This window comes from Streptomyces sp. NPDC059534, assembly GCF_042743475.1.
GTDB lineage: Bacteria > Actinomycetota > Actinomycetes > Streptomycetales > Streptomycetaceae > Streptomyces.
This window is the reverse complement of the sequence record NZ_JBHWAQ010000005.1, coordinates 96,951-152,270: the sequence shown is the minus strand read 5'-3', so window position 1 is coordinate 152,270 and position 55,320 is coordinate 96,951. Positions and strand designations below refer to the sequence as shown.

Here is a 55,320-nt window from a genome sequence, read left to right as displayed (position 1 = left end):
CACGTCGATCTTCGCGACCTGACCGGCCGCGGTCACGGACACCCGGCTGTGCAGGGTGTTGGAACCGAAGTCCAGGACGTACGGGCTCTGCGCCGCGGGCGTCGTGTCGGCGGGCGCGGACGACGCGGGGGGCAGCGCGGCGAACACGAGCCGGCCCGCCGTGTCGAGGGACAGCCGGACGTCGTTCTCCCGCGCCAGCCGCGACAGGAAGTCCCAGTCGGTGATGTTCGGCTGGGTCGCCAGCTCGTACACGGTCGGCGTCGCGTCGACCTTGCCGAGGGGGATGCGGTTGAGGCCGGCCAGCTTCCGGACGATGTCGGACGCGGTCATGTTCGGGTAGCCCTCGACACGCCGGTTGCGCAGCAGGCGATGGCCGGGGTCGTAGCCGCGCAGGATCAGGTACCGGCCGTGGCCGGGCGCCGCGTCCACCTCGACGGCCGTGACCTCGCCGGTCAGCATGGGCTCGCCGAGCCGGCCGTCGGTGAAGGGCGACAGCACCGCCATGGCGCCGACCTTCAGATACGGGAACTTCTCGGTGAGGGTGCCGTCCTTGTCGCTGAACGTCAGCTGGAAGGCCGAGGGCACGTTGACACTGGCGTCCACCCAGCCCTCGGTGAGCCGGACCGCGAGCGGGTCCGGGAGCGGCGTGCCGTCGAGCTGCACGTGGAGGACGGTGGTGAAGGTCTTCTCGCTCATGAGGCGCCCTGGGTCTCCGGCGTATCGGTGGTGGACGGGAGCAGCAGTTCCGTGCCGGGGCGCAGCCGCATCGGGTCGTCGATGCCGTTCGCCTCGGCGATCACCCGCCAGCGCGTCGCGTCGCCGTACTCCCGCCAGGCGAGGGAGGCGAGCGAGTCGCCGGCCACCGTGCGGTGCGCACGGCGGGCCGACAGCGCGCCGGACGTCGGGTTCTGCCGCTTGGTCGCGGTCGCGACCTCGGTGAGCGACAGCGAGCACGTGGCCCGGATCGGTATGCCACTGGGGCTGAAGAGGGTGTACGTGGCGGACACCGAGGTCACGTACGCGACGAACCGCACCGTCGAGAACGAACCCCAGGAGAACTCCACCCACGGCGGCGACGGTGCCTTCGCCGCGATGCTCTGTTGCGTCACCTCGCAGCAGGAGAGCAGGAGCTCCACCTGCTGCTGCACATCGTTGGACGACGGGTCGTCCGAACGGTCGAGGAAGACCTCCAGCTGGAGCTGGGCGGGCTCACTGCCGGTGAACTTCGGCGGCGCACCCCGCGTGTACGCGACAGCCGGCTCGGTGTGCCAGTTCGCGGACCGGCTGAGCTGCAACTGGTCCGGATTGAACTGGAACTTCACCTCGCCGATCCGGCCGCCCATCGAACCGCCGAGGTCCGTCGGCGGCTGATGGATGGAGAGCGCGGCACGCGAGAGCCCGCGTGCCGCGAGCGCGCCCAGGAGCGAGGCCATCTCAGGCGCCGCCCGCGTCGGTGAAGCCGTGGTGCGCGATCTCCAGGGACTCCGTCGCCACCGCCGGGCTGGCCGGATCGAGGGTCGGTCCCGTCCAGCGGACCGGCAGCACCTCCACCAGACCCCACTGCGCGACGACCGACCCGTCGGCCCGCAGCGCCGCGATCTGCGCCGTCGGCCGCGTGATCCCCGTCGCGAGCGAGGAGATCCAGGCGGCGACCTTGGCGGTGTCGGGGGTGAGCGGACGCGTCAGACGGATGGTGGAGAACGTGACCCGCGTCGGCAGCTGCCAGACGAAGCCGTTGTTCCCGCCCTCCTGGCGCTGCTCCACCTCCACCTCGGACGAAAGACCGTCACAGCCGTTGAACAGGCCGAGGTCCTGCCCGTCGATCGTCAGCTTGAAGAAGACGGTGGATGCGGGGTCCAGCTGCGTGGGCATGATGCGGGTCTCTCGGGTAGAGGGTGTCGGGCGGCGGTCTTCGTTCGCGATCGGTCCGGGCGGGCGCCCGCGGAGACGGGCCGGTCAGTGGCCGTGGTCTCTCAAGCGCCCCACCCGCTCGCGGTCCGCGCGGAGCTCGGCCCGCAGCAGGCGCGACAGCGGCGTCACGAGCCGGCGCGCCAACTCGTCGAGCTGGCTGGGCGACTCCGTGTCGGGCGCCCCCGGTCCGGCCGTCCGCTGCACGGCGGGCGCACCGGGCGCGGTACGCGTCACCGTGGCGGCCCGCGGCGGCCGCGGACCCGCGGGGGGCGCGGCCGACGTCCGCTGGAGCGGTGCGGGGGCCACCACCGGCACGACCGGCGCCGGCCCGGGCGCGGCGGAGGTGGCCCCCGCAGGCGTCGGTGCGACCACGGGCGCGCTCTGCCGCTGCACGACGACAGGACGCGCCACGGGCCGCACGGCCGCGGGCGCGGCGAGCGGGACCACCGTGGGCCGGGACGGCGTGTGCCCGGACTCCGCACCGGAGGCGGCACGCATGGGCGCGGCGGCGCTCCGCTGTACGGCGGGGGCGGCCGGGGCCTGGAACAGCGGCACGGCGGGTCGGGACGCGAGGGGTGCGCCGGTCGTCGCGGACGTGCCGGGAGTCGTGGGCGCGCCTGGCGCGGCGGGCGCTCCTGGCAGGGCGAGGGGCGCGGAGGAGGGACCTCCGGCACCTCCCGTACGGGGAGCGACGGGCGTGCCGGCCGCCCCCGGCAGGCTCGGTGCGAGCGGGCGGCCGGTGGCGAGCGGCAGCGACGCACGCCGCTGCACGGCCGGTGCGGCGGCCCGGGGCACGTCGACGACGGTCACCAGCGGCACGTCCCCCCCGGCCACCGGCTGCGCGGGGCCGCGCGAAGCGGACGGCACCGAGGGCGTGGCGTGCGGACCCGCCGGGTGCGCTGCCGCCGTCGACACGGCGGGAGCATCGGCCGGGCCCTGCGCGCGCGGAGGGGCCGTCGCGCGCTGCACGACGGGAAGCGCCTCGCCGGGCGCGGGTGGTGTGAGGGCCCCGGACCGGGGTGCGGCCTGGCGGCCGGAGCGCTGAATCGCCGGTGCCCCGGGGATGTTCCGTACGGGCGGCCCCACGGGGATGATCGGCGCGCCGGCCGTGGGCGTACCGGGCGGCACCACGCGCTGTACGGCGGGGCCTTGCGCGGCCGAGTTCGTCGGCGTCCGCACCGTCGCCGGAGCACTGGGCCCGGCGGTGGGCGGGAGGGCGGCCGGAGGGGGCGTGGCGTGGTCGGCCGCTCGGGACGCCGATGCCGATGCCGACGCCGACGGCGTCCGCGAGTCGGCCGTGTGGTCGGGCCCGGAGGACGGCGTGACCGGGACCGGGGCGGCTGCCCGCTGGACGGTCGGTGCGAGGGGGGAGACGGGTCGCTGCCCCGCCGGCGCGGTCTGCGCCTGCGGAAGAGCCGGAGTGCCGGGTGTGGTGGCGGCGGTCGGCGAGGGGTGCGCCTTCGGCGGGGCGCTGTGCGGACGCACGGCGGGCGTCTCCGGGGAGCCATGGGACGCCGTCGCGCGCGGGAGGGACGCCGGCGCGGTGGCGGCGGCCGACCGTGCCGACGGATTCCCTCGGTCGCCCCCGGCGGAGGCGGGGCCCGGAGCGGGGGAGGTTTCCGGCTTCGTCGTGGTGCGCTGGACGGGCGCCGGGACGGCGGTGCCGCCGGTGGCGGACGCGGCCGAACGTACCGTCCGGCCGGCGGAGATGGTCCCGGCGGAGGCGGTCCCGTCCGTCGGGGCGGCGACAGGCTTCGAAGTCGTACGCGGGACCGACGGCGGCACGGGGGCGCCACCGGTGACCGGAGCATCCGAACGTGTCCTCTGGATCCCGGGGGTGCCCCCGGCGGACGCGGCACGTGACGTCCCGGAGGTTTCCGGGACGGTGGGCGACGGTGTGATCGGCGCCCCGATCGGAGACCGTCGTGATGCCGGGTTCCTCCGAGGATCGGACGACTCGGCTCCTGTTGCTTCGGCGGTGGTGCGCTGCACGGGCGCGCCGAGGCCGGGCCGGGCCGGCGGGTTCGCCCGGGGTGCCGGAGCGGTCGGGGGCGCGGACGCCGCCGCGCGGGCGGGCGGGACGGCCGCGGGGGCAGCACCGGACGGGGCCTGCGGGGCCGTCGGCGGCGCGGACGCCGTGGTCGTCCAGTCGGCTCCCGGGGCCCGCCGTGAACGGCGTACCGGGGGGCGGCGCTGGAGCGGCGTGTCCAGCGCGCCGACGGGAGTCCCGGGCCCAGCGGGGGAAGCAGGGCCCGGGACGATCTGGGGCCGCGTGGAGCCCGAGGGCTCCGGTGCGGCGATGGCGGGCGCGCCGGCGGGTGTCGCTCCGGCCGGGGTGGTCGCCCCGTTCCCGGGGGTACGGGTCCGGTCCACCGTGCGCTGGAGGGGGCCGGCCCCGGAGTCGGCCCGCCGGGCCGTACCGGCGGGGACCAGGCGGCGCGTCGGCTCGGCCGGCCGGGCGGAGACCAGCGGCGAGCGCCGTGCGGGCGAGGGACGTACGGGCTGCCGGGGCGCACCACCTGCCGGGGTCGTCCCCGTCGGCGCCGAGGTCGTGCCCGTGGCGGCCGGGCTCGTGCCCCCACCGGCCGAGGGCGTCCCCGTACGCGGTGCCGTCCCCGCCACGGCGGCCGAGGCGGAGGGCTGTCCCGTACCGCCTCCGGGCGTGGCGGACCCGCTGCCGTCCCGTACCGGAGCGGCCGTCACGGCCCGTACCGGCCCGGACGTCCGGGCCGCGCGCTGCACGGCCGGCGCCGGCGCCGGACCGCCGACCGTCCTACCGGCCGCGCCCGCGACCGGACCCGCAGGCGAACCCGAACCCGAGCCCGCATCGACGGCAGACGCGGACGCGGACGCCGCCCCCGCAACCGGCAGCCGCAGCCCCGGAAGCTCTCCGCTCGCCGGGCGGGAGCCGGACCCGCCGACGGGCCGGACCGCGTCGAGGAGTACGCCGCCGGGGGCGTCCGGCAGGGCGCCGTGGCCCAGGTCGCTGTGGAAGGAGGGGTTCCAGTGGGTGGCGAGGGAGGCGGCGAAGCTGTGCGAGGCGATCGGGCGCGGGGCGTCGAGCACCCGCTGGACGGGCGGCAGCGCCAGCCACGCGTCGCCGGGCGCCGCCGCCGGGGCGGCGGGAGCCGCGCCCCGCGGGGGCGTATCTGCCTCCGTCGCCCGCGACTTCCGGCCGCCTCGCCACTTCTCGAACATGCCCACCTTCTCCGACCTCCCTTCCGTCTGCCGCTGCTATGCCTGTGACCGCTCCACCAGTGACGCGACCTGCGCCACGTATCGGCGCCGGTCCGCGTGTTCGAGATCGAGGATGTCGTCCATGCCCCAGTGGAAGTGGAAGGCGAGGTACGCGGTCTCCTCCTCGATCCGGTCGGCCGCGTACGTCACGATTCCCCCAGGCGGCTCCCGGCCAGTTCGACCTCGAAGGACTGCTCGCAGTGCGGGCAGGCGACGGCGGCCCGGGTGTGGCCCTCGGCGTTGATCTGCCGGTAGAAGTCCTGGAGGAACGCCAGGTCGGAGGCGAACATGTTCTCCACCGTCCCGTCGTGGACCGACGGGAGCGTGCCCAGCCGGGTGATGACCCGGCCGAGCAGCACCACGGACAGGTACGCCGGGTTCTCGCGGACCCGGATGTCCCGGAGCGGGAGCAGTTCGTCCCTGGCCGTGGCGAGCCGCATCGCCCCGCTGCGGTGCACGGTGCCGGCCTCGTCCACGAAGCCGCGCGGCAGCTCGAACTCGAACTCCGTGCGGAGCGGCTCCTGTGGGCGGTCGTGCTGCGCTCCCGCCGATCCCTCGCGTCGCATCAGCCGAGCGTCAGCTCTTCGAAGGTGATGGTGACCTGCTCGGTGAGGGCCGCGGCGTCGCCGGCCTTGGTGGCGCTCAGCTCGACCTTGGTGCACCAGGCGTTGCGGAGGTTGTACCGCTTGACCTCGCTGAGCTGGTAGTCCAGGAAGATGATGGACGCGTCCTTGCGGGCCGAGCCCATGTCGCCGGCGATGGAGGCCGAGATCCACTCGGTGAAGGCGGCGGACTGCGTGGCACCGCGGGTCACCGTGCACTCGCCGGCCTTCTTCACGCCGGGGAGCTTCTTGATGATCGGCTTGCCGTCCGCCGAGACCTGCTGGAACTCGATGACGTCCTGCTCCATCGAGAGGCCGCTGATCTCCTGCAGGGTCTCGACCATGACGCCGTCGATCTGCAGGCCGAAATTGTGGGTAGTGAGGGCGTCACCGGTGTCGAGGGACATTCGGGTCACTCCAGTTCAGAAGAGGGGCTCGGCTGGGGGTACGGGACGGGTGGTGCGGTGGAGGGAGCGGGGGGAGGACTACTCCTCCAGCTCGCCGCCGCCCCCCTGGAACTGCGCGAGGCGGAAGACCACGAACTCGGCGGGCTTCACCGGGGCGATGCCGATCTCGCAGACCACGCGGCCGAGGTCGACCGACTCCGGGGGATTGGTCTCCGCGTCGCACTTCACGTAGAAGGCGTCCTCGGCGCGCTGGCCGAACAGGGCGCCCTGCCGCCACTCGTTGACGAGGAAGGCCGAGATGTTGCGGCGGATGCGGGCCCACAGCGACGGGTCGTTGGGCTCGAAGACCACCCACTGCGTACCGACGAGGATCGACTCCTCGAGGTAGTTGAAGTAGCGGCGGACGTTCAGGTAGCGCCAGGCCGGGTCGGACGCCAGCGTCCGCGCGCCCCACACCCGGATCCCGCGGCCGGGGAACGCCCGGATGCAGTTCACGCCGATCGGGTTGAGCAGGTCCTGCTCGCCGCGCGTGATCTGGAGCTCCAGGTCGACCGCGCCGCGGACGATCTCGTTCGCGGGCGCCTTGTGCACACCGCGCTCGGAGTCGTTGCGGGCCCAGACGCCGGCCATGTGGCCGGACGGCGGAACGGTGCGCGTCTGGCCGCTCGCCGGGTCGAACGCCTTGATCCACGGGTAGTAGAGCGCCGCGTACCGCGAGTCGTAACCGGCGATCTCCTGACGCCACTTGCGGATGTCCCGCGCGTTCAGCGACGGCGGCGGGTCGAGGATCGCCATCCGGTCGCCCATCATCTCGCAGTGCGCGATCAGACCGAGCTGGACGGCCTTGACCTGCTCCAGGTCGATGAGGCCCTGCTGGTAGGCGGCCATCAGGTCGGGCACGGCCACCATGTTGATCTCGTCGAACGCCTCCAGGCCACCGAAGCCGGTGCGGTCGGCGGAGTCGCCGATGAACTGCCCCGACTCCAGCGCGGCGGATCCCTCGGACCGCGCCGCGACGGGCGCGGCCGCCTGCACCGGCGGGGCGAGGGTCACGGCCTGCGCGTCCGGCCTGGCGAGCTGCCCGCCGGCCGCCGCCTCCTCCAGGACGATGGTCTTGGAGCGCTGCTTGACCTGCGCGACCACGTAGTTGCGGGCGCTCTTCTTCGCCGAGGCGTCGAAGCTCTCGACGACCTTCTCGCCGTCCTTGACGACCAGCTTGAACCGCTCGGCCTCGCCCTCCACGTCCTGCACCTCGACGGTGAGCGCGCCCCCGGCCTCGGAGCCGGCCGCGATCGCGGCGACCCGGAAGGTGCCGAGCGCGACGGACTCGCCCGCGACGAGCTGCGGAACGGCCTGCGCGGCCGCCCCGACGGCCTGCGTGGCACCCTCCGCGTCCCCGCCGCCGACCCGCACGACGTACGCGGCGGTGCCGCCGTTGTTGAAGAACCCGTACACGGAATGGGCCAGGTAGTACCCGTCCGTGAAGTCCCCGAACGCCGCGACGTACTGCGACCAGTTGGTGACCAGCACCGGCTCGTTGAGCGGCCCGGTCGGCGACAGCCCGACGAACGCCGCTACGGAGGTACCGACGCCCTCGATGGGACGGGAGCCGCTGGCGACTTCCTCGACGTAGACACCGGGGGACAGGTAGGTGGGCATGCGGGAACTGCTCCTTCGGAGAGGTGGGCCGTGCTCGGGTGCCGTCCGGGCCGTCGACAGCGGTCGTACGCTGTCGACTCTCCCCGCACCGCCGGGGGCCCGACCAGGGAAGAAGGGGCGCTCGCGGGGGCAACCGGCATTGCCCCAACGGTCACCGACGCGGGCGTCGTTGCCCGATCGTCCGCGCCGGCCCGAGGCCACGCGGCCCCCGCCCCGCCCGTACGGGCACGGTGTCCGCGCCCCAAACCGCCACCGACGGGAGCCGCCCTTGACACACGGCCCGGGCGTGCGAGAGTACGGCCGAGGAGGCGAGCCGGGAACCGGCCGGACACCCCCTCGCGCACCACCCGCGCCGAGCCGCTCCACCCCCTCGGAGCAGGCCGCGGCGGCACCCCGGCCCATGCCCCAAGGGGCTCCGGGGCACGTCGTGTTGCCCTCGGGCGGGGACTTTCGGGCAGCCGGAGGGCACCTTCCCACCCCTAGCCTGCGGTCATGACCATGTGGACCTCTCTGGATCCGGCCGACCTCACCGTCGAGCCCGGGGCCCGGACCTCCGCCCGGCTGCGGGTGCGCAATACCGGGGACACCGTCGAGGAGTACCGGCTCTCCCTCGTCGGCAAACCGTCGGGCTGGTCCCGGGTGGAGCCGGACGTCCTCCGCCTCTACCCGGGAAGCGAGGGGACCGCCGAGATCTCGTTCGCGCCGCCCCGCTCGTCGGACGTCGAGGCCGGACCCCTCGCGTACGGAGTCCGGGTCGACCCGCGGGAGAACTCCGGCGCCCGCGACGTGGTGGAGGGCCGGCTGACCGTCACGCCCTTCACCGAGACGCGCGCCGAAGTGCTGCCGCCGGCGCTCTTCGGCCGCTTCCGAGGACGCGCCCGCATCGCCGTGGACAACCTCGGGAACACCCCGCTGACCGCATCCCTGGTGGTGCGCGACGAGGCGAACCGCCTCACCTTCGACGTCCGGCCGAACGCCGTGCAGATCGCCCCGGGCCGCGCCGCCTTCGGCGACCTCGTGGTGCGTCCGCAGGCCGTGCGCTGGACCGGCGGCGAGGAGTCGCACCGGTTCACCGTGGCGGTCCGGCGGGCGGGCGACGACACCGCCCTGGACCTCGACGCCACGTTCGACCAGCGCCCCGTCTTCGCGAACTGGCTGGTGGTGGTCGGCGGCCTGCTGCTCACCGCCGTCATCGCCTTCGTCGTGCTCTGGTTCAACTTCTCGCCGAAGATCGTCAGCGCCGCCAAGGACCTCCGGGCCAGCGGCGCGCCCCGCCCCGCGCCGCAGGGCACCGGGGACGCGCTCCCCGACGCGCCGCCACCGCCCGGCGGCAGCGGCGGACCCACTCCCGGCGGGCCGACCCCCGGCGGACCTCCGCCCCTCACCGACGGGGCGCCGCCGCCGGTGAGCGGAGACGGCGGCCAGGGCGGCAGCTCCGGCGGCGGATCGACGGGCGGTCAGGGCGGCGGCGGACAGCAGCCCGGCGCACCCACCCAGGGCGGCACGGACCCCGGCAACGGCGGGGCACAGCAGCCCGCGCCGCCGCCCGCCCCCAAGCCCGTACCCCCGTGGGTGCAGGGCAGCCCGAAGGACCTCGTCGTCGAGTTCGCCCAGGAACGCCTCGCGAACATGGCGACCGACAACCCCTGCAGGCTCAAGCCGGGCTGGACCCCGGGCCTGATCGACACGCCGACCCGCAACTCCCTCGCCTGCTACCAGCACGCCGTCGTCGACGAGGGGCGGGCGACCGGCAAGAACTCCGCCGCGATCCTCGACACGGACCGCGAGGGCACCCTCGGCCCGGCCACGCTCACCTCCCTGTGGGCCCAGGGCATCACCCCCGACAAGGTGAAGAACGGATCGACCACCTGGCAGACGACCCAGCTGATGGCCGCGTTCTGGGCGGCGTACAACCACCAGTACAGCGCCGCCGACTTCCAGCGGGCCCGTACCAACGCCCAGTACGGCATCGACCACTTCCGGCTGCAGCGCGACACGCCCAGCCGCTACAGCAGCCAGGTCGAGGACAAGATCCGCGGGTACCAGGCGGCCGTCGGCCTGCAGGCGACCGGCGAAGTCGACTGGCCGACGCTCCGGAAGATGGTCGGCGGCACCATCATGTGAGCCGGGGGCGGACGTCCCCGGCAGCCGGAAGGGGGCCACCCGCACGGGTGGCCCCCTCGCCGTCGTCCCTCACACCCCTACGGCGCCCACGGCGTCCCCGCGTCCGGGACCAGCCGGCCCGCCTTGCGGTACTCGCGCCGCGCCCCGGCCCGTACGTCCTCGCCGGTCACCGACGAGCCCCGCGCCGCCGCCAGATATCCGGCCGTCACCGCCGCCGAGCGGATGGCACCGCCCGCCAGCTCGAACTCCTTGGCGCAGCGCGCGATCTCCTCCGCGACGTCGTCCGCCTTCGGCGTCCCGGCCAGGCAGGAGTGCCAGAGCGAGACCCGCTGCTCGGCGTCCGGGAACGGGAACTCCACGACCAGGTCGAGCCGGCGGGTGAACGCGTCGTCGATGTTGGCCCGGAGGTTGGTGGTGAGCACCGCGATCCCGGCGAACGCCTCCAGACGCTGGAGCAGGTAGGCGCTCTCCAGATTGGCGTACCGGTCGTGCGAACTCTTCACCTCCGAACGCTTCCCGAAGACCGCGTCGGCCTCGTCGAAGAGCAGCACGCAGTCCGTGCGGTCCACCTCGGCGAAGATGCGCTCCAGGTTCTTCTCGGTCTCGCCGACGTACTTGTCGACCACCGCCGACAGGTCCACCACATAGAGATCGAGGCCCAGTTCGCCCGCGACGACCTCGGCGCCGAGCGTCTTGCCGGTCCCCGACTCGCCGGCGAACAGGGCGACGACACCCCGCCCACGCCCGCCACCGGTGCGCAGCCGCCACTCGCCGAGCACCCGGTCCCGATGGCGGGCCCGGCCGGTCAGCTCGTGCAGCAGCCCCAACGGCTCCTCGGGCAGGACGAGATCACCGAAACCGACGGTCGGCCGGATGCGCCGCGCACGGCTGTCGAGCAGCGGCGCGGACACCAGCCGGGCGCTGCGCTGCACCTGCGCGAGCGTCGGCGACGCGGTGCCCTCGAACAGGGCGAGCGCCCGCGCCGAGCGCGCCGCCCGACGGACCTGGTCACCACTGAGCCGGTACGGCGCGGTCGCCTCGTCCAGATCGAAGTCCCGTTCCTGGCCGTCGAGTTCGCGATGCCACAGGTCACCGGGACCCGCCGCCTCCTCCGGGGCGTCCAGCGCGAGCAACTCGGCCTCCGGCGCCCATCGGGGATCGGGGGCGTCCGTACCGGCCAGGACGACCGTCGCCCCGCGTGACGCCAGGGCGCGCACCAGCGGACCCGGCTCCGGCGGCAGCGGCTCGACGACCACGGCGGCCCCGCGCAGCCGCGCCTCCCGCAGCAGCGCACGCGCCGCCACCGCGTCGGCGGCCTCCGGGCGGTACCGCAGCACCGGCCGCCCGGACCCCCGCAGCGCCGACACGACGGCGTCGGCCGCGGCTCCGGGGACGCGCTCCCGCAGATGGACGGTGACGGCCCCGGCCGCGGCGACCCGCGCGCCGAGCGGCGAGGGCGCCTCCGTCGCGGCCTCGGCCGCGGGAAGCAACTCCACCCCACAGCCGATGAGTTCGGCGTCCAGTCGCCCGTCGTCGCCCAGGAGATGGGCCACCACCCGCTCCGGGACCCGCAGAGCCCGTCCCGGCAGCGGCCGGTCCTCGTCCTCGACCACCAGCAGCCCCCCGGAGCGCAACGGCGCCCCCGGGTGGAAACGATCCCGGGCCAAGGGGTCGAAGGGCCCGGAGCCCGCCAGTTCGAGCGCGAGCGCCACGGTGGCGCGCCGCCGCCCCACGTCGTCGTTGAGGTACCCGTACAGCGCCTCGAAGCCCCGGTCCACATCGGGCGCCAGCGCCGCGACGAGGATCCGAAGGTCGAGCGCGGACAGCTCGAAGGCCCCCGCCAGCGCGGCCAGCCGAACCGCTCCGCACTCCTCCGCCGACCCGCCGACCGTGTCCGACGGCACCGCGGCCACCGGCTCCGCAGCGATCCGGCGGGCCGCCTCCGCGGTGACGTAGAGGCCGCGCAGCGGATCACCCGCCGTGGGATCCCCGGCGCTGCGGGCCTCCACGAGAGCGCCGACCCGCGCCCGCAGCGCCGTGATCAGCTCCAGGACGCCGTCGCCACGGTCCGTACCCGCCCCGCCGGCGGAGCGCCCGTTCACGCCCCGCTCCCGTCCCGGGCACCGGACGCGGTGCCCGGGGCCGCCGCGCGCCGCACGATCCGCGGCCTCGCGTCTCCGGGGACGCCGTCCGCCCCGCGCACCACGATCTCCGCCTCGGTCACCGGCGGTGCCACGTCGTACACCGGAGCGACCGGGAACGGCGTGGTGATCACCACGTCGAGCGACGGTTTCAGTTCGCCCCCGAGCGCCGACCAGATGTCCGCGAGCGACCGCGACTCGGCGGGCGGCACGGCCACGGAGATCGGCAGGGCCGTACTGATCCGGCGCACCGACTCCGGCACCGCCTCGGCCGGCAGCACCTCGTGGGGCAGCAGCAGGGCCAGCGCGCCCGACAGGAGCCGGTGCTCGTCCTCCGGGCGCGAGGTCCAGGCCGTCACCAGGTAGGAGAGCCGGAACCAGCGCGGCGGCTGACGTCTGCGGGTCACGACCCCGTGGACGTCCCGCTCGGCCTGGGCGCCGCGCTCCCGCCGCGCCACGTCCTCCCGGATGTCGTACAGATAGGCGTTCAGCGTCGGGGCGTTGCGCCGCGCCGCCCAGTCCCGGGTCGGCGCGTCGAAGGCGAGGTCGCCCGCGACGGCGGGCGTGAGCAGACCGCGCAGTGCCTCGTCGATCTCGTGGATCATCAGATGTAGCCTTCGCGGAGCGCGTACGCGACGGCATGCGCCCGGTTGGTGAGCTGGAGACGGGTCATCAGGGCGTGCAGGATGTTCTTGACGGTCCGCTCGGAGTACGCGAGCTTCTCGGCGATCTGCCGGGTGTCGAGGCCCTCGGCGAGCAGCCGCAGCACGTCCACCTCGCGCGGCGCCATCCCGAAGAGCGGTACCGCCCCGCCGGCGGCGGTTCCCCCCGCCGTCGCCCGCTGCAGCCGCCCCACCTGGTTCAGGAGGCGGCTGACCAGGTCCGGCGGCAGTTCGCCGTCACCGCGCGCCGCACTGTGCACCGCGGTCAACAGCCGCTGCTCGGTGGCCTGGTGCCGCCAGATGATCGCGCGTACCCCGTACTCGACCACCGACAGCAGGTCGGGCTCGCGCAGCTCGCGCGCGACGAGCACCACCCGCTGGTCCCTGCCGCGCAGCAGCCGCCGCAGCTCCGCGGTGGTCGGTTCGTCGATCCGGTCCGCGAGCATGACGGCCACCGCCGGGGACTCCCGGTCCGCGTCGCTCTGCTCGGGCACGTAGTCGATGGTCGGCTGGTGCCGCAAATGGCTGATGAGCCCGGCCCGGCTGAGTGGATCGGATGCGTGGACGGTCACCGCCACCCGCTTGGTGAGCACTCCCCCTACCCGCTCTTCCTCACTCGCCCCGGGCGACCGGGCGCGGTCGTGCGCCCGCGTGTCGCCGGCGTCGTCGCCGTACCGGTCGTACTCGGCCGATGGTCGGCACGCATGGTGAAGCCCCCCGTGGTCCGCTGGGTACGTGGCCGGCGGCGCCGGCCACGGTGGTCCCCGCCAGGATCCCGCGCGGTACTCACGTCCCACTGCCGTCGTACTAACGCTCCACTGCCGTGATCCCGGCACCCGGGGCCCGCTCCGGCACAACGCCCCACCCCTGTGGGGCGCGTCACTCGCGCGCCCGGCGGACTACCGGCCCGCGGCACCCCCGGACCACGCGGTGGCCAGGACCTTCGCGGCGACCGCCGGGTGGAAGAGGACCGCGGGGGACGCGGTCATGTTCACCACCCGGACGAAGCGCGACCACACCGCCGGGTCCTTCACGGCGACCCGGAACAGGCGGGAGTTGTACCAGTGGGAGAACCGGGCGCCGGCGGCACGCTGCCGCGGATCCCACATCAGGTCCGCGTTGGTCGACAGCGTCCACGGGGCCAGGACCAGGCGCCCGACGCGCCGCTGGAAGTCCCGGGCCACTCCGTCCGGTGCGCGGCCCGCGGTCCGCCGCCGGGCGAGCATCCCGTGCAGCAGCTCGGCCTCCATCGCCGCCACGGTCAGCCCCTGCCCGTAGACGGGGTTGAACACGCAGACGGCGTCGCCGACCGCGACGAGCCCGTCCGGCCACCCCTTGACGCTGTGATACGGCCGCCACTGGTTGTCGGCGTTCGTGTACCGGTGGGTGGACTCCTGGGTGCTGCGCCGCGCCAGCTGCTCGGCGAGATGGGGATTGCCGAGGGAGCGGGCGAACTCCAGGTATCCGTCGTCGTCGGTCGGGGGCTGCTGCTGGAACCCGAACAGGGAGCACGTCCACCGGCCGCCCTCGACCGCGAGGAGGACGCCGGCGCGCGAGACACGCGGCGCGAACAGCATCTGATACGCGATGAAGAACGCGGGATGTCCCTCGTCGGGCCGGTCGAAGTTCATCGAGGTGTACGTGACCTTCGCCTTCACCGTGCGCTTCGCGGGCACCGTGATCCCCAGCTCGCCCAGCCAGCGCTCCAGCGAGCTGGACCGGCCCGACGCGTCGACGACCAGATCGGCGCCCAGCTCGACCGTCCCGTACGGCTGCGCGGAGCTGCCCTCCTGACGATACGTCACTCCACTCACCCGCCCCCGGCCGTCACGCAGCAGCCCGGCGCAGGACGTGGAGGCCATCAGCGTGACCCGCGGGAGCCCGAGCACCCTGCGCCGGAGCCGGCGCTCCAGCTCGTCGCGGGTGAAGGTCTGGATCCGGACCCCGGTCCGGGTCCGGGGCGCCGTGCCCGCGGGCAGCAGGAAGTCGATGCCCTCCCCGTAGTCGAAGACCGGCGCCCCGGCCTCCCGCAGCTCCTCGCGCAGCCCCGGGAACAGCTTCTCCAGGATCTCCCCGCCCCGCGCGAGCATCGCGTGCGCGTGGTAGCCCTGCGGCGCCCCCGGATGACTGCCGGTGCCCTCGTCGACGGGGTCCCGTTCCATGACGACGACCTCGTCGAAGAAGTCGGCCAGGACCCGGGCCGTCACCAGTCCCGCGTAACTGCCGCCGACGACCACGGCCCTGCCCCAGGGAAGACGCCGCATCCTTCGCCTCTCGCTCACATGCAGTGGCCGACGGCGCCGTCCGGCCCGCCACGCTCCAGCATGCGCGGGGCGGCCGGAGCGCTCAACGGCCCACGCACGGCGCCGGCCCGCGCACGGGATCACTTCCGGCGCACGTACCCCGCGCACGCCCCGCCTCCCGCGCGGCCGAGACCGCCGTCAGCGACGCGTGCACCTCGCCCGCCAGGGCGACGGGGTCACCCGTCGGATCGGTCGGATACGGCTCGTGACCGTGGGCCCAGGCGTCGTCCACGGCGAACCAGTCGACGGCCTCCGGCGCCGTACCCCCCACCAGCGCGGCGTCGAGACCCGCGAAGTACGCCTCCCAGCGCGGCGCGTAGACGTCCCGCACCAGCCCGTCCCACTCACGGTTGGCGTAGTCGTGCAGCCCGCCCGTCTCGCTCGGCACCCGGCCGCCCCACGTGGTCAGGATCGAGCGGGCGTCGTACTCGAGCCGGTCGCGCTCGGCGGGACCGGCACCCCACGAGCGAGCGGCCGCGAGCCACGGACCCAGCAGGAACCGCCGGTCGGAGCCGACCAGCCGCCCGAGCAGCTCCTCGTCGGCGCCCCACTCCCGCACCAGCGCCCGGAACCCCTCCACGTCCCGGGCCTCGTACGCGGCCCTGATCCGCGGCAGCAGGACCCGCGCACGGTTGGTCAGCGCCTGCCGCGCCACGTCCACCAGGTCGAACCGGTAGGCGTCCGTGGCCCGCAGTTCCGGCGCCACCCGCAGCAGCTCCGACAGTGCCCGCTCCACCGTGTCCGGGTCGTAGCGCATGGCCGTCGGACTCCAGCGCGCCGCCCTGGCCGTCGTCAGACTCGGCCGCGCGGCGAAGAGGCTGTCCTGCGGCTCGCTCCACGTACCGGAAACCCCGCTGTACGGGCCGAGCCGCAGCTCCTCCCACGCGGCGGCCGCGTGCGGATCGGCGCCGCCGTAGCGCCGGGCGGCGTACGCGGCGAACCACGCCCCCTGGTCGACCGGGCCCGGCTGCCAGGCGAGTTCGGTGAACAGGTCGAACGCGGCGGGGTTGCCGCCGGTGCCCTCCGGAAGGTAGGCGATGCCGTCCAGGGCGCTGTCGGGCTTCGCCAGCCACGTGTGGAACCGGTCCGCCCACACACCCGTGTTGGCCCCCAGGGTGGTGTGCCCGCCGAAGTTGGCGATCGAACCGAAGGCGTACGGCGTACCGCCCCACTGCGTCTCCCGGTCGAGGCCGTCGTACCGGTCGGAGAGACCGTCGACGATCAGCACCCGGCGGCGGTCCACCCCGCTCAGGAGATCCGCGCCGGGATTCCGCTGCCAGCCGAGCATCACCCACACGGCCCCGGGATGCGCGGCCTCCAGGGCCCGCTGGACGGCCCCGGCGGCCGACGCGACATCGACCGCACCCGGCGTGCCGCCCTCGTGCAGCAGATCCATCTTGAACATCGAGCTCTCGCCGAACCGCTCCCGCTGGACCCGGTAGTAGGCGGCCGCCAGCCGGGCGAAGACCGGCCCGGTCGGATCCAGCCAGTCGGGCCGGTCGAAGCCCACCCACCGGCCCTGCGGCACCGTGACCGCGTCCGGGTTCCGGGCGGCGAAACCCGGCGGCACCGTGCCGAAGAACCCCGGCAGCACGGGCGTCATGCCCAGCGACCTCAGGTGCCCCGCGATCCGGCCCCCCAGCGCCGCCCGCGCCTCGATCAGCTGCTCGGACACCGGCCCCGGGAAACCCGACAGGTTCTGCAGCAGCCACCAGCTCTGATGCGCGGGGGCGGGGATCCAGTCGCGCAACTCCGTCGCGTCGTAACCGAACTGCTGGAGCGCCCGGTGGTACGCGTACTCGGCGCCCGTCGGGACGAACACCTCGTTGACGCCGTGCAGCGCCATCAGGTCGATGTCACGCCGGTAGGCGTCGAAGTCGCGGTAGGCACCGGAGTACCCCTCGTCGGTGTCGTTCAGCGCGTAGCGGTGCCGCACGGTCGCGGACCGCGTGAGCGTCCCCCGGACCGCGGGCAGCGTGGCGGGCAGCCGCCCGACGCTGTCGCCGGGCCAGCCGATGTCGACCCCGGCGACCCGCTCCAGATACCAGCCCACCCCGGTGAGCAGCGTGGCCGGCGAGGTGCTCCGCACCTCGATCGCCCCCGCCTCGCCGGAGACCGAGAACGATGCGCCCGAGGCCGGCTCCTCGACCGGGACCAGGGTGAACTGCCCTGCCCTGGAGGGCAGCAGACGCTCCAGCGCCGCCCGCGCGGGCGCCGTGTCGAAGGCCGGCACGGCGGCGGAGGCGGCGGCGCCCCGCGCGGGAAGCGCCCCGGGCGCCGCCGCCGCCACGGCGGCGAGCACAGCGACGGCGAGGGCCTTGCGGCATCGAAGGATCGGGAGAGTGCCCATCTGGCTCCCTGCTCGAGGAGGACGTGCGTCGTCCGACCACTCTCCGATGCCCCGGCCCGCGGGGAACGCATGCCGAGCCGGGGACCCGCCGACCTCATCCTCGCGGGTGCACCGCCCGCCCGGCGGACCCCGCCACCTCCCGCACAGGTGTACCCGGTTCGGTCACCGGACCGCCCCTCAGCCGCCCGCCAGCAGGGAGTGTCCGAGCGGCGTGAGACTGTGCAGGACCGCCGTGCCCGTCCGTACCGTCTCGACCAGGCCCGCACCCCGCAGGACGCCCGCGTGCTGGCTCGCCGCCGCGAGCGAGACGCCGGCGCGCTCGGCGAGGGCCGTGGTGGTGGCGGGGGAGCGCAGCAGAGCCAGAACCCGCGCCCGGGTGCGCCCCAGCAGCGCCGCCAGCGCGTCCGGCCGCCCGCCGACCCCCTCCGCCGGGCGCGCGCCGGCGCCGTCGTACAGGGGGTACACCAGGACGGTCGCCGCCTCGGGGCGGTACATGAGCATCGGCCCGGTCGCGAACCACGAGGGAACGAGCAGCAGCCCCCGCCCGCACAACGGCACGTCGTACGTCGAAGCGGACGGCAGGTGCAGCGTCGGCGCCTGCCACCTCCAGGTCGTGCCCAAGGTCGTCAGAAGGGCGTCGACACCCCCGCGCAGCAGCATCTCGGACCGCAGCGCCCGGTCGGTGAGCGCGTCGGCGCGGATCCGGGGCCACAGCGGCTCCACCGCGTCGTGGAAGTAGCGGCGGGTGTCCTCGACCAGGGCGCGGGAGGCGGCTGCGGACCCCTCGGCGAGCTCCCGCGCCCACGGACCGGGCCGGGCCAGACCGCCGTACCGGCCCGCCGCCTGCGGTATCCCGAGATCCACCGCCAGCCGGTCCACCGGCGTCGAGGCGGCCGACTCCAGCGCACCCGCGAAATCTCGCGCCGCCGGCTGCAGCAGGAAGTCGGGTACGAAGCCGTCGTCGGTGACCAGCTCGGCGAGCACCCCCGCGCCCGCGTCGGCCCGCGGCGACCGGTGCCACTCCCGCGCGGCCGGACGCAGCCGGTGGAACCGCCCGTCGCCGCGTACCCGGCCCTCGCGTCCGCGCCCTTCACGCCCGCGCCCGAGGCGCAAGCTCAGACGCAGGCTCAACGCGGTCTCGGACAGCGCGTCGGGCGCCGGGGCGAGGGTGATCCGGCAGAGGTCGGCGGCGGTGAAGTGAAGGCGGATCATGCCGACCGATTATCCGGCCCCCGGACCCTTTCACCCAGGGGTGAAAGGCAGTGCGTTCCCCGTGACGACCCAGCAGGCTCCGGGTGTCCACCCCACCGAGTCCCCGCCGGAGGCCGCGCCCATGCGCCGTATCCCCGCCCGCACCGCCTGTCTCACCGCCGCCGTCCTGCTCGCCTCCCTCACCGGCTCGCCCGGCCCCGCCGCCGCGCGGGACCTGCCCGACACCTACGTCGTCTCCCGGGCACCCGGCGTCCTCCCCGAAGGGATCGCCATCACCCGGGACGGCACCATGTACGTGTCATCGGACGGCACCGGAGCCCTGTACCGCGGCCGCGTGGGCCGGCCGGACCTCAAGCCCTTCCCCGCGCGCGGCCTGGAGGACCGTCCCAGCTCGCTGGGCGTCCACACCGACCGGCGCGGCCGCATCCTCTCGGTCGGCGGCGCGACCCTCACCGTCCACGACCGCCAGGGCCGGCTCCTGGCCACCCGGACCGCCGCCGCCGGTCCCCTCGGCGCGCCCCACCTCAACGACCTCGTCGTGACCGACGACGCGGTGTACGCGACCGACTGGGCCAACCCCGTCGTCCACCGCGCGCTGATCCGGGGCGGCACCCTCGGACCGCTCGAACCCTGGCTCGACATCCGCAGCGCCTTCCCGCAGTTCCCGGCGCAGTACTGGCTGCTGAACGGCATCGTCGCCGACGAGTCGGGCACCACCCTGCTCGTCGCGTCCAACGGCACCGAGGCCGTCTGGCGGATCGACACCGCCGACAGGACGGTCGGCCGGCTCGACCTGGGCGAGCAGTCCTTCGGCGCCGACGGCATGGTGCTGCACGGCCGCACCCTCTACGCCGTCCTCAACTACGTCGCCCCGCACGGCGTCTACATCGCCCGGTTGGACGAGGAACTGCGCACGGGCACCGTGACCCACCGCCTCACGGACGAACCGTTCACCCTCCCCACCACGCTCGCCCGGCACGGCTGCCGCCTCTACGTCGTCAACAGCCAGCTGAACGAGCCGCCGGGCCGGCCCCCGTACACCGTGAGCGCGATCGCCGACCCGACATGCGACACCCCCTGACCCGCGAGGCAGGGTCAGGGGGGCCGCGTCAGCGCAGGTCCGCCGGAGTGACGGCGCCGCCCGGGGACCCGACACCGCCCGGGGACGCGACACCGCTCGGGGCACCGGAGCCCTCCGACGTGTCGTCGAGGAAGCCACCCGACTGGTGCTGCCACAGCCTCGCGTAGGAGCCCTTCGCATCGAGCAGCTCCTGGTGCGTCCCCTGCTCGACGATCCGACCGCGGTCGAGCACGACCAGCCGGTCCATCGTGGCCACCGTGCTGAGCCGGTGCGCCACGACCAGCGCCGTCCGCCCCTCCATCAACCGCCACAGCGCGTCCTGGACGAGGATCTCGCTCTCCGAGTCCAGCGCGCTGGTCGCCTCGTCCAGCAGCAGGATCGGCGCGTCCCGCAGGATCGCCCGGGCGAGAGCGACCCTCTGCCGCTGACCGCCGGACAGCTTCACCCCGCGCTCGCCCACCATCGTGCCGAAACCCTCGGGCAGTCCGTCGGCGAACTCCGTGACATGCGCCGCCTCCGCGGCCCGGCGGATCTCGGCATCGGTGGCGTCCGGCCGGGCGAACGCGATGTTGTCCCGCAGCGTCCGGTGGAACATCACCGGATCCTGCGGCACGTAGGCGATCAGACCGCGCAGCTCCGCCTGCCGCATCCTGCTGATGTCCTGCCCACCGACCAGGATCCGGCCCCCGTCGATGTCCGTCATCCGCAGCAGCAACCGGGTGAGCGTGGTCTTCCCGCCGCCGGACCGGCCGACGAGACCGATCCGCGCCCCGCTCGGCACGTCCAGGTCGAGCCCCTCGAAGAGAGGCTTCGCACCCCCGTGGGCGAACGTCACCCGGTCGAAGCGCACATCCGACGGCCGTCCGACCAGCGGCTCCGGCCGCTCCGCGTCCCGCACCGTCGGCGGGTCGAGGAGCAGCTCCGTGAACTGCGCCGCCTCCGTCATCGAGCTCTCCAGACGGCGGTAGATCTGGTTGAACTCGAACGAGTTCCCAATGCTAGTATCCCAATCACAGAAACGGTCACGACCTGCCCAAATGCAGGAAGCTGTTACTTGATGGGAGGCGCTTCAGGTGCCTAGGGCAGTCACTCCAAAACTGAGTATCGCCGCCGAGGCTTTCACTCGCCAACGCTTCGCGGCGTCCGGGTCGGCTGGGGTTCGGTACGCACATAAGAGCCTTCTGACCCGCTTCGAGAAGAGCGCGGGCAACATCCATGTCTCTTCTCTGCGGGGCCATCACTTCGAAGACTTCTTCTATGGCGAAGGTGGCTTGTCCGATCGCTGCCAGCCCCAGACCCTCGGGAAGTACCGAAACGACATGAAGGCTTTCCTGGGCTTCTGTCACCGACGGACGTGGACCCCCCACACTCCTGAAGTCCTCTTGGACGGCATCCCGGATAAGTCCACGCACGCGGCCCGGAATCGCTACCGCATGACTCGGGCCGAGCTTCGGCGCCTGGTCGCAGAGGCTGGCGACCCCCGAGACGTGGCGTTGGTGTGCTTCGTCGCATGTACGGGCGTCCGGATCTCCGAGGCCCTAGGCATGAAGATTCGGGACGTGTCCTTCTCGAAGGGTGAGTTGTACGTCTATCTGCCGAAGACAAAGGAGGAGGTGACGTATCCCCTGGCGTCCGATCTGGAGACGGCCCTTCGTGAGTGGTTGGCCGCGTACGCGGCTCAGGTGGGGAAGCTGAAGCCGAGCTATCACCTGTTCCCGACGTATCATCGCCGCGTCTTCACCATGGGGGGCGGCATGAGTGAGGGGGGCCTGTACAACCCGGCGAACCCCATCCTTCAGCCCCGGCTCATCCTCCGCCCGATCGCCGAACGCGCAGATATCGAGCTGGAGGAAGGCGACGGATGGCACACAGTACGGCGGAGCTTCGCACGCATCCTGTATGACGACTGCGTAGACCTGGGACACGACGCGGCCCTTCGAGTCGTGCAAGCCGCGTTGAACCACAAGAGCGTCGTGACGACTGAGCGGTACCTTGGCCTCAACCTGGAACGTCAGCGGTTCTACAAGCTCTTGAAGGGGCAAGACTTCCTCGGCGCAGACCTTGACCCCGGTAAGATCGTTGACCTGGGAGAAAGGAGGGCCGGCCGTGGCTAAAGAAGTGATCTCACGGTGCGACGAGTGCGGATCTACCGAGGGTGTCGAAGAGTTCACCATCATCCGTGATGGTGTCCCCAAGGACGTCGATCTGTGCGCGCCCCACGCTGCCCCCGTGATCAGGGCCTATGACCTGGGAGCCACTTCGACGTCCGTTGCGAAGAAGGCGACCAAGGGCCGACGTGGCGGGCACGCGGTTATCGCGATCGAAGACTGGGAGCCTGACGCCTGATCCCGGAGACGCGGAGAACCCCCGACCCTGTTGGGCCGGGGGTTCTGTCGTTCACGGCTTGGTCGAGCAGGCTAGGTTGTCTGCGACGGGGTTCGTAGGCCCCACCCCAACGGTGAGAAGTGGCTCCGCCAAGCGTTCGACTGCCGGGCCGGTAGGCGGCCCGCACACAAGCGCAGCCAGCGAGAAGAGGCCGTCAGGGGCCCGGGTGACATGTCGGCCGCCCGTTCGAGAGGTGGGGCCACTTCTCGCCGTTCCCCCGGGGCCAGCAAACCCCGTTCAAGACACTAGGTGCTCTTTACAGTTGTGGCAGCGCATGACCCGGGGTATCCGTGGGTGCGGTTCGAGGCGGGTCGGGCCACAGGTCGGGCACGTCACCATAGGCCCTCGGGCCCCACGTTCTCTTCGTGTACTTCGCGGTCGATAGGCATGATCACCCCTCGGAAGGACGGGCCGATCTTGACGAGGATCGGCTCCTTCGCGTCGTACACGCACATGTCGAGAGCGCGGCCCAGTCCATCCTTCCCCTTAGGGGCCTTCACCTTCGAGAAGCGGCTCAGTAGGCCCGGATCGAAGGCAACCAGCTCGGGGAGAGCCGGGGGGCGTCCGTCAAGGCGTGTAAACAGGTCGTCGACCATGCTCCAAAGACGCTCATCGGCATGGGCCCGCTGGTCCAGCGCGGCCACCGGAACATCGTTGTTGCCAGGGCGGAAGATCAGCCCGTCACCAGGATTGAGTTCGAGCTTGCCGTAGCCCTTCTTGTCTTTCCGCCCGGCGGTGTCGAGGTCGGCCAGGCCCTCGCGTCCCACATGCAGGATGACGCCCTCGGTGGGACCGTCGTAGTTTTCTACGGCCGCCGAGTCCTGGCCGATGGCGTACCCATCCGTCCCCGTGAAGGTGAGGCCGGCGGGGCCAAGGTGAACGCGCCCGGTCTTCACCAGCGAGCGGGCGGGGAGGAAGGCCAGGGCGTTGTAGGCGGCCCTGGCCATCTCCTCGCTAGGCAGCGTCACTGACGCTCGCACTGTCCCTCCTTTCGAGTTCGCCCAGGAGGTGAGCGAAGGCCGTGTACGCCTGTTGGGGCACCACGCCGTCGCCTATCGCCTTCAACTGGGCCCCCCGATTCAGCCCTTCAACGCGCGTGACCCAACCGGCTGTGACCCCCATGAGCCACTCGGCGAACCGAGGGGCCAGGCGGAGGCCGCCACGCGGCCCGTATTCCACGGGAACGGGAGCCGGTTGCGACGTGAGCACTTCCCACCGGCGTACAGCGGGCGCGAAGTCGCCCCACCACTCCGAGGGCGAGAAGTCGCCCCCGTAGTCGGCCCCAGGCTCGACGGCCAAGAGGAAGGCCACTTCGTCTTCGAGGGTCGGCCCGTGGCCACCCGCCTTCCTCTTGTCGGGATGCTGCGGGGCGCCGTTGGCGGAGAGGTTCGCGGTAGGGGTCTTGAGTAGCTTCTCGGTTCTATCCCGGGGCCACAGTCGAGCCATGGCAGTCACTAGGTCATCGCCTCCGGCGCCAGGGCGTGCGGCCTTCGCGAAGTCGGGGCCTCGGCGGCCGTCAGCGGCCGTGGGAGTCGGCAGGTGCGGCAACGAGAAACCACCGATCACGGTGGTGGGGGGCGCCAGAGGCGGACGCTCGATAGCACGTCCACGCAGCGTCATACCCGCACGCGGCCAGGTCCCCGAGTACGCGGGAGAGTCCTCGGCTTCGGATCGCGGAGACATTCTCCAGGAAGACGAGCCTCGGCTGAAGGACGCGAATACCTTCGGCGACGTTCGCCCAGATTCCCGAGCGAGAACCTTCGATGCCAATGCGCCTCCCGGCGTTACTAATGTCTTGGCACGGGAAACCGGCCGTGATGATGTCCACGCCCTCTTCAGCGAGGGCGGCCCAATCGATCCGAGTGATGTCCCCGAAGTTCGGGACTTCGGGGAATCGACGTTCGAGGATCAGGGCTTTATCGGGAGCATTGTCGGCGACCCAAGTAATACGGCCGCCCGTGAGGGCCTCTACGGCCATCCCCAACCCGCCGTATCCGGCGCACAACTCCAAGATCCGGGGAGCCGCAGAGGTCCGCTTACTCACAGTTGTTCTCGACCTCTCCGAAGAGGTCCATAAGAATTCGCTCCCGCTCCTCGGCGGGAAGGTCGTCCATTTCGATCAAGTCGTCACACTCCGAAGGCCAGACGCAGAAGCGCGTATCCGAGGACGAATCCCGCTACGTCCGCCAGGAAGAAGGCCACCCAAAAGGCCAGGTGTCGATCCTTGCTCTTCATGGGTCAATCTCGCTTTCCGTAGGTCACCGCGTATTCGTACGCGGCGAACGCGTCGCGGATTCGGTAGGCAGCCCGGTGAAGCTCCCGCTTTCCCCGCAAAGCCGCCGCGCAAAGCTGGGCCTCGGCGACTTCGTGATAAGGCATCGCCTTAAAGGGCTGGATCATCTGAAGGGCCTTGACGAGCGTCACCAGGACCACCTTTCCAAATGCTAGTTTCCGGCCTTGATGATTCGGGCCATGATGGAGGCGGCCGAAACCGTGGGGCAGTCGAGAACCGGCTTCGCGGGCACCGGGGCCGCGCCGGTGGTCGAGTAGCGGAGGATTCCGCCGGAGAAGTCGAGGCGACTCGGGAAGTCGCGCTTGAAGCTCGGATCCCGACCCTCGGGGCCGTTCTCGACGTACCGGTTCGTGCTGGCAACAACCTTCGACGGAAGGAACATGCGTCCTCTTTCCTGGGCGGTTTAAACGATGTCCTGGGCTAGCTCCCGACCCGTCTTGGGTCGTTCCTTGCTGGCGCTCCAAAACATAGCTTCGCTGCCCTGGCGGATCCAAGAAGCCCGAGGTCAGGAGCCGCAGGGTGGGTCCTGGGTCGAGCTAACAGGTCTACAGGCTTCACAGGGGGTAAGGGGGTCGGCTGTAGAGAGTGAGCGGAGCGAGCGAACGGAAGCCGGGGGGATCGGGGGACAGGGATAGCTATTGAGCTACTGCGAACGGAAGAGAGCAGTAGCAGAAGGGCGGCCCTCCCGAGGCCGCCCCTATATGAAGGAATCTCTGAGAGCCAGGGCATTAGAAGCCCTGGCTACTAACAGGTCTATATGCAGTGAAAGCAACAGGGGGTACCCCCCCCTAGAAAGGGGGTGTCCCCATGCCGTACAGCATGTGCCCCCGTCACAAAAGGCTTCACCCCCTTGGGGGTGCAGGGTGCCCCCTCTGTGGGAGTGCACCCCGTAAGCACAAGAGTAAGAACACCCGGACGCCAGGACGGTACGACTACCAATGGCAGAAGGTAAGAGCAGAAGCCATCAGGCTTCAGCCCTACTGTTCTTTCTGTGGCGCAGACAATGACCTAACCGGAGATCACATCATCCCGCTGAAAGCGGGAGGTGCGAACACGCTCGACAATGTGCGTGTCCTCTGTCGCTCCTGCAACACCATTCGAGAGAACGACTACCGAAAAGGCCGTCGCTACTAAGACGGCCGGCACAGCCTTCCGCCCTCCCCATAAAACAATCACCCACCCCCCAAACAAGCCCTTCAGGCCCCATAGGCCGATGGGCTAACCAGTTCCACGGGCCGCCCCTGTACGGCCCCCTGGGCCGCGATCATGCCACCGCAGACAGTCGAGCCGAGAGCACCCCAGACGAAGCACTGAAAAGCCGCTGGATCAGCTCTCCTGGCCCCTCTGACGGGGGAGGGGGGATCCGAAAGGATCCGGGCGCCCTTCTCCGCACCCGCCGTCTTCCCTCTCTGTGAGCGCGCGGGGGTTCGCCTGAAGTCGTGGGAATTCGGATGGCTCCAAATTGCGGAGCGAGCGAGCGCCTAGGCTCCTGACCAGCGCGGATAGCTCCGCGCAATTAACAGATCCGTTTCCCAGAGAAGGGAATTCCAGACCAAGAGAGGTGCAGAGATGCCCGGACCGCCCCCGACCCCGTCACGGCTCGTCGAGCTGAAGGGCAACCCCTCGAAGAAGCGGTTGAGCGGCTCTGAGCCGGAGCCGACCCGTGGCGCTCCGCGCCCGCCTGCTGACCTGAAGGGCGAGGCCCTGGCCGAGTGGGGGCGCATCGTCCCCGAGCTGGATCGCCTCGGCCTGCTGTCCCGCGTGGACCGCGCCTATTTGGTCGCGTACGTCGAAGCCTGGGCAGTCTTCGACGCAGCCCGGGAAGCCATGGGTGAGTACGGCCCGCTAGTGGCGGGCCGGGATGGCGGTCTCGTCAAGAATCCGGCGGCTCAGGTCATGCGGGATGCCGCTGATCTGATGATCAAGTTCGGGAGTCGCTTCGGACTGTCGCCTAGTGACCGTACGCGACTCTCTGTGCCCTCGGAAGCCGAGGAAGGCCCCGACGCTCAGGTCCTCTCTCTCCTGAGCTGAGCGGGGCGCTCAGGCCCCTTTCTGGGGCCTCGGAGTTGAGCCCCTATTCGGCTCCTCCGGAATGGGTGTGTAGCTCAGTGGAAGAGCAGCGGTCTCCAAAACCGCGCGCGACGGTTCAATTCCGTCCACACCTGCGATGGGGTAGCTCCCCTGATCCCGAAACTCGGACTGATCACCTGACGGACGGATCGCGCGTTTAGTTCAGCGGCCTAGAACTCCCCCACCACAAGGGGGCGACGCGGGTTCGAATCCCGTAACGCGCCTAGTGCGTTTACACACCTTCGACGATTGGCGGCATCCGTGGCCCCGGTGACCACTGCGCAGCGCACCTACACGTTCAACTTAGCCGAGGACATCCCATACGAGGTTTTTCAGCTCTCACCGGGTGTCGCGCGAACTCCCCAGCTCGACGAGGCGGCACTCGCGTACATGGCAGCGAAGGTCGCGTTCTACGCGGCGGTCAATCCTGACCGCATCCTGAATACGCGGTCGCTCGACTACGCGGGATCTGTCGTCGTGAGCGAGACAACCAACGAGTCCGCAAGGCTCTTCCCGACCGATCTCTGATAGGAGAATTGCGTATGGCCGATGGGCCTAAGAAGAAACTCCGCCGTGGCCCGAGGCCGGCGGGGTGGCTCTCGCGCCGCGAATACGCCCTGAAGCTGCGATGCGATCAGTGGGGCGTGCCCTACGAGAAGGTCAGTCGGGTGAAGGTCTTCAATCGTGATGGCTGGGTGTGCCAGCTCTGCGGGCAGCCTATCGACAGGGTCATTCGGTTCCCGAAGCCGCTCAGCAAGTCACTCGATCACATTGTTCCCCTGTCCCACGGCCCCGGCACTCCGGGGCATGTCGAGAGCAACTGTCAAGCCGCTCATCTCGGCTGCAATAGCTCGAAGGGAAATCGGGTGTGACCCTTTCCCTGCCGTAACCGGTCTTTGAGCTACGTAAAGACCGAGACGGAGAGGGGCGAGCGTGAGCGACATTATCCGCTCGCCTTTTGGGCCGATCGATCCGCGTGAAGGCTTCTTCCATTATGACGAAGCGAAGGCCACGCACGCAATAAACTTCATCGAAAAGCTGATCGTCCACACGAAGGGGCGCCATGCGGGAGCCCCGTTCCTTCTCGATCCTTGGCAGAAGGAAGAGATCGTAAAGCCGCTCTTCGGAACGGTGATGTGGGACGACCAGTACGAGGAGTACGTTCGGCAGTACCGAATTGCGTGGCTTGAGATGGCCCGCAAGAACGGGAAGTCGGAGCTTCTCTCCGCGTTCGCATTGCTGGGTCTAGTTGGAGACTTCGAGGAATCCGCCGAAGTGTACTCGGTCGCGGTCGACCGAGATCAGGCCGGACTCGTCTACAACACAGCTAAGCGAATGGTCGAGCTGAACCCGATTCTGAACAGTCGACTGGAAATCATCGACTCGAAGAAGCGCATCATCGATCGGAAGACGAACAGCTTCTACCAGGTTCTCCCCGGCGACGCGGCCGGCGCTCTCGGAACCAACCCGTCGATGGTTCTCTTCGACGAGGTTTTGACACAGAGGGACCGGCACCTTTGGGATTCCATGCGCCAGGGTTTCGGTACCCGTCGGCAGCCGATCATGATTGCGGCAACTACGGCCGCGTACCGCACCGCGGCCTTCGCTCTCGAAGAGCATGAGCATTCGCTTCGTGTTCGCGAGGATCAGAACATGGATCCCGCGCGATTCGTGTTCGCGCGGAACGTTCCTGATGACTGGGATTGGAAGGACGAAGGGAAACCCCCCTCTGCGGAGAACCCGAAGGGAACTGGATGGTTCCTGGCGAATCCCGCCCTCGGCTCCTTCCTGAACATCAACAACCTTCGGGCCGAGGCAATGGAGGCGGCCGAGAAGCCTACGGCTCAGAACGCCTTCAGGGTGTTCCGCCTGAACCAGTGGGTTTCCCAGGCGAACAGGTGGCTCGACATGCACCTGTGGGACGAGAACGGCACGGAGAAGTTCCCGAAGGAACTGCTGAAGGGCCGCCCCTGCTACGCGGGAATCGACCTGGCCGCAACGGGCGACTTCAACGCGTGGGTTCTCCTCTTCCCCGGTAGCCCGAACGACCCGGAGGCGGACGGCTGGACGGTCGTTCCCCACTTCTGGGTTCCTCGGCCGGCAGTCGCGAAGCGCTCCAACATGAAGAGCCACTTCGAGGTTTGGGAGCGCGAGGGTTTCCTCACGGTCACGGAGGGACCGACTACGGACTTCAAGGCAATCTTCCGGCGCATCGCGGAGGACGCCGAGACGTTCCACATTCGCTTCTTCGGCTATGACCCGTGGAACGCCACACAGCTAGTCAACGAGCTGGAGGAGCACGGCCTCACGGCCGTGAAGGTGCCGCAATCGGCGGCCCGGCTCAACGATCCGAGTAAGGCAATCGAGAGCGCGCTAGCCGCGCGAGAGCTGCGGCATGGCGGGCATCCGGTTCTTCGATGGATGGCGGACAACGTCGAGCTAGACGTTACCGGCGACGGTTTGGTGAAGCCGAGTAAGGCCAAGTCGGGCGAGAAGATCGACGGCATTGCAGCTCTTGCCAACGCCTTCTTCCTCACGGCGATTCCGACCGAGGAGGAAGTTCACGTCACCTTCGTGAACTTCGGTCAAGAGTATTCCGATTCCGAGCTGGAATCGCTTCTCACCCCTGCCTCTCGGCAGAAGGACTTCTTCCTAGAAGACGACGATTAGGAGATTCATGGATCGGCCCAAGATGGGCCGCTCCCTCCGTAACGTCGCGTCCGCCTTTGTCCCGAACGTCTTTCAGGTCGGCAGCCTCGGTTTCGCGGCGGCTGCGGCCTATGACGTAGCGCGCCCTCTTGGGCATTTCGCAGTGGCCGTGTGCCTCGGGCTCATCGGCTACGCGGCGGACGGGGGTAAGCGGCAGTGAGCCTGTTTACACGCATTGGTCATGAGGTCCGTGCGGCCATGTCGGGACTGGCGTCGAGTTGGGATCGCGACGTGGAATCTGGCGTCGGCTTTCGCACCATGTCCGGCCGAAAGGTCACCCGTCACACGTCGCTTCAGATGGTTTCGGTTTACGCCTGTCAGTCGCTCATCGCGGATGCTGTGGCGTCCCTCCCCGTCGAGCACTACACGAAGATTAGCGGCCGTAAGGAATCCTTCGACCCTAACCGTTCTCCGCGCTGGGTGAGGCAGCCCAACCCGTTTCAGACCAGTTATGAGTTCTGGTTCCGGGTGATCGTCAGTCTTCTGACGGATGGGAATGCGTTCCTCTACACGATGCGGAATGAGCGGGGAGAGGTGGCCGCTCTGTACTGCCTTCATCCGCAGTACGTGAGCATTCTCGACGGGCCGCTAGGCGATAACCGGTACGAGGTGAGCGACGACCAGGGGGCGGTTCAGGGCGTCTTCGACCGCTCCCAGATACTCCACATTCCGGCCTTCACGGTTCCGGGTGCAAGCCGTGGCGTGTCGCCCATCGACATGGCCCGTGAAGCCATCGGCCTGGGGCTGGTCGCCGAGGAATTCGGTTCACGGTTCTTCGAGCAGGGAACCACGATGGCCGGCGTCATCGAGCATCCCGGTACTCCGCGACCCGACGAAGCGAGGCTTCTTCGGGACATGTTTCGGAAGACGCATTCAGGCGTGAAGAACTCTCACAGCGTGGGTGTTCTTACCGGCGGAGCATCGTTCAAGCCGATCTCGCTGAGTCCGGAACAGGCGCAGTTCCTTGAGACGCGCCGATTCCAGAAGGCGGAGATTGCGCTTCTCTACCGCGTTCCCGCCTATCTCGTCGACAGCTCGGTTAGCTCGACTTGGGGAACTGGCATTGAGGAACAGAACAAGTTCTTTGTTGACCAGACTCTGATGCCCTGGATCGTGCGCATCGAACAGGCGGTTTCGACTTTCCTCCTTCCTGGACTTCAGTACATCCGGTTCAACGTGGACGCCCGACTTCGGGCGAAGACGAAGGATCGGTACGAGTCCTATCAGGTGGCTCTCAACAACGGCTTCCTGAACGCGGATGAGATTCGCGCTATGGAGGACCTGGCGCCGCTCCCGAAGAAGCTCGGGCAGCGCTACTACCGGCCCCTGAATCTCGGCGTCGTTGGCGACGACGAGAAGAAGGAACAGCCCAATCCTGCGGTTGCACCGGCTCTGCCGGCCGTCCCCGATCCGAACGCGGACCCCACCACACAACAGGCCCCGGACGTTACGGAGAAGGACGACAATGCAGATCGAACGTAGGGCAGTCCCTACCGAATTTGAGGTTCGCTCCGAGGGCGGAGCTTTCCACTTCTACGGCTACGCGCTGAAGTGGGATGCCCGTTCCTCGAACCTCGGCGGATTTCGTGAGCGCGTCGCCGAGGGGGCGACTTCCGAGAGCATTAGACGCGACGACATTCGAGCCCTGTTCAACCATGACCCGAATCTCATTCTCGGCCGGAACCGAAGCGGAACGCTTCGCCTTTCCGAGGATAGTGCGGGTCTTCACTACGAAGTCGACATGCCCGACACCACGTATGCGCGTGACCTGAATAAGGCCATGGAACGCGGAGACGTAACTCAGTCGAGCTTCGGTTTCAAGACTTCCGGACCCGACGGCGACACCTGGGCCGAAGACGAAGACGGATTCCCGCTTCGGACTCTTCAGAAGGTGGCCCTCTTCGACGTATCGCCCGTCACCTATCCGGCCTATGTCGACTCCACTTCGGGAGTCGGATCCCGTGCGCTTGAGCTTTTGGCCGAGCGGCGCGGTCTTTCTGTAGCGCGGCTGGATTCGCCTGAAGCGATCCGGGCCGCTATTCGGGGCGAAGCCGAGCGTCCGGCGCTCACTACTGAAGCGCGGACCGTCTTCCCCCGGTATGAGCTTCCCGCCGATCCGGCGGTAGCTCTCGCGGCTCTTCGTCGCTTTTCGTAGATCTGAAACTATCATTTGGAGTGCCCATGGACTTCGCGTCCATTGCTAAGGTTGCGCTGGAGAAGCGGGCCAACCTGATTTCCGAGCTTCGCTCCGTCGAGGCTGACACCACTCTTTCCGAGGGCGAGAAGCGCGAGCGCGTCGAGCGCATCGACACCGACGTTCGCGGCCTGGAGGCCGAGGCCCGGGACGCGGTCGAGCGTGGCGAGCGAGAGGCTGAGGTTCGTTCCCTCGCGCAGCGCGCGGGCGGCCTGGTCCTCCCCAGCACCCCTGAGCAGCGCCAGGGCCAGCGTGACGAAGCGGCCGAGCTGCGCGCGGTCGCGCGCGGCGACCTTCCGGGCGCTGACTTCGACCTTCGCACCGCAACGAGCGGCAACGCCGCGAACGCGGGCAACACCTTTGCGACCTCCTTTGTCGCTCAGGTCATCGAGGCCATGCGCGTACGGTCTGACTTCTTCTCGAAGGCCCGGACGCTCACCACGGCATCCGGCGAGACCATCGAGTACCCGGTGAAGAACGGCCGGCCTACGGCCGCTCAGGTGGCCGAGAACGCGGCGTACGGCAAGAGCGATGGCTCTTGGACGAAGACCAGCATCGGCGCCTACAAGTACGGCGTGATCGTCGAGGCCACTCAGGAAATCGTCGCTGACTCCCAGCTCGACATTCTCGGCATCCTCGCCGAGGACGCGGGCGAGGCCGTCGCGGACAAGGTGATGGCTGATCTCCTGGTCGGCAACGGCACTGGCAAGCCGTGGGGTTGGATCACCCGCGCTACGGGTGGCGTCAACGCGGCCAGCCTCTCGGCCCTCACCACGGACAACCTGATCGACCTTCAGCATTCGATCCTCAAGCCGTACCGCCGGAACGCGGTCTTCATGACCAGCGACACGGCGATTCAGACGCTTCGGAAGCTGAAGGACGCCAACGGCCAGTACATCTGGCAGCCGTCCGTCACGGCCGGCGCCCCCGACACCATCCTCGGCACTGCGGTCATGACCGACCCGAACGTGGTCACGGCGGGCGCTGGCGCGAAGGTGCTGGTCTACGGCGACCCTTCGAAGTACCTGGTGCGTCAGGTGAAGAACCTTCGCGTTGTCCGCTCCGACGAGTACGGATTCGACCGCGACGTGACCGCCTTCAAGATCACTTGGCGCGGCACGGGCGACCTGTTCGACCTGGCGTCCGTGAAGGCCCTCACCGTCACCGCGTAAGAGAGACGTTTCTTCGGCCTGGCCCTTCGGGGCCGGGCCGGACCTATGCGGAGAGGTAGACATGAGGGTTCGCATCCTTGAGAACGGGTCGGGGCTTCTCGACAACAAGCCCTTCCCGTCGGTCGGCGAGGAGGTCGAGCTTCCTACGGGACTCGCGGTCTCGCTGATCAACGACAAGCGCGCGGAAGCCGTGGCCGAGACGGCCGCGGAAACGCGCGAGACGGCCGCTGCGGCGGCCCCCGAGAAGCGCGGCCCCGGTAGGCCGCGGAAGTCCACTCAGGGGGCGTGACGTGCGGTTTCTGAGCGGTAGGGGCGTCAAGCTGACGCACACCTTCCTAGACGACGAGTCGCCTCTGACTGTCCCTGCCGTGTCAGTGACCGTGCGGGACGCCACGGGCGAGACCGTTTACACGGTTGACGCGACCAGCTCGGGTGACGAGTGGGCCGCCACCCTTCCGGTGCAGCCTGAAGGCGTTTACACGGTGGCATGGCAGGCCGGCCAGGTAGCGACGGACACGACCAGCTTCGAGGTAGTCGGGGGTCACCTCTTCACCCTGCCCGAGGCCCGGCGGTCCGACATGGACCTAGCGGACACCGTCCGCTTCCCTACGGCAGAGCTGAAGCACTACCGCGACACGGTGGCGGGGGAGTTCGAGACCATCACTGCCCGGTCCTTCGTGCCGCGTACGGCACGCATCGAGGTCGAGTCGGACGGCTCTTCGAGCCTGTACCTGGGGCACTTCGACGTGTCCGCCCTGAAGGCCGTGGACGGCCCCTCTGGGGCGCTTGATCCGTCCGGGTGGACAGTCAGCCCTTCAGGGTTCCTGAAGGCTCCCTTCGAGCTGCGAGACGGCGACCGGTACCGGATCGCGTTCAGGTACGGCTTCGCCCAGGTGCCCGAGGACGTGAAGCGCGCGGGATTGCTGCGGCTCCGCTCTCTCCTCACCGCCGAACGGTCCGGCATCCCGGACCGCGCTACGGCCTTCGTGGCCGCCGAGGGCGGGAACTTCACGCTGGCCACTCCGGGGCGGAACGGCTACGAGACCGGAATTCCTGAAGTCGACGCGGTACTCAAGCGCTACAAGTACGGCATTTTTTATGACGTGTTCGGGGTGGCCCGGTGAGCACTCACGCATTCGCCGTGAAGGGCGCACTACGCGACATGATCAGGGCCCTTCCGGCCCTGGCCGGCTATCAGGTCACCTGGGGCTACCCGTCCCGAAACCCTGAACGGCGATGGGTCTTCGTCGGCGAGGTTCTGTGGCCCGAGTCGCAGTGGGCGACTAACCGAAGCCGGGAAGAGGTCTTCGAAGTCAGCGTAGTTGTGAACTGTCAGCTTTCCGGAGGGACTTCGGAAGAAGTCGAAAGTGAGCTTCAGCGCATGGCCGCCGGTATTGAGGACGGCATGAAGGCCGTTCCGAACCTCGGCATTCAATCCGTCGTCACGTCGGATTTTGTCCCTAAGAAGCTTGTCAGCTTCCCGTCCGATGGCGTCTATGAAGGCCAGATCGAGGCGGTAGTTCGCGTGAAGGCGAGGATGTAAATGAAGACCGTCGCATACGACGGACCCTATTCGGCGGTAGAGGTTCCTTCGCTGGGACTCACGGCTGAGAAGGGCGACCCGATCGAGGTCGCCGAACCCATTGCCCAGGCGCTTCTTCGCCAGGGGTGGCAGGAAATTAAGGCGAAGAGGGGGACGGCTAAGTAATGGCCACTGTTCACGATTCATACTTTGGCGTGGTCGACGAGACCACCTATGGCACGGCCGTTGCCGTGACGAAGTTCTTCGAGTTCACCGATGAGGGCATCTCCGGTAAGTACGAGCGGATTGACTCCGAGGCTATCCGGGCCGGTACTCGCGTACTTCGAAGCGACCGATTCGCGGTCAACCCGAAGGGCGCTGAGGGCGACGTAAAGATGGAAGTCACCTCGGGCGGATTCGAGTTCTGGCTCAAGCACATGATGGGTGGCCTTACCTCGGCCGCTCCGGCCGGTGGCTTCGTCACGCACACGGCGGTTCTTGGCGACCTGAACGGCAAGTCGCTCACGGCCCAGGTGTGCCGAGTCGACAACACCGGCGCAAAGATTCCTTTCACGTACGAGGGCGGAAAGGTCAAGGAATGGGAGCTGTCCAACGCGGTCGACGAGCTTCTGAACCTTTCTGTCTCGCTCGACTTCGCGAAGGAGACTATTGGCGCGGGCGCCGGGGCGTACGCGGCAGGGACCCCCGCCTACGTGGCGAACACGAAGCTCTTCTCCTTCGGCGGCGGCACGGTCACCGTGGCCGGCCTGGCTTTCGACATCACCGACTTCTCGGTGAAGGGCTCGAACGGGCTGAAGGATGACCGCTACTTCATCCGGAGCGACGGCAAGAAGGGTGAGCCCCTCGAATCCGATCTCCGCAAGTATGAGTGGTCCCTGAAGGGGGAGTTCAGCGGCACGGCTCACGTCAACCGCGTTGCTGCGGCTCTTGCGAGTGGGGCTGTCGCCAACATAACGGTTCTTTGGGATGGGCCGGATGGTTCTCAGGTCAAGGTCGAGATCCCGTTTGCTCGATTCGATGAGGGTCCGGTCAACGTTGGCGGCCTTGAAGTGGTGGCACACGACCTTTCCGGTATCGCCCTGACGGACGGAACCGCGTCCCCGGTGACGATCACCTACAAGGCGATCGTCTAAGGGCTCTCTTTTGCCCTGAAGCTACTATTTGGAATATAGGTGGGCTATGCCTATCGACGGTGTCGCCGCAAACGTCGAGGGCCTAGCCCAATTCACCCGCGCTCTCGCGCGGGTTGGGGCCGATGGCCTCCGCGACGGGGTGAAGGAAGCGAACTTCGAGGTCGCCGACAAGCTGACGGATGCGGCGAAGTCGAAAGCCGTCGGGCTGTCGCGCCAGCAAAAGGCTGCGGCGGAATCCCTCAGGGCAACGAAGACACAGAACTATGCAGCCGTCCGCCTCGGTTCTGCCCGAAAGCCGTACGCCCTCGGCGCCGAGTTCGGCGCAAAGAAGCGAACGATCCGTGGCGTTCTCGCCCGAGGTTTCCGCCGTTGGCGCGGAAACGCGTTTTCCGGCTGGGCCGGCGGCCCCGGCTACTTCCTTCACCCGGCGATCCGGGAGAAGGGTCCCGAGCTTATTGACGAGTACATGCGTCGCATCGACGCGATTTCACAGGAGGCATTCCCAGAATGAGCAAGAACCCTGAGACCGTTGCCCTTCGCATTGACCCGGACGTCCTGACGATCGGTGACCTTGAGGATTTCGAAGAGGTCGTGGGCGCCCCGCTGTACGAGGTTCTTCAGCCGAAGCCGGTAATTGGTGCCGACGGCCGCAAGGTTCTCGACGAGAGGGGCCGCCCTGAGCTTCAGACTCAGATCAGCACGAAGGCCCTGAAGGCTCTTATCTGGATCACTCAGCGCATGGAGAAGCCTGACTTCTCTCTCGCTGACGCTCGCGCGGTGAAGGTTTCTGCGCTTGAGCTGGTCGGCACCGAGGACGGCCCGGGAAACGACGTCGCGCAGAACGCCTAAAGGATCGGGCGGCGTTCTGCCATTTCTACCGCATGTCGCCCGCCGAGATTCGGCAGATGAGCGCGGCCGAGTACCGCGCTTTCTGTAACTACATGAACGAATACAACTCTAGCCGGGGGGAGTCTTTGTAATGGCGGATCAGAGAACGCTTCGCGTCGTCATTGTCGGAAACTCGTCCCAGGCTCAGCAGGCTCTTCGGGATCTCGGCGACGAAGCCGAGGGGGCGGGCGGCCAGGTCGACGACATGGGCGGGCGTTTCGCGGGCCTTAAGGCTGGCCTTGCGGGCATGGGTGCGGCCGTCCTGGCCGCGCTCCCCGTGGCCGCGCTTGTGGGCTTCGCGAAGGGCCTGGAGCAGATCGGCCAGGAAGCCAAGTTGGCTGCGCAGATGGGCCTTTCAGGGGCCGACGCGAAGGCCGCGGGCGACCTGGCCGGCCAGCTCTACGCGGACGGCTTCGGGGACTCGGTGGCGGGCTCGGGTGACGCCGTGCGCCGCGTGTCGCAGGACCTTGAAATAGCGATCAACAGCGTGGACTTCAAGCCCATCACGTCGAAGGTTCTCACCCTCGCCGAGACCTTTGATCAGGACCTCGGAGCCGTCACCCGAGGCGTTTCCCAGCTTATGCGTACGGGCCTCGCCCGGAACGCGAAGGAAGCTCTCGACATCGTGGCGGCGGGTTTCGTGAGGGGTGCCGACAAGTCGGAAGACTTTTTGGACACGCTGAACGAGTATGGCACGCAGTTCCGAAACATGGGTTTCTCGGGCGCTCAGGCTACCGGCTTTATGGTTCAGGGCCTTCGGGCTGGCGCGCGTGACGCCGACATTGTGGCGGATACCGTCAAGGAATTCTCGATCGAGGCCGTTAAGGGTGCCGATGGCATCAAGAAGGGTTTCGGTCGACTGGACCTTGACGCCAACAAGATGGTTGCCGCGCTGGGCGCGGGAGGTAAGCAGGCTGCCCAGGCACTCGATACGACTTTGGACAAGCTTCGGGCCGTCGAGGATCCCGTTAAGCGCAACTCGATTGCGTTCGATCTCTTCGGATCGAAGAGCGAGGATCTCGGAAACGCGCTTTACGCGCTCGACCCGAGTACTGCCGTTCAGGCCCTCGGACAGGTAGAGGGTGCCGCGTCGCGGATGTCTGACACGCTGCACAACAACGCTGCGGCGAAGGTCGAACAGTTTAAACGGCGTCTCGAAGTCGGTTTCACGACGGCTTTCGCGTCCCTGATCACTGCCGGCCAGGGCGCCATTCAGCGTCTCGCCCCGGTCTTCGGGCAGATACAGGCGGCCATCGGCCCCCTTGTCTCGACGGTTCAGGCTCAGCTCGGGCCCGCGCTCGCGCAGGGCATCGCGGCCGTAGTGCCGACCTTTATGCACCTGGGCCAGGTTCTCAGCACAACACTTCTCCCGCTCTTCCGCGATCTTCTGGGGATCGTGGCACCTGTCTTCGGGACGATCGTTTCCGTTGTGACGGGAAGCGTTCTTCCAGCCCTTATGGGTCTTGTGAATGCGGTGCTTCCGCACTTCCAAAGGTTCGTGAACTTCCTTCGGTCGGACATCGTTCCTGTTCTACAAGGGATGTTCACCCAGGCTCAGCCTGTGCTTCAGCGGTTCGGTGCGGTCTTTACGACCGTTATGGAGGCGATCGGCGTTGCCGTTGACGTCCTCGCGCCGATCCTCGCGCTCCTGTGGAAGTTTATTGGGCCGGTCGTCATATCCACCCTTCAGGGCCTCTGGTCCGGAATCGTGAACGTGATCAGCGGCGCTCTTTCGGTTATCCAAGGTGTTGCCAACATCTTCATTGGCCTGTTTACCGGAAACTGGTCGAAGGCATGGAATGGCGTCAAGCAGATCTTCTCGGGTATCTGGGATCTGATCGTCGGAGCTTTTCAGATCTTCATCTTCGGCCGCATCTTTGGACTGCTCCGCGGTGGCCTCTCGAAGATTACTTCCCTGTGGTCTTCCGGCTGGAACGGCATCAAGTCTGCCTTTACGGCCGTTGTGAATTTCATCAAGGGCGGCGTGTCCGGATGGGTGAACGGCATCCGTTCCGTGATCTCTGGCGGAATCACCTTCATCAAGAACATTTGGAACCTCGGCTGGAACGGCATCAAGCAAACGATTGTCGTGAACAGTCGCGGAATCCTCATGGTCGTGAAGGACATTCCGTCGAAAATCTCGGGATTCTTCAAGGGTCTTCCCGGCACGCTTCTGAATATCGGTCGGGACATAATCAGCGGTCTTGTTCGCGGTATTAAGGGCTCTCTGGGGGCGGTCATGGGTGCCGCTCAGGCGATCATCGACAAGATCCCTGGCCCGATCAAGAAGGCCCTCGGGATTCATTCGCCTTCGCGCGTCATGGCGGAAATCGGAAAGTTCGTTGTCGAAGGTCTCGTAGTCGGCATCAACGGCGGTTCAAAGAAGCTGAGCGACACGATTGCGAGGCTGAATGCCCTCCTGAAGGCCGGCATCGGCGCGAACAACGCGGCGGAGCTGAAGAAGGGGAACGCGGCCCTCGAAAAGAACGCGGAGGCTCGACGGAAGATCCTTCGCAGGATCGAGGACGCCGAGTTGAGGCTTCGAAAGAAGGGTCTCACCGCTACTCAGAAGAAGCGCATTCGAGAAGACATCGCTTCGGATCGGCGGAAGCTGAAGGGCCTTGACGCCGAGAAGAGGGAGATCCAGGCCGAGGCCGCTCGGCTTCAGCGACTCAAGAAGAACGGCCCCGCCATTCTCAAGCTGGTGGGTTCGTATAACTCCAAGTTGAAGAATCTGGCAGCACAGCGTGACAAGGTCCATTCGCAGCTTGCTGCGGCTCAGGCGAAGCTGACGGATCTCAACAAGGCTAAGGCCGAGATGGCTTCATCTGTTTCGCAGAAGGCCAGGGATTCGGCCAGCTTTATGGGGGCCTTCGACTCTTCGGAGTACGGAGACAACTCGGCGAACGCGATCCTTGCTCGACTGAAGGGCAAGCTGAAGGGAATCATTGATTTCCAGAACAACCTTCAGATTCTGGCGAAGCGCGGTCTCGGCGCGGGCATTATCAACGAGATGGCCCAGGCCGGCCCCGAAGAGGGCGGCCAGATGGCCCAGGCCCTCCTTAACGCTGGCGGCGGCGAGATCAAGGAACTGAACTCCACCTACGGAGCAATCGGTTCCGAGGCGGGGAAGCTCGGGAGTGTAGTTGCGGGTAACTACTACGACGCTGGCATTCGTGCCACCGAGGGCTTGATCAAGGGTCTGAAGGTAAAGGAAAGCCTCCTCACCCTTGCCATCAACCAGATGGCAAAGCAGATGGTCCGGGACCTGAAGAAGGCGTTGGGGATCAAGTCGCCTAGCCGCGTCTTCAAGGTGCTGGGCGCGTTCACCTCTGAGGGCTTCGAGCATGGTATTAGGTCGGGCCAGGGTGACGTTCAGAAGGCCGTGAACGAATTGGCTGGCACGCGTCCCACGGGGCGGCTTGCTAACAGGTCTATAGCCCATGGAAAGGCGATGCAGACTCTTGGGCAGTCGGCCCCGAACGTCTACGTGACGGTTCAGGGGAACGTGACTTCCGAGAGGGCGCTAGCCAAGTCGATTGCCGGAACTGTTCGAGACGAGATCGTTCGCAGCGGAAAGCGGAACGGGGGAAGGACGGGTTTCTAGTGCAGATCCCGAAGGTCACTGTGGAGGTTGCTTTTGATGGTGGCCCCTTCTCTAAAGCGTATACGTGGACCGATATCAGCGGGTACGTGAGAGGGTTTCAGGTTCGGCGAGGACGCAATAGCGAACTCGACCGCATCGAAGCTGGAACCCTCTCCCTCTCTCTCGACAACTCAGACGGCCGCTTCACCCCCGGGAAGGCGGGGCGGCCGTACTACCCGAACGTGACGCCCCGCCGCCGCGTTCGGATCCGCACGTCCAACATGGCTCCGAAGGACGTCAGTACGGGCGGCGACGCCAGCCGTAGCGGCAGCTCCTTCAGGTCCGATCACATCGGGGGCGTCTATCACTCCTGGGCCACAGTGCCGAAGTCCGGAGCGGGATCCATCCGTGTGCAGATGGCCAACAACGGCGTCTTCCCGTTCGCAAGTAGCGTCCTATGCGGCCGATTTGGCGAGCGATGGCAGCCGGCAGGGGTGACGCGCGTCGCGGGGGGACGTACGTACTCGGCGACTGCTCAGGTTCGGCTTGAGGCTGGTTCCCCGAACGTGTCCCTGGCCGCCCGCATCGTTTGGTACGACCACACCGGCACGTCCTACGGGTCGAGCGCCCGAGGGGCCTCCGTGGCGCCGAGCGCGGCCGGGTGGTCGGGACTGCCGAAGGTCACTGCCACGGCTCCGCCGGAGGCGGTCTGGGCCGCGATCGAAGTCGGCTCTCAGGAGGGCGGCGACAACTTCGGCGTGTTCTACGTCGATGAGGTGCAGCTCGAAGAGGGCGGCACGGTGGGCGAGTGGCTCCCCGGAGGGTCGATCTTCCACGGCTACGTGGAGAAGTGGACTGTGACGAGCGAAGGACTCACGGCCTCGGCGGACGTGTCCGCCGTTGACGGCTTCGGCGTACTTGCAAGCACCGAGCTTCGTACCGCGACTCAAGAGCAAATCCTCACTACAGGCCCCCTTGGGTACTGGCCTCTGGGCGAGCCGGAGGGCTCTACGCGACTAGCGAATGTGGCCGTCGAACAGCAGCCGGCGCGGCTGTCCACCTCGAAGTACGGCGGGGGCACCCCTCGCCTGGGTGCGGATTCGCTAGTCCGAAACGATCCTGCGACCAGTTACAGCCTGGCGAACGTGGCAGCAAATCAGGGCACGGTCGTGGATATCTGCGAGAACGGGGCCCGAGTGTTTCCGTTCTCCAGCGATATCACCGTGGCGTTCTGGTGCCATCCCGTGTACCCGTCTTCAGGGCAGATGGCGACCCTGTTCCGGTCTTGGGACGAGAACGGGGCGGATCACTTGAAGATTCAGATAAATTCGACGGGAAAGCTCGTTGTCGCGATTCGGATCAACGACGTCTCTCACACGATGACTTCGACCAAGTCCGTTTCCTCTTCGAAGCCGACCTTCATTACCGTGACTCACGGGTGGGGTGCACTTAACGCCTATTTTGATGGTCAGGTCGAGGCGAGCATGGTCCTCCCGTATCAGGAGTGGTTCACGCTTCGCGATATGCGTTGGGCTTCACTCGGCGGGGCCCAGGCCGGTTCCCTATATCAAGAGTATGCGAACGGACGCTATGGCCACCTCGCTATTTGGAACTGGGACATCGGTGCCCTAAACATTGACGACATCTGGAGGATCGCCGATTACGGCGGCCTGGACTTCGTGGAGAGCGAGAACTCTCGTCTTGCGCGAATCGCGCTTATGGCAGAGTACTTCGGTGAATCCGCGTTCGACGAAGGGGCAAGCCTCGTTCAGGGTCCCTCATGGAGTCCCGGAACGAAGGCCCTGGACGAGATTCAGGCGACCGCGGAGGATGCTTCCGGATACTCGTTCATGGATGGCGACGGAAGACTGACCTATCACAACCGGACGCGCAGACAGGGTGCCGGAGTGCGCTTCGAACTGGGCGACTCTCTCGGCCTTCCATACGAACCAGGCTTGACGTTCGAGATGGACGAAGACCGCCTGATCAACGAAGTCCCGTATAAGCGGCCGAACGGTGCTGAAGGTGTTGTGAAGGATGCGGTTTCGGCGGCGGCCTTCGGGCGAAAGTCGAAGAGTATCGAGCTGCGGGTTTCCTCGGATGCGGCTATCCAGGACGCGGCATACGTTCTGGTGAGTCAGTATTCACAGCCGATCGTCCGATGTGATTCTGTGACACTGAAGGCGTCTGCGACTCCGGGGCTCTTCCTCGTCGCCCTGGGCGTGGAGATCGGAGACCGCGTCAGACTCTCCGACCTGCCGAGTCAGGCGCCGGAGGTTGCCCTTGATTTCTTCATCGAGGCGATTCAGACGGATGTTTCCGTGAACGGCGGAACGCTGGAATGGGAAACGACTCTTGCCCTGTCGCCGGCTGGTCCGTCGGACGTCTGGATCCTCGAAGATTCCGCGCTTGGCCTACTTGATCAGACGACGATCCTTGCTTACTAGCTGACCCGTTTACACGCTCTCAGGGGCGGCCCTTTTGGCCGCCCCTTTGTTGTTCCCTCACTCCTGGAGTTCCGCCGCCATGGCAGCCGTCCCCACTACGCAGCAATTCTTCGCGGGCGAGAAGGTCACGGCGTCAAAGCTGACCGCAGCAACGAAGACGCCCATTGATTTCCTCATGAATCCGCCGCGCGCGAACGTCTATCCGGCTAACCCTGCGCCTGTTCCTACCGGATCAAGCGTTCTGATTCCCTTCGACGGCGAGCAGTGGGACACCGATTCCATGCACTCGACGACGGTCAACCCGAGCCGGATCACCATTAACACTTCCGGGCAGTACCTCGTTTCGATCTACGCCCGATACCCGGTTCACGCTACCGGCTACCGCCAGCTGAACCTTCGCCTGAATTCAGGTGGTAGCTCGTCCGCAGGAAGCACTCTGACGACGATCAACGTTGCTGCGGTCGCTGGAACGTCGACGTTCATCACTCGGACTTTCGAGCTGTCATGTACCGCCGGTGATCACTACGAACTTTTCACCCTTCAGACCAGTGGCACAACGCTGAACCTGGATATCGGCCAGCGTGTTACCGGCATGGAATTCCGTTGGCTGAGCACCACCTAGAACCGGAAAGACCCGATGGACATCCTCAGCATTTCCGGTTGGGCGTTTGGAGCCCTGGCAGCCGTGGGAGCCCTGGCAGCCGGATACGTTCGCGTCCGCTCCTCCGTCGATAACCAGACAGCGGAGATCTGGAAGGGCGAAGCCGAAGCGCAGAAAGCGCGAGCCGATCGACTCGAAGCGCAGCTAGACGAACTGAGCGGGCGTGTCGCCCGTCTCGAAGCCGAGAATCGGCACCTTTCTGAACTGGTTACCGGACAAGCCGCGATTGCAGAGCTTCGCTCTCTCATGGTCACCCAACACCAGGAACTTACTTCTCTTATCTCGGAGGCTCACTAATGGATTTCGTTCAGGCACGCTGGTTCGGCCCTGGCCGTACTGTTCCCATCCGCGTAATCGTCGTTCACGACATGGAGGCCCCCGAGGGCCCGAAGACTGCCGAGAACGTGGCGCGCTGGTTCTCGACCCTGCCCGCGTCCTCGAAGGCTTCGGCTCACGTCTGCGTCGACAACGACAGTGCGGTTCGCTGCGTCGCCGATGGCGACCGGGCTTGGCACGCTCCGGGCGCCAACTCTGACGGCCTGGGCATCGAGCTTGCCGGGTACGCGCGTCAGTCGCGCGCCGAGTGGCTGGACCAGTATTCGAAGGGCGTCCTGGAGCAGGCCGCGCGTGTCGTGGCCGGCTGGTGCGAGAAGCACAAGGTTCCGGCGGTCAAGCTCACCGCGGCCGAGCTGAAGGCTGGTAAGCGCGGCATCGTCGGTCACCGTGACGTTTCGGCGGCCTACGGCCAGACTGACCACTCCGACCCGGGCCCCAACTTCCCCTGGGATTACTTCCTGGCGCGTGTAAACGCGCAGCTGTCGCCGAAGCCCGTCGAGCCTACGAAGCCGACCTCGAAGCCTGCTCCGCCGAACTACGTCGCTCCCTCGTTCCCGAAGGGGCTGAAGCCGAACGCTTCGGCGCCCTCGGCGCGGACTCTTCAGCGTGCGCTGAAGGCGGCCGGCTTCATGAACAAGTCCGTCCCGGAGGCGGACAGCTATGGCCCGAAGACTCAGGAGTCGGTGGGCCTGTTCCTCCGGAAGTACCCGCAGTACGCGGCAAAGGGTTCGACCTGGGATGTGGCCATCGGCCCGAAGGGCTGGGTCGCCCTCTTCTCTCTCGCCTACAACAAGTAAGGAAAACGCATGAACCTCTTCAAGGCTCATCCGGCCCGCGTGTACTCCCTCGCGGTCGCCGTCCTGGCCCTGGTCGCCGCGTACGGCGTCGAGCTACCGAAGGCCGAGCTTCTCGGTCTGGCCGCCGCCGTCCTCGGCCTCGCTGGTGGTGAGGCCGTTCAGCGCGTCGAGGACGCAAAGACCCGTGACGCCATGCTGACCCCTGGCGTCCCGCATGTGGACCTGGCGGACAAGGGCTAGCTCCCGGCATGCCAAACCCCCGCACCCTTCTGGGTGCGGGGGCCTTTTTGCGTTCAGGGCTTTTGGGTAGCTTCCGGAAACGGAATGCACAGCCTGATGAACGTAGGTTGCATCGCTTCGTCACGCTGCCATTGCCGACAGTTTGCTGGTGTGGCGTCCTTTTCCTGCGGGCCGCTGACTGCCGGACCACTGTGAACGCCCTTATCTAGGTCCGCCGCATTGTTTCCCCATAGACCCGCCAGAACACCGCCCCCGGTAACCATGACGGTTGCAATAAGGGGCGCAAGTCGCGCTAGCACCTTTTTTTGGAATGGGCCAGGCTCATCCACCTTGACTGGCGTCTGAGTCAATAGTGCCGTACGTAGTTGCACATCGCGCCGTGGACCGTCAACAAGTAGCGTATACGTGACCTTTGCCTTTTGTGGAATTAGCGCGGGACCGATATGCAATTTTCCGGGATCGGCGGCACTGATCCCAGCCGTGGCGCCATTAGAGGTGGACGGCTCATACTGAACGCCTAGAACAGAAATGATCTCTGTGCCGAAGTCGAATACCAGCGATTCGCCGTTCCCGGTACTGAAGTGGGAAGCCTCAACGTCTCTTCTGCCCACGTTCCTGATCGTCAGTTCGACCACGCGGGGGCGGCTTACAGTCGCGCCCATGTGAGTGACGCCGATACTGCTGCTGTGCTGCTGAAGTAGCGAGACGTTCCGCGTTTGCTTCCACTTGAGGCCCCGGCGAGGCTTAGCCACGTATAGGCCAACCCATACGGCAGCGACAATGGCTGCGACGCCGATTACACCCGTGATGACCGCTGTCCAAAAGTCATCGGACCCTACGTACCCTGCCAGTTCCAATCCTGCCCCCTCGCGAACGTGACACGTAGGCAGGATCGTACCGGCGGGAGCGATGCTGCTCCCGGCTACCTGCCTAGCACTAGGCTGCGGCCTTCGACTTGGCTACCTCGCGTGCCCGTTCGGCTAGGTCGCGCGCGTGACCGTTCTTCAGGTGGGGCGCCAGCCGGCGACGCATGATGTCGAAGTGCTCATCAGCGCGGGAAGAGCTGAGCTGCTCGTAGTCGTCGAGGAAGTTGCCCCAGGTCTGGCACGCGGCTTCAAGGTGTCCTAGCTCTAGCTGACGCTGCCCGAGGAGGCCGTTCGCGTGCGCGCGGCCCTGCTTTTCGACGGGGGGCCGCACACGGTTGCTGTCCTGCATGGCCTTCACTGAGCTGGCGATGTCGCCGAGTGCGTACGTCACGCTCGACACATGGAAGAAGTACGCGGACAGGTCGTAGCCTCCGACGGCGTCTTTGCGGTTGTCGGCCTTCGAGAGGGCGGCCTCGGTCTCGCGGAGCCGTGTAAACGCCTGGGCGCGGTCGCCCACTAGGGCGGCGCCGTGTGCTTGCTGTCCGCGAAGGAAGGCGACCAGTCGCGGGCCTGAAGAAGGGGCTGCCTCGGCGGCGGAGTCCGCGAGTTCGAGGGCCTTCCGTGCGTGCTTCAGATTGGCCGCCTGGAGCGCCATGCCGCGCAGTGTCCGGCAGTACGTGACGTGGTCTTCGGCGGCGCCGGCCAGCTTAAGGGCTTGGAGGTAGTAGCGCTGCCCTAGGCCGTGGTCGCGCTCATACATCGCCATCCAGCCTGTGAGATAGGTCAAGTCCGAGGCGGCGGACAGCATGTCCCGTCTTACCGCCTCGGCTCCCGATGCGCGTAGGTAAGGGGCGACCGTGTTGGTCAGGAAGGCGGCGCTCATCGGTCGTGCGTGCGCTCCGCCGAGTTCGTCGAGGATGTCGGCGATGCGGTCCGTCATGACTCTGACCATGGCCACGTCGCCCGCTCCGATCCGTGTCGTGCGTCCCGTCGCCGAGGACTCTTCCCGGTCGACTAGCTCGCGGAAGGCTGGAATGGGGAGCGCGGCACTGTAGAGGCTTGCCTGAAGGAACCTGCGGCGCTGGGGGTCCATGTCTGCCCTTCCGATAGAGACAAGTCCCTCCGCAGTGTCCCCCGTCAGGAAGTCCGGAACGCCCGAATCAGCCATCGGGGCTTCGAAGCCTGCTTCTTCGCTGGTCACTGGGCGCCCGAGCCTTCGCGACAGGGCTTCGAGGATGGCCGGCCGCGACGACGGTCGCGGCATGTGCCCCGCGAGCCACTTGCTCACGTTGTGCTTCGTGAACGTAGCCGACAGTTCCGCTTCACCTGCGGCGCGTGTAAACGCATTGGCGGCCTGGGGTTGCGTCCAGTCGGCTTCGGCAAGCAGTCCGGCAAGTGCCAAGTTTGGCTGACGGTCGCTCATGGACTCCTCCGGCACGGTTCGGGTTTCTACTCTTTCTACTTTCTCCCCTTCAACGACGGTACCCGGCAGGCGTGTTCCTGCGGTTGCGTAGAGGCAACGTCAGCGAGGGGAGAATCATGGACACGGTTTCGGTACGCGTACCGATCGAGCATGGGCGGGCGCCCGAGGAGCCGCCGATCGAGCGCAGGATTCGCGCGAGACACTGGGAGCTTCTTACCCCGGGAACGCGCCCCGTGCTCCTGGCCGTGAGGGATGGCCTTCAGCGCCAGCTCGACGAGGGGCCGCTCGCGGCCCCGCCCTGGGCGGCCGATCTCTTGCTGGAGCCCGTCCCCGTCGAGGGGTGCATGATCTGTGCCAGCTTCGCCCGAGTCCGGCTGGCCTCCCAGGGAGTCACCCGGCAGAACATGAATGACCAGATCGGCAACCACCCGCACCGCCGAGCGGCGGACTGGCGGCGGCCGTGAGCGAGCGCCGGGAAGGGGCTATGCCCGAGTGGGAGCCGCGTAAGGGGCTCTTCGCGGTCGACTTGGCCGGCCGCCTAGGTGTCGTAACTGATCGCCAGTTCGGCTCAGTCTTCTACCTGCGTCCGCCCGGTGGGGGCCGCGAGTGGGAGAGCACCGCGGATCAGCTCAGGGCGCCGACCGAGGCGGAGCTTCGAGCCGCGCGAGTGCTGTCGACGCCGGTTGGTACCGCGTGATGGCGACCAGGGTTTTCGGTTTCGTGGACCACGTCATCACGCAGCACCCGGACGGGGAGCGGACCCTAACGCTGCGCTGCATCCACCCGGACTGTCGTTGGACGGTCGCGCCTACGGCGGATGTCGACCGGGCCCAGGGCGACGCGATCAAGCACACGGCAGCCACGGGGCACGCGCTCTTCGCGCGGACCGCCGAGGACATGGCCGTAGTGGTGAGGCAGGCGTGAAGAACCGGTGGGCCTGGGAGCGCATCGTGTGGGCCCTCGGCGCCTTCGCTGTGTACGGCCTGTTCGGCTGGGCCCTTGTTGTCGCCGCGACGGGCGGCGCCCGGTGACCCCCTGAGACTTCCTGCCCCTGCCCGGTCGGCCGGGCAGGGGCAGGTAAGGCCCCGTCCCGAACGCGTTGCTTTGGACGGCTCACACGTTCGGGACGGGTCGCAAGTGCACGACAGCCGTGGGACAGGCCCTCGGCCGCACCCTGAGAGAGGCGAAAGCCGTGACGCTCAAGGACGCACTCACCCGTAAGGCTACCCCCCGGGGTGGCGACGACGACAACGGCGGACACGGGTCCGACAACACCGATATCGAGGGAGGCGACGGCAACGGCGGTAGCGGCTCCCCCGGCCACTGACCTACCGCTCATCCCCAACGGGAGCCCCTCGGCGTAGGCCGGGGGGCTCCCCTTCCCGTTAGGTTCGAACCATGCACCTCCTGGTTGTTGACTGGGACTTCTTCTTTCCAACACCGACGGCCGGCGCCCCCGTTGGGGAGGACGCGCGGCTGTACGCGTGGCCGGTTGCCGAGGATGCGATGCATGTCGAGGCGATCTGGCTCCGGCGCATCCGCGCCTTCCTTGCGGCGGAGGTGCCGTTGCCGTTCTGTCAGGGGTTTGAAGGGTTCTGGGACCGGTTCCACATTGCTCCCGATGCGAGAGTGTTCTATGCCGACTCGAACGCGTGGGCGTCCCAGGTCTTTCCATCCAACATGGGCGGGGACGGACCTTGGGAGTCGGTCCACCTGTACGACGCGCACCATGATTGCGGCTACCAACCCAACCACCAGACTTTTGATGAGTGGAAGAAGACTGGTCCGATCAGTGCCGAGAACTGGCTTCTCGCGCACTACTGGAACGGCTCTCAGGTCTTCGTTCACTTCCCCCCATGGCGGGAGGCTTTGACGCGGCCGAGTGAGCGGCCCCTCATCCCTGTGAGCATGACCATCGACGACGGCCAGGCGCCGAAGGTGACCTTCGACGCGGTGTTCCTGTGCCGTTCCGGAGCATGGGTTCCCCCATGGTGTGACGCCCAGTTCTCGGCGTTCCTGGCGGCTTGTCCGGCGAAGGCGGTCGAGGTGCCCCAGAACCAGTGGACTCACCCTCGGCCGGACGTGCGGCGCATGGTCGAGCTGGAGGGGCGGTTGAAGGCGGGCCAGTCGGTCTCTGAAGTGAGTAGGGCCCGCGGGCCCGTGTAAACGCAGAAGGGGCGGCCCGTTCGGGCCGCCCCTTCATTGTCTCAATGGGTGTACTGCGCTTCGAACTCGCACAGAAGCTCGAAGGACTTGCGCCCGGTCTTGCGCGCTACGGTGAAGTGGCAGCGCTCCCCGTACTTGGCGAGGAAGTAAGCGTCGCGGGCCTGGCAGAACTTCCGGCCCTCTTCCTCCCGGACAGCTCGGACCGCTTCCCTCTTGGCCGCCTCGGTGGCCTTCACGCCGGCCTTCACGTCCCTTTGGGTCCACCCGGCGGCCTTAGCCGCGCAGGAGGTCCCGAAGTAGTGATCCTCGAAGTCGTTCCCGTCAGCGTCCAGCTCGATCATCTGGACCGTGCCCCGCAGTTCCGGCCTTCCGCACAGCTCACACTGGGTGATCTCGTCCGTCATGCCGCCAACTCGAAAGATCTTCATCGATGTTCCCCTCTTGAGTTTTCAAGCCTGCCCGGTCGGGCCGGCCTCTCGCTGACAAGGGGAAGGCTAGCATCGTTTAAACAAGATTCCAAATGACAGCTTGGAGGCGACGAAGAAGGGGCCGGTCTCCCGGCCCCTTCGGCTCCGCTAGCCGTTCCTGACGGTCTCGCAGATGATGCACACGCACTTCTCGTCATGCAGGAAGGTGCAGGTATCGCTGGCGGGGGAGTGCCCCTTGTCGAGGATGGTTCCGCAGAACTGACAGAAGCTCAGGCAGTCTTCCTCGAAGTAGGTCCAGTGGTGGATGTCCTTACGGAGCGAAACGCTCATCATGCTTCCCTTCCTTGCCCCGGATTCCGGGGTTTCTCTCGCTGACAAGGGAGAAGGTAGCACTGTGTAAACAGGATTCCAAATCATAGTTACAGATCGAGAGGAAAGGGCCGGTTGCCCGGCCCCGAGTGGTTCGAGTGTTGGCCCCACGGGCGCCCTGTCAGTCCTCGGTGAGGCCCTTCGAGTGCTCCCACTCGGCCACCTGCCACGCATCCACGCGGACGAGCGTCACGCCCCAGGACGCCTCCCCGTACGCGGCCCGCACGGCGCGGCCGGCCACGGCTGCAACGTCGAACAGGGTCGGCGTCCGCACGGTCATGGTCCATTCAGTCCAGCCGTCGGCCATGTGCGCCGTGGCGCCGTAGTCGACCAGATGGCCCGTCACAATGTCGAGGGCGGCACCTTCTTCGGCCAGGTTGCGCCCCTGGTGCCGCACTCGGACAACGGCCTGATAGTCGCGCATGGTTTAAACCTTCTTTCTCGCTGACACGGTGAAGGGGCCGGTTTCCCGGCCCCCAGGGGAGGTTACAGAACGCCGAACCTCTTTGCTACTGCTTCGTTGTTTCGCTGCCCCCTGTCGCCCGTATTCCGGCTGAGCCATTCCGTCGGGGACTCACGGTTCAGGGGGAAGCAGAGCCAGCCATGCGTTCGGCGCTCAACTCGGAAGCCTGCGGTTTCGATTGCCTTCGCGAGACCTTCGGGGGTCCGCTTCACCTTTGCCATCTTCTCGCCCTTCCTTGGCACTTCTCTCGCTGACGAGGAAGACGTTACTAGTATTTGGAATTCCTGTCTAGCTGCCCGGGTTGGGGTGTTGTTGCTGTTGTATTTCGTCTTTGCCTTACCCCACGCCTCGGGTGCCCTGAGTGGGCGGGAGCGGGTTGGACCCCCCCTTGAAGTAAGTAATAGGCCCCCCATTGCTGGAGGTTGCTCACTTCAAGAGGGGACCTGTGGAGTCGACTACGTACCTCGGTACGCCCGTCGGGGCTCTCGCTTTCAGGACCGGTATTGAGGGAATTAGCCTCACCGCAGGGCCGGGTGTGTGTAGCTAGCTCCGGGGGCCGCTCGCCCACCCCTTCCGCAGGGGTACCGGTCCGGGCCTGCCTTCACCCGATCTGTCTAGCTACTTCGGTATGCCGTTCCCTCGCGGGCTTCTCTACCTTCCGGTGGCTGAATCCGGAGTCGGCTTTTGGTGAGGCAGAGCCGTTCTCATACTGCCAACTGCCTGGACTCCCCTGGACGTTACTCCTGGGGCCGCAGGGCGGTTTCCTGGGGCCGCTCTCCCTTGGCATGTCGTCTCCCTGGGGTGCCACCCCCCGGGCCGTCCTACGCGGCCACGACCAACCTCGGTCGTGCCCGACGGACGTTACTAGCATTTGGTAGTGCCGAGCAAGCTATACAATGGTGATCAACGCCACACGTTTACACATCTTCCAAGTCATAGTTTCAGGGCGTGCGGCCAGGAGTGCCGGCCGCACGCCAGGGGAGGTGAAGCGCGCCCCCGTAGGGGGCCGTTCAGGGGGTTCGCGGGCGCAGAGAAGGCCCCCGCCGCAGCGGGGGCCTGTAGGGGCTCTCAGGGGCTCGACGGCCCTATCGGACCGGGTAGGCGCGCACGTCCCATTCGCTGACCTTGACGTTCCATAGCGCCGGGCCGTTCTCGATCCAGTACATGCCGGCATGGGGGATCACCCGAGTGATCGTCCCGACACACCCCCTGTGGGGGCTGGACGCGAAGACGGGGGTTCCCACCTTCAGGAGCATGGCGCGGTACATAAGTCTTCCCTCCCGGCCCCCTGTGGGCCGTTTCTCGCTGACGAGGAAGACCATACTGAGATTTGGAAGCTATCGCAACGTTTAAACGACGAAGGCCCCGCCGAAGCGGGGCCAGGTTCAGGGCGAGAGTGGTCAGCCGCGCGCCTGCTCGTACGCCTCCCGGATGCTCGCGGGGACGCGTCCGCGCTCGCTCACGTCGTGCCCGTTCGCGCGGGCCCACTCGCGGATCGCGCTCGAATCCTGCGAGGGCTTCGCGGCGCCCATACGGCGGACCGGGGTGCGTCCACCGCCGCCCACCTTCCGGCCCGCGCCGACATAGGGGGCCAGAACCTCCCGCAGCTCCCCGGCGTGGTCGTCGGTCAGATCGATTTCGTAGTTCTTCCCGTCGAGGGCGAAAAGCACGGTCTGAGCGGCCTCGGAACCATCGAGGTCGTCCGTCAGGAGCGTGACAATCTTCTGGGCCATGGGAGATACCTTCTTCGCGAATTCAGGAGCGTCAGTGAACGTTTTACCAGCGTGGCAAGTACAGCCACAAGTGAGGGTTTGGGTTTGAAGGGGGCACGCGCGATGGTGCCCCGTCATGCACCACCCGAGCTTCACGGCGTAGCGGCTTCGCCGTGCGCCTTCATGAAGGCTCTTACGACGTCAACAGGGATGCGCCCGGTGTCCTTCACCGCGTAGCCGTTCCTCCGGCCCCACTCTCGGATAAGCGCACTGGAGTCGGTGGCCGCCGTGACGGCCCGAGGCTTCTCCGTGAGGGCCGCGAAAATGGGGGCTTGAACGGCCGGGGGCTCCCAGGCCGGCCACGGCTCATCAGGCATGGGCTCTTCGTCGTCCGGGCCATAGTCCGCCAGCTCGACGGCCAGGGGCTCCCGCTTCTTCAGAAGGTGCGTGAAGAGGTGAACGGCCAGGGGGACGGAGAGGGACGGCACTCCGTTGACCACGGGGGCCGGAACCGTTTCGGGTAGCGCGTTCGACCACAGGCTGTAGGCGAAGAACAGGCCAGCGAGGATCCACGGGTAGGCGGTGGCCTTCCACCCGTGGTCTCGGAGCCGGTAGGCGACCCATACGGCCACCGTGACGAAGCCTTCGACGATGAGCGGGTATACGGGGCTCAGCCCGTGGTTTCCGTCGCTCCCCAGGTAGACGCCCCGGAGGGCCTCATAGGAGAGGGTGAAGGCACCGGCCGCGATTCCGGCAACTACGGCCGCGGCGGCCTTATCGGTTCTATTCACTGGGTTCCCTTCCGGCCCAAGGGGCCGATTCTCGCTGACATTTGGAACCTAGCATTGAGTCCCTGTTAGTTTCAAGTCTTAGCTTCGCATTGAACGAGATAAGGCCCCCCTTTCGGGGGGCCTTCTGGCTACTTCTCGATCTTTACCCACTCGAAGCGGTGCGCCTGATGCGGGTCTTCGTTGCAGTGCTTGTGCCACTTGCAGACGAGCCGGTAACTCGGGTCTCCGTAGTGCATTGGTCTTCCCCTTTGATCGGGCGCCGGCCTTTCCGGCGTCTCTCGCTGACAAGGGAGAAGGTAGCACTGTTTAAACAAGATTCCAAATCATAGTTACAGGGGAACGAAAAGCGGCCCCCGAAGGGGCCGCCGGGCGGATCAGGCTATTTCCATGACCGTTCCGAAGGGGCAGATCGGCATTCCGACTTCGAGCCACTTAGCCGTGGTGCGGATGACGTATCCGCCGCACTCGCAATCCGTGGTGCACGCAACCTTGATCATGCGCGTGCCCTGCTTCTTCGGGCCCGAGGACGAGGGGGTCTCTTCCGGGTCGCCCTCGGGGTCTTCCGGCTTGGGCTCTTCCTTGGGCTGGATCGGCTTGCCCATCGGGTAGAGGGTGGCGTGATCGTAGGGGCCGAGTTCCTCGGCCAGGGCCGCCATCCTCTCCGCGAACTCCGGAGAGGCGACCGTAGCGGTCATCTTGCCCGTGAGGCCCAGGGCCTTCGCGGCCGTGGCGAAGGCCCCCTTGTGGCCAGACTTGCAGTCGTCGGCGGCGTGAACCAGTTCGTGGGCCAGGACATCGAGCACGCGGGGGGCGTCGCGCAGCTCGGGGCTGATGAAGATGTGATTGACGTCATCCTCGGAGACGCGTCTCGCCCAGCATTGTCCCAGGACCTTCGCGCTCTCGCGCTTCGCGCCGTAGCCGAAGCCGACGGAGACGTGAAGCTTCTCGGGGAGAGGGAAGCCGATCTTCGCGAATTCGGGGCGGAGAGCCTCGATCGCCAGGTGCAGCCACTCTTCGCGGGTGACTCGGCGGGTCGGAGCCTCCTCCTTTTCCTTGATCTTCGGGGCGTCGTAGGAGAGGCAGATCGAGCACGTCACGGGGGCTTCGGCTCCCTTGTACTTCGTCCCCTTGTTGGTCATGTCGCCGGTTCGGCAGAGCGGGAAGTAGAAGTCCTCTCCGCCTTCGAAGGTCTGGCGCTTGTGGATCTTGCCGCCCATGACCGAGATGACGTTCATTTCTTCCCCTTCGACATTCGGTGACCGGCTCTTCCGGCCCCCGTCTCGCTGACAGGAAGAACGTTACTCTCATTTGGAATCTGCGTCAACCGTTTAAACAGGATGGGCCAAGTGATAGGTTCAGGGCATACGAAAACGGCCCCCGCCGAAGCGGGGGCCGTGCACCACCTTCACCGTGTCAGCGAGAGAAGGGGAAGGTGCGTGACCGAGAGTACCGGAAGTCAGGTGGCGGGAGCCATCTCGGTCCGGTCCACGCAGACGGCGGAGTAGGCGTCCAGCTCTCTCCAGTCCGGCCGCAGGTGCCATGTTCCGCAACGCACCACTCGGGCCCCGTGGATGCCGCGCAGCGCGTCTACGTCCCGCGCGTAGACCAGCGAGCGGCTATGGGGGTCCAGGCCGGCCGCGCGGGCCCACTGTCGGAACTGCGCATGGTTGCCCGCCAGGACTACGACAAGCTCACTCACGTACGGCCCCCCGAACCCTGGACAGGTGCCGCGAGACGCGATCGAGGGCGGGGAAGTCTTCGGAGTTGAGCCGGTCTAGTTCCCGTTCAACCTCGTCCGCCTCCCTCTCGTCGAGGTACAGGCAGTAGGGGTGCCGCGTCCCCTTGCGGTAGGCCCTCACTCGACCACCCCCAGGCCGTAGCGGGCCGTGACGTCCTGCGTTCCGATGACACGGGTCACCGTGGTCTCTGCGTAATTCGCGGCGGAGTGCTGCCCCTTCATGCCGGAAAGGCATCGGGAGACCTGCTCGTCAAGCCGCTCTTCCGTGGGGGCTTCGATCACCCGAGGGAACTTCGGGTAGTAGGCGTGGGGGTTGTCGACGATCACGCGGAACATGCGGTGAACCTCCGGGTCTCAATGCCCGCTTCTTCAGCGAGAGTTGCGGTCATGGAAGCGCCGCGGCTTCCGTCGAGGATGAAGGCCAGACAGGTCACGGGCGCCTGGGCGACCATCTCGGCGTTGCGCAGGTAGCCGGCCCGCTTGCCGTGGCGCTCCCAGTTGGCGGGGAACCGCTTGACGTTCATGCCGGTCTCGGCGGCGTACCTGTCGGCTTGTGCGTCGGCCCCCGTGGGGCACGCGCCGTGAATCAGTAGCGCTTCGCTGTGAGGCGTCTTGGCCTCATACAGGGCCCGGAAGATCTCCCTTTCGATCGTCCGGGCGTCGGTCCAATTGCGGGACCCAGTGACGAGGATCAGCAAGAGGGGTGCGGGTCCACGTAGACCGGGATGGGAACGACCGTCGCCGAGTGGCTGCCACTCGGCCCCTTGGGGGTCGGGAGAGGCCGGGGAAGGGACGGCTTGGAGACGGACGGGGCACGCGGGGCAGGCGCGGGCGCGGGCCGGGGGGAGACGGCTGCACAGGCGCCCGTGCTGTCGCACGCGACTACGCCGAGGGCGAGAAGAGCGGCCAGGGCCGCGACGATGGTGAAGCGCTTCAAGAATCGGCCTGTTCGTCGTGCAGGGCCCGAAGGTCGACACCTTCAGGGAGAAGTCGATTGGCGTAGGCGTACGCAGTGCCCGAGGGAAGTCCGTCAGTGATCAGGGCCTCGAAACACGCCTGAGCGTTGTCGAGCGCTGCGCTAGTCGGCACGGGCGCCCACCCGGCGAAGGCCGGGGCCGGCATGGTTGGCGGCCTGGGCGTCACGCTTGACGACGCCGTTGTTCAGGACGCGAACCACCTTGTCGACAGCCCGAGAGAGCCTCATCGTCTCGGCCGAGGACA

The 55,320-nt window shown here is 67.7% G+C and carries 58 protein-coding genes, 2 tRNA genes and 1 pseudogene (2 of these 61 running past the window's edge); 30 read left to right on the top strand and 31 right to left on the bottom strand.

Features of this window, described 5'->3' with window-relative positions; translation table 11 throughout:
* From ACFVZH_RS08365 to ACFVZH_RS08330, 8 genes are all read right to left on the bottom strand, one after another.
* Positions 1–696, bottom strand: the 5' end (the start) of a protein-coding gene (locus ACFVZH_RS08365; RefSeq protein ID WP_384894560.1) for a VgrG-related protein. The gene continues 1,119 nt to the left of window position 1, outside the view; 696 of the gene's 1,815 nt are visible here — the first part of the coding sequence; it begins with the start codon at positions 694–696; its stop codon lies beyond the left edge, outside the window.
* Entirely contained in the window at positions 693–1,433 is a 741-nt protein-coding gene (locus ACFVZH_RS08360) for a LysM peptidoglycan-binding domain-containing protein (RefSeq protein ID WP_384894558.1), read from the bottom strand. The genes ACFVZH_RS08365 and ACFVZH_RS08360 overlap by 4 nt, the downstream gene beginning before the upstream one ends.
* A 1-nt stretch (position 1,434) precedes the next feature.
* On the bottom strand, positions 1,435–1,872 hold the full coding sequence (locus tag ACFVZH_RS08355; protein ID WP_367826902.1) for a phage tail protein: 438 nt from the start codon (positions 1,870–1,872) through the stop codon (positions 1,435–1,437).
* 84 nt (positions 1,873–1,956) lie between these two features.
* Positions 1,957–5,109: a hypothetical protein gene (locus ACFVZH_RS08350; protein ID WP_384894556.1), complete on the bottom strand. Its 3,153-nt coding sequence runs from the start codon at positions 5,107–5,109 to the stop codon at positions 1,957–1,959.
* 36 nt (positions 5,110–5,145) lie between these two features.
* Positions 5,146–5,298 carry a DUF6760 family protein gene (locus ACFVZH_RS08345; protein ID WP_167346856.1) on the bottom strand — a complete coding sequence of 51 codons (153 nt, stop codon included), beginning with the start codon at positions 5,296–5,298 and terminating at the stop codon, positions 5,146–5,148.
* Positions 5,295–5,714: a hypothetical protein gene (locus ACFVZH_RS08340; protein ID WP_384894554.1), complete on the bottom strand. Its 420-nt coding sequence runs from the start codon at positions 5,712–5,714 to the stop codon at positions 5,295–5,297. The genes ACFVZH_RS08345 and ACFVZH_RS08340 overlap by 4 nt, the downstream gene beginning before the upstream one ends.
* Positions 5,714–6,157, bottom strand: coding sequence for a phage tail protein (locus ACFVZH_RS08335; protein WP_384894552.1), 444 nt, complete (start codon positions 6,155–6,157; stop codon positions 5,714–5,716). The genes ACFVZH_RS08340 and ACFVZH_RS08335 overlap by 1 nt, the downstream gene beginning before the upstream one ends.
* Positions 6,158–6,235: 78 nt before the next feature.
* A complete protein-coding gene (locus ACFVZH_RS08330) occupies positions 6,236–7,816 on the bottom strand; it encodes a phage tail sheath family protein (RefSeq protein ID WP_384894550.1) in 1,581 nt (526 codons plus the stop codon).
* 492 nt (positions 7,817–8,308) lie between these two features.
* Between ACFVZH_RS08330 and ACFVZH_RS08325 the strand changes: the two genes are divergently transcribed.
* The gene (locus ACFVZH_RS08325) at positions 8,309–9,940 is read left to right on the top strand and encodes a peptidoglycan-binding protein (protein ID WP_384894548.1); all 1,632 of its coding nucleotides are present in this window, start codon (positions 8,309–8,311) and stop codon (positions 9,938–9,940) included.
* Between the two features lie 77 nt (positions 9,941–10,017).
* Here ACFVZH_RS08325 and ACFVZH_RS08320 read toward each other — a convergent pair whose 3' ends face one another.
* From ACFVZH_RS08320 to ACFVZH_RS08295, 6 genes are all read right to left on the bottom strand, one after another.
* Positions 10,018–12,042, bottom strand: coding sequence for an ATP-binding protein (locus ACFVZH_RS08320; RefSeq protein ID WP_384894546.1), 2,025 nt, complete (start codon positions 12,040–12,042; stop codon positions 10,018–10,020).
* Positions 12,039–12,686: a DUF4255 domain-containing protein gene (locus ACFVZH_RS08315; RefSeq protein ID WP_384894544.1), complete on the bottom strand. Its 648-nt coding sequence runs from the start codon at positions 12,684–12,686 to the stop codon at positions 12,039–12,041. Before ACFVZH_RS08315 ends, ACFVZH_RS08320 begins: the two co-directional genes overlap by 4 nt.
* Positions 12,686–13,336: a response regulator transcription factor gene (locus ACFVZH_RS08310; RefSeq protein WP_384894542.1), complete on the bottom strand. Its 651-nt coding sequence runs from the start codon at positions 13,334–13,336 to the stop codon at positions 12,686–12,688. The genes ACFVZH_RS08315 and ACFVZH_RS08310 overlap by 1 nt, the downstream gene beginning before the upstream one ends.
* 306 nt (positions 13,337–13,642) lie before the next feature.
* Positions 13,643–15,007: an FAD-dependent oxidoreductase gene (locus ACFVZH_RS08305; RefSeq protein ID WP_384894540.1), complete on the bottom strand. Its 1,365-nt coding sequence runs from the start codon at positions 15,005–15,007 to the stop codon at positions 13,643–13,645.
* An 82-nt stretch (positions 15,008–15,089) separates the two neighbouring features.
* Entirely contained in the window at positions 15,090–17,396 is a 2,307-nt protein-coding gene (locus tag ACFVZH_RS08300) for an alpha-N-acetylglucosaminidase (RefSeq protein WP_384894538.1), read from the bottom strand.
* Positions 17,397–17,573: 177 nt separating this feature from the next.
* Positions 17,574–18,608, bottom strand: a complete 1,035-nt coding sequence (locus ACFVZH_RS08295) for a winged helix-turn-helix domain-containing protein (RefSeq protein ID WP_384894537.1) — start codon at positions 18,606–18,608, stop codon at positions 17,574–17,576.
* 61 nt (positions 18,609–18,669) lie between these two features.
* Here ACFVZH_RS08295 and ACFVZH_RS08290 point away from each other — a divergent pair, with 61 nt between their 5' ends.
* The gene (locus ACFVZH_RS08290) at positions 18,670–19,689 is read left to right on the top strand and encodes a hypothetical protein (protein WP_384894535.1); all 1,020 of its coding nucleotides are present in this window, start codon (positions 18,670–18,672) and stop codon (positions 19,687–19,689) included.
* A 28-nt stretch (positions 19,690–19,717) separates the two neighbouring features.
* Here ACFVZH_RS08290 and ACFVZH_RS08285 read toward each other — a convergent pair.
* Positions 19,718–20,674 (bottom strand): annotated as a pseudogene (locus ACFVZH_RS08285) (ABC transporter ATP-binding protein); the annotation flags it as partial.
* Positions 20,675–20,762: 88 nt separating this feature from the next.
* On the opposite strand from ACFVZH_RS08285, the gene ACFVZH_RS08280 reads away from it, so the two are divergent.
* Both ACFVZH_RS08280 and ACFVZH_RS08275 read left to right on the top strand, forming a co-directional pair.
* A complete protein-coding gene (locus ACFVZH_RS08280; RefSeq protein WP_384894533.1) occupies positions 20,763–21,803 on the top strand; it encodes a tyrosine-type recombinase/integrase in 1,041 nt (346 codons plus the stop codon).
* Positions 21,796–22,035: a hypothetical protein gene (locus ACFVZH_RS08275; RefSeq protein WP_384894531.1), complete on the top strand. Its 240-nt coding sequence runs from the start codon at positions 21,796–21,798 to the stop codon at positions 22,033–22,035. Before ACFVZH_RS08280 ends, ACFVZH_RS08275 begins: the two co-directional genes overlap by 8 nt.
* A 371-nt stretch (positions 22,036–22,406) precedes the next feature.
* Here the strand turns inward: ACFVZH_RS08275 and ACFVZH_RS08270 are convergent, their stop codons facing one another.
* The 4 genes from ACFVZH_RS08270 to ACFVZH_RS08255 all read right to left on the bottom strand — a co-directional run bounded on the left by ACFVZH_RS08270 (position 22,407) and on the right by ACFVZH_RS08255 (position 24,749).
* Positions 22,407–23,021: a hypothetical protein gene (locus ACFVZH_RS08270; protein ID WP_384894529.1), complete on the bottom strand. Its 615-nt coding sequence runs from the start codon at positions 23,019–23,021 to the stop codon at positions 22,407–22,409.
* 569 nt (positions 23,022–23,590) lie between these two features.
* Positions 23,591–24,052, bottom strand: coding sequence for a DNA cytosine methyltransferase (locus ACFVZH_RS08265; RefSeq protein WP_384894527.1), 462 nt, complete (start codon positions 24,050–24,052; stop codon positions 23,591–23,593).
* A 260-nt stretch (positions 24,053–24,312) separates the two neighbouring features.
* Positions 24,313–24,498 (bottom strand): hypothetical protein, encoded by a 186-nt coding sequence (locus tag ACFVZH_RS08260; RefSeq protein WP_384894525.1) that lies wholly within the window; start codon positions 24,496–24,498, stop codon positions 24,313–24,315.
* A 20-nt stretch (positions 24,499–24,518) separates the two neighbouring features.
* Positions 24,519–24,749, bottom strand: coding sequence for a hypothetical protein (locus tag ACFVZH_RS08255; protein WP_384894523.1), 231 nt, complete (start codon positions 24,747–24,749; stop codon positions 24,519–24,521).
* Positions 24,750–25,174: 425 nt separating this feature from the next.
* Here ACFVZH_RS08255 and ACFVZH_RS08250 point away from each other — a divergent pair, with 425 nt between their 5' ends.
* From ACFVZH_RS08250 to ACFVZH_RS08140, 23 genes are all read left to right on the top strand, one after another.
* Complete coding sequence (locus tag ACFVZH_RS08250) at positions 25,175–25,501, top strand: HNH endonuclease (RefSeq protein WP_384894521.1); 327 nt, start codon at positions 25,175–25,177, stop codon at positions 25,499–25,501.
* Between the two features lie 435 nt (positions 25,502–25,936).
* Entirely contained in the window at positions 25,937–26,398 is a 462-nt protein-coding gene (locus ACFVZH_RS08245) for a phage terminase small subunit P27 family (protein WP_384894519.1), read from the top strand.
* A 63-nt stretch (positions 26,399–26,461) separates the two neighbouring features.
* A tRNA-Trp gene (locus tag ACFVZH_RS08240) sits at positions 26,462–26,532 on the top strand.
* Positions 26,533–26,588: 56 nt separating this feature from the next.
* Positions 26,589–26,661 (top strand) — tRNA-Val (locus ACFVZH_RS08235).
* 46 nt (positions 26,662–26,707) lie between these two features.
* A complete protein-coding gene (locus ACFVZH_RS08230; protein ID WP_384894517.1) occupies positions 26,708–26,965 on the top strand; it encodes a hypothetical protein in 258 nt (85 codons plus the stop codon).
* Between the two features lie 14 nt (positions 26,966–26,979).
* Positions 26,980–27,309, top strand: a complete 330-nt coding sequence (locus tag ACFVZH_RS08225; protein WP_384894515.1) for an HNH endonuclease — start codon at positions 26,980–26,982, stop codon at positions 27,307–27,309.
* A gap of 61 nt (positions 27,310–27,370) precedes the next feature.
* The gene (locus ACFVZH_RS08220; protein ID WP_384894513.1) at positions 27,371–29,107 is read left to right on the top strand and encodes a terminase large subunit; all 1,737 of its coding nucleotides are present in this window, start codon (positions 27,371–27,373) and stop codon (positions 29,105–29,107) included.
* A 237-nt stretch (positions 29,108–29,344) separates the two neighbouring features.
* A complete protein-coding gene (locus tag ACFVZH_RS08215; protein WP_384894511.1) occupies positions 29,345–30,628 on the top strand; it encodes a phage portal protein in 1,284 nt (427 codons plus the stop codon).
* Positions 30,612–31,301, top strand: a complete 690-nt coding sequence (locus ACFVZH_RS08210) for an HK97 family phage prohead protease (RefSeq protein ID WP_384894509.1) — start codon at positions 30,612–30,614, stop codon at positions 31,299–31,301. Before ACFVZH_RS08215 ends, ACFVZH_RS08210 begins: the two co-directional genes overlap by 17 nt.
* Positions 31,302–31,327: 26 nt before the next feature.
* Complete coding sequence (locus ACFVZH_RS08205) at positions 31,328–32,512, top strand: phage major capsid protein (protein WP_384894507.1); 1,185 nt, start codon at positions 31,328–31,330, stop codon at positions 32,510–32,512.
* 61 nt (positions 32,513–32,573) lie between these two features.
* The gene (locus ACFVZH_RS08200; protein WP_384894505.1) at positions 32,574–32,801 is read left to right on the top strand and encodes a hypothetical protein; all 228 of its coding nucleotides are present in this window, start codon (positions 32,574–32,576) and stop codon (positions 32,799–32,801) included.
* A gap of 1 nt (position 32,802) precedes the next feature.
* Positions 32,803–33,636: a hypothetical protein gene (locus ACFVZH_RS08195; protein ID WP_384894503.1), complete on the top strand. Its 834-nt coding sequence runs from the start codon at positions 32,803–32,805 to the stop codon at positions 33,634–33,636.
* The gene (locus ACFVZH_RS08190) at positions 33,633–34,055 is read left to right on the top strand and encodes a hypothetical protein (RefSeq protein WP_384894501.1); all 423 of its coding nucleotides are present in this window, start codon (positions 33,633–33,635) and stop codon (positions 34,053–34,055) included. Before ACFVZH_RS08195 ends, ACFVZH_RS08190 begins: the two co-directional genes overlap by 4 nt.
* The gene (locus ACFVZH_RS08185) at positions 34,056–34,220 is read left to right on the top strand and encodes a hypothetical protein (RefSeq protein ID WP_384894499.1); all 165 of its coding nucleotides are present in this window, start codon (positions 34,056–34,058) and stop codon (positions 34,218–34,220) included.
* Complete coding sequence (locus ACFVZH_RS08180; RefSeq protein WP_384894497.1) at positions 34,220–35,188, top strand: phage tail tube protein; 969 nt, start codon at positions 34,220–34,222, stop codon at positions 35,186–35,188. Before ACFVZH_RS08185 ends, ACFVZH_RS08180 begins: the two co-directional genes overlap by 1 nt.
* Before the next feature lie 46 nt (positions 35,189–35,234).
* Entirely contained in the window at positions 35,235–35,699 is a 465-nt protein-coding gene (locus tag ACFVZH_RS08175) for a hypothetical protein (RefSeq protein WP_384894495.1), read from the top strand.
* Positions 35,696–36,037, top strand: coding sequence for a hypothetical protein (locus ACFVZH_RS08170; RefSeq protein WP_384894493.1), 342 nt, complete (start codon positions 35,696–35,698; stop codon positions 36,035–36,037). Before ACFVZH_RS08175 ends, ACFVZH_RS08170 begins: the two co-directional genes overlap by 4 nt.
* A gap of 130 nt (positions 36,038–36,167) precedes the next feature.
* Positions 36,168–39,683 (top strand): phage tail tape measure protein, encoded by a 3,516-nt coding sequence (locus tag ACFVZH_RS08165; protein ID WP_384894492.1) that lies wholly within the window; start codon positions 36,168–36,170, stop codon positions 39,681–39,683.
* Positions 39,683–42,109 carry a LamG-like jellyroll fold domain-containing protein gene (locus ACFVZH_RS08160; RefSeq protein ID WP_384894490.1) on the top strand — a complete coding sequence of 809 codons (2,427 nt, stop codon included), beginning with the start codon at positions 39,683–39,685 and terminating at the stop codon, positions 42,107–42,109. Before ACFVZH_RS08165 ends, ACFVZH_RS08160 begins: the two co-directional genes overlap by 1 nt.
* 79 nt (positions 42,110–42,188) lie before the next feature.
* Entirely contained in the window at positions 42,189–42,731 is a 543-nt protein-coding gene (locus ACFVZH_RS08155; protein WP_384894488.1) for a hypothetical protein, read from the top strand.
* 15 nt (positions 42,732–42,746) lie between these two features.
* The gene (locus ACFVZH_RS08150; RefSeq protein ID WP_384894486.1) at positions 42,747–43,067 is read left to right on the top strand and encodes a hypothetical protein; all 321 of its coding nucleotides are present in this window, start codon (positions 42,747–42,749) and stop codon (positions 43,065–43,067) included.
* Positions 43,067–43,903, top strand: coding sequence for an N-acetylmuramoyl-L-alanine amidase (locus ACFVZH_RS08145; RefSeq protein ID WP_384894484.1), 837 nt, complete (start codon positions 43,067–43,069; stop codon positions 43,901–43,903). The genes ACFVZH_RS08150 and ACFVZH_RS08145 overlap by 1 nt, the downstream gene beginning before the upstream one ends.
* 9 nt (positions 43,904–43,912) lie before the next feature.
* Positions 43,913–44,143 (top strand): hypothetical protein, encoded by a 231-nt coding sequence (locus tag ACFVZH_RS08140; RefSeq protein ID WP_384894482.1) that lies wholly within the window; start codon positions 43,913–43,915, stop codon positions 44,141–44,143.
* Between the two features lie 53 nt (positions 44,144–44,196).
* Here the strand turns inward: ACFVZH_RS08140 and ACFVZH_RS08135 are convergent, their stop codons facing one another.
* Both ACFVZH_RS08135 and ACFVZH_RS08130 read right to left on the bottom strand, forming a co-directional pair.
* Positions 44,197–44,778 (bottom strand): hypothetical protein, encoded by a 582-nt coding sequence (locus ACFVZH_RS08135; RefSeq protein ID WP_384894480.1) that lies wholly within the window; start codon positions 44,776–44,778, stop codon positions 44,197–44,199.
* 301 nt (positions 44,779–45,079) lie between these two features.
* On the bottom strand, positions 45,080–46,432 hold the full coding sequence (locus ACFVZH_RS08130) for a hypothetical protein (RefSeq protein WP_384894478.1): 1,353 nt from the start codon (positions 46,430–46,432) through the stop codon (positions 45,080–45,082).
* Between the two features lie 116 nt (positions 46,433–46,548).
* Between ACFVZH_RS08130 and ACFVZH_RS08125 the strand changes: the two genes are divergently transcribed.
* From ACFVZH_RS08125 to ACFVZH_RS08115, 3 genes are all read left to right on the top strand, one after another.
* Positions 46,549–46,896 (top strand): hypothetical protein, encoded by a 348-nt coding sequence (locus ACFVZH_RS08125; protein WP_384894476.1) that lies wholly within the window; start codon positions 46,549–46,551, stop codon positions 46,894–46,896.
* Between the two features lie 232 nt (positions 46,897–47,128).
* A complete protein-coding gene (locus ACFVZH_RS08120) occupies positions 47,129–47,356 on the top strand; it encodes a hypothetical protein (protein ID WP_384894474.1) in 228 nt (75 codons plus the stop codon).
* Positions 47,357–47,830: 474 nt separating this feature from the next.
* Positions 47,831–48,598 carry a hypothetical protein gene (locus tag ACFVZH_RS08115; RefSeq protein ID WP_384894473.1) on the top strand — a complete coding sequence of 256 codons (768 nt, stop codon included), beginning with the start codon at positions 47,831–47,833 and terminating at the stop codon, positions 48,596–48,598.
* A gap of 41 nt (positions 48,599–48,639) precedes the next feature.
* Here the strand turns inward: ACFVZH_RS08115 and ACFVZH_RS08110 are convergent, their stop codons facing one another.
* From ACFVZH_RS08110 to ACFVZH_RS08065, 10 genes are all read right to left on the bottom strand, one after another.
* Positions 48,640–49,002, bottom strand: a complete 363-nt coding sequence (locus ACFVZH_RS08110) for a hypothetical protein (RefSeq protein WP_384894471.1) — start codon at positions 49,000–49,002, stop codon at positions 48,640–48,642.
* A gap of 171 nt (positions 49,003–49,173) precedes the next feature.
* Positions 49,174–49,359, bottom strand: a complete 186-nt coding sequence (locus ACFVZH_RS08105; RefSeq protein WP_384894469.1) for a hypothetical protein — start codon at positions 49,357–49,359, stop codon at positions 49,174–49,176.
* A 157-nt stretch (positions 49,360–49,516) separates the two neighbouring features.
* Positions 49,517–49,819, bottom strand: coding sequence for a hypothetical protein (locus ACFVZH_RS08100; protein WP_384894467.1), 303 nt, complete (start codon positions 49,817–49,819; stop codon positions 49,517–49,519).
* 1,439 nt (positions 49,820–51,258) lie between these two features.
* Positions 51,259–51,591 carry an Lsr2 family protein gene (locus tag ACFVZH_RS08095; RefSeq protein ID WP_384894465.1) on the bottom strand — a complete coding sequence of 111 codons (333 nt, stop codon included), beginning with the start codon at positions 51,589–51,591 and terminating at the stop codon, positions 51,259–51,261.
* A gap of 131 nt (positions 51,592–51,722) precedes the next feature.
* A complete protein-coding gene (locus tag ACFVZH_RS08090) occupies positions 51,723–52,361 on the bottom strand; it encodes a histone-like nucleoid-structuring protein Lsr2 (RefSeq protein ID WP_384894463.1) in 639 nt (212 codons plus the stop codon).
* A 374-nt stretch (positions 52,362–52,735) separates the two neighbouring features.
* Complete coding sequence (locus ACFVZH_RS08085; protein WP_384894461.1) at positions 52,736–53,596, bottom strand: hypothetical protein; 861 nt, start codon at positions 53,594–53,596, stop codon at positions 52,736–52,738.
* A 221-nt stretch (positions 53,597–53,817) separates the two neighbouring features.
* On the bottom strand, positions 53,818–54,060 hold the full coding sequence (locus ACFVZH_RS08080; RefSeq protein WP_384894459.1) for a hypothetical protein: 243 nt from the start codon (positions 54,058–54,060) through the stop codon (positions 53,818–53,820).
* A 156-nt stretch (positions 54,061–54,216) separates the two neighbouring features.
* Positions 54,217–54,435 carry a hypothetical protein gene (locus ACFVZH_RS08075; protein WP_384894457.1) on the bottom strand — a complete coding sequence of 73 codons (219 nt, stop codon included), beginning with the start codon at positions 54,433–54,435 and terminating at the stop codon, positions 54,217–54,219.
* On the bottom strand, positions 54,423–54,797 hold the full coding sequence (locus ACFVZH_RS08070; RefSeq protein ID WP_384894455.1) for a DUF2493 domain-containing protein: 375 nt from the start codon (positions 54,795–54,797) through the stop codon (positions 54,423–54,425). The genes ACFVZH_RS08075 and ACFVZH_RS08070 overlap by 13 nt, the downstream gene beginning before the upstream one ends.
* A gap of 380 nt (positions 54,798–55,177) precedes the next feature.
* Positions 55,178–55,320: the 3' end of a hypothetical protein gene (locus tag ACFVZH_RS08065; protein WP_384894453.1), read on the bottom strand. Its footprint extends 451 nt past the window's final position; only the last 143 of its 594 coding nucleotides appear in the window; its start codon lies off the right edge, out of view; its stop codon occupies positions 55,178–55,180.

Bases quoted from the DNA above. Each gene is read 5' to 3' on its own strand.
- ACFVZH_RS08300 (WP_384894538.1), bottom strand. From the start codon at position 17,396: ATGGGCACTCTCCCGATCCTTCGATGCCGCAAGGCCCTCGCCGTCGCT.
- ACFVZH_RS08205 (WP_384894507.1), top strand. From the start codon at position 31,328: ATGGACTTCGCGTCCATTGCTAAGGTTGCGCTGGAGAAGCGGGCCAAC.
- ACFVZH_RS08200 (WP_384894505.1), top strand. From the start codon at position 32,574: ATGAGGGTTCGCATCCTTGAGAACGGGTCGGGGCTTCTCGACAACAAG.
- ACFVZH_RS08130 (WP_384894478.1), bottom strand. From the start codon at position 46,432: ATGAGCGACCGTCAGCCAAACTTGGCACTTGCCGGACTGCTTGCCGAA.
- ACFVZH_RS08155 (WP_384894488.1), top strand. From the start codon at position 42,189: ATGGCAGCCGTCCCCACTACGCAGCAATTCTTCGCGGGCGAGAAGGTC.
- ACFVZH_RS08330 (WP_384894550.1), bottom strand. From the start codon at position 7,816: ATGCCCACCTACCTGTCCCCCGGTGTCTACGTCGAGGAAGTCGCCAGC.
- ACFVZH_RS08225 (WP_384894515.1), top strand. From the start codon at position 26,980: ATGGCCGATGGGCCTAAGAAGAAACTCCGCCGTGGCCCGAGGCCGGCG.
- ACFVZH_RS08075 (WP_384894457.1), bottom strand. From the start codon at position 54,435: ATGTTCCGCGTGATCGTCGACAACCCCCACGCCTACTACCCGAAGTTC.
- ACFVZH_RS08215 (WP_384894511.1), top strand. From the start codon at position 29,345: ATGTCGGGACTGGCGTCGAGTTGGGATCGCGACGTGGAATCTGGCGTC.
- ACFVZH_RS08250 (WP_384894521.1), top strand. From the start codon at position 25,175: ATGCCGTACAGCATGTGCCCCCGTCACAAAAGGCTTCACCCCCTTGGG.
- ACFVZH_RS08140 (WP_384894482.1), top strand. From the start codon at position 43,913: ATGAACCTCTTCAAGGCTCATCCGGCCCGCGTGTACTCCCTCGCGGTC.
- ACFVZH_RS08185 (WP_384894499.1), top strand. From the start codon at position 34,056: ATGAAGACCGTCGCATACGACGGACCCTATTCGGCGGTAGAGGTTCCT.
- ACFVZH_RS08360 (WP_384894558.1), bottom strand. From the start codon at position 1,433: ATGGCCTCGCTCCTGGGCGCGCTCGCGGCACGCGGGCTCTCGCGTGCC.
- ACFVZH_RS08295 (WP_384894537.1), bottom strand. From the start codon at position 18,608: ATGATCCGCCTTCACTTCACCGCCGCCGACCTCTGCCGGATCACCCTC.
- ACFVZH_RS08145 (WP_384894484.1), top strand. From the start codon at position 43,067: ATGGATTTCGTTCAGGCACGCTGGTTCGGCCCTGGCCGTACTGTTCCC.
- ACFVZH_RS08325 (WP_384894548.1), top strand. From the start codon at position 8,309: ATGACCATGTGGACCTCTCTGGATCCGGCCGACCTCACCGTCGAGCCC.
- ACFVZH_RS08270 (WP_384894529.1), bottom strand. From the start codon at position 23,021: ATGGCCAGGGCCGCCTACAACGCCCTGGCCTTCCTCCCCGCCCGCTCG.
- ACFVZH_RS08265 (WP_384894527.1), bottom strand. From the start codon at position 24,052: ATGGCCGTAGAGGCCCTCACGGGCGGCCGTATTACTTGGGTCGCCGAC.
- ACFVZH_RS08245 (WP_384894519.1), top strand. From the start codon at position 25,937: ATGCCCGGACCGCCCCCGACCCCGTCACGGCTCGTCGAGCTGAAGGGC.
- ACFVZH_RS08340 (WP_384894554.1), bottom strand. From the start codon at position 5,714: ATGCGACGCGAGGGATCGGCGGGAGCGCAGCACGACCGCCCACAGGAG.
- ACFVZH_RS08165 (WP_384894492.1), top strand. From the start codon at position 36,168: ATGGCGGATCAGAGAACGCTTCGCGTCGTCATTGTCGGAAACTCGTCC.
- ACFVZH_RS08175 (WP_384894495.1), top strand. From the start codon at position 35,235: ATGCCTATCGACGGTGTCGCCGCAAACGTCGAGGGCCTAGCCCAATTC.
- ACFVZH_RS08150 (WP_384894486.1), top strand. From the start codon at position 42,747: ATGGACATCCTCAGCATTTCCGGTTGGGCGTTTGGAGCCCTGGCAGCC.
- ACFVZH_RS08210 (WP_384894509.1), top strand. From the start codon at position 30,612: ATGCAGATCGAACGTAGGGCAGTCCCTACCGAATTTGAGGTTCGCTCC.
- ACFVZH_RS08255 (WP_384894523.1), bottom strand. From the start codon at position 24,749: ATGTTCCTTCCGTCGAAGGTTGTTGCCAGCACGAACCGGTACGTCGAG.
- ACFVZH_RS08105 (WP_384894469.1), bottom strand. From the start codon at position 49,359: ATGATGAGCGTTTCGCTCCGTAAGGACATCCACCACTGGACCTACTTC.
- ACFVZH_RS08355 (WP_367826902.1), bottom strand. From the start codon at position 1,872: ATGCCCACGCAGCTGGACCCCGCATCCACCGTCTTCTTCAAGCTGACG.
- ACFVZH_RS08315 (WP_384894544.1), bottom strand. From the start codon at position 12,686: ATGATCCACGAGATCGACGAGGCACTGCGCGGTCTGCTCACGCCCGCC.
- ACFVZH_RS08125 (WP_384894476.1), top strand. From the start codon at position 46,549: ATGGACACGGTTTCGGTACGCGTACCGATCGAGCATGGGCGGGCGCCC.
- ACFVZH_RS08335 (WP_384894552.1), bottom strand. From the start codon at position 6,157: ATGTCCCTCGACACCGGTGACGCCCTCACTACCCACAATTTCGGCCTG.
- ACFVZH_RS08110 (WP_384894471.1), bottom strand. From the start codon at position 49,002: ATGACGGACGAGATCACCCAGTGTGAGCTGTGCGGAAGGCCGGAACTG.
- ACFVZH_RS08100 (WP_384894467.1), bottom strand. From the start codon at position 49,819: ATGCGCGACTATCAGGCCGTTGTCCGAGTGCGGCACCAGGGGCGCAAC.
- ACFVZH_RS08120 (WP_384894474.1), top strand. From the start codon at position 47,129: ATGGCGACCAGGGTTTTCGGTTTCGTGGACCACGTCATCACGCAGCAC.
- ACFVZH_RS08170 (WP_384894493.1), top strand. From the start codon at position 35,696: ATGAGCAAGAACCCTGAGACCGTTGCCCTTCGCATTGACCCGGACGTC.
- ACFVZH_RS08305 (WP_384894540.1), bottom strand. From the start codon at position 15,007: ATGCGGCGTCTTCCCTGGGGCAGGGCCGTGGTCGTCGGCGGCAGTTAC.
- ACFVZH_RS08180 (WP_384894497.1), top strand. From the start codon at position 34,220: ATGGCCACTGTTCACGATTCATACTTTGGCGTGGTCGACGAGACCACC.
- ACFVZH_RS08115 (WP_384894473.1), top strand. From the start codon at position 47,831: ATGCACCTCCTGGTTGTTGACTGGGACTTCTTCTTTCCAACACCGACG.
- ACFVZH_RS08350 (WP_384894556.1), bottom strand. From the start codon at position 5,109: ATGTTCGAGAAGTGGCGAGGCGGCCGGAAGTCGCGGGCGACGGAGGCA.
- ACFVZH_RS08095 (WP_384894465.1), bottom strand. From the start codon at position 51,591: ATGGCCCAGAAGATTGTCACGCTCCTGACGGACGACCTCGATGGTTCC.
- ACFVZH_RS08085 (WP_384894461.1), bottom strand. From the start codon at position 53,596: ATGAACGTCATCTCGGTCATGGGCGGCAAGATCCACAAGCGCCAGACC.